The following is a 51,264-nucleotide window of genomic DNA, read 5'->3' as shown; positions in this document are numbered from 1 at the left end:
GGCCGCCCCCCCCCCCGCGGGGCCCCGCCCCCGGGGGGGGCGGCCCACGCTCGGGCTCCGGGTCAGTCCATGAGCAGGACCAGCTTGCCGGTGGTCCGTCCGGTTTCGCCGAGGGCGTGCGCCCGCGCGGCGTCGGCCAGCGGGAAGGTCTCGGCGACGGTGGCGCGCAGCCTGCCGGACTCCACCAGTTCCGCGATCGCCCGCATACCGCCGTGCGAGGAGTCGACGAGCATCCTGAGCGCCCGGACGCCGAGCCGCTCGGCCTCCTCGTAGAACTCGTTCGAACCCACCGGCAGGATCGAGACCACGAGCCCGCCCGGACGCAGCACCCGCAGCGAGCGCACGGAGGTGTCCCCGCCGATCGTGTCCAGGACGACGTCGACGTCCTTCACGGCCTCGGCGAAGTCCGTCGCCCGGTAGTCGATCGCCTCGTCCACGCCGATCCCGCGCAGGAAGTCGTGCTTGCCCGCGCTCGCCGTGCCGATCACGTACGCGCCCCGCGCCTTGGCGATCTGCGTGGCCACGTGCCCCACCCCGCCGGCCGCCGCGTGGATCAGCACCCGCTGCCCCGGCCGCAGGTCCGCCGTCTCGACCAGGGCCTGCCAGGCCGTCAGGGAGACCAGCGGCAGGGCGCCCGCCTGGACGTGGTCGACGGCGGCCGGCTTGTGCGCGAAGACGCGGGCGGGAGCGGTGACGTACTCGGCGTGCGATCCGTGCCCGTAGGGATAGGACAGCATGCCGAAGACCTCGTCGCCGGGCCGGAAGCGGGCCACGCCGACGCCGACCGCCTCGACCACGCCGGACACGTCCCAGCCCAGCACGAAGGGCGGCTCGCCGAGGAAGCCGCCGGTCGCGCGGTGCTTCCAGTCGGTCGGGTTGACGCCGGCGGCGCGCACCCGGACCAGCACCTCGTTCGCGCGCGGCTCGGGCCGGGGCAGCCGCACCTTCTTCAGGACCTCGGGACCGCCGAGGACGTCCTGGCTGATGGCTCGCATGGTGTTCTCAGTGCTCACAGTGCTCACAGTGCTCATGGTGGACCAGCCTGCCGGGGTCCGCCCGTCAGGAAAATGGCACGATGGTCAATGTCCGATAGGATCGTGCCATGCGGCGTGTGGAACGGGTCGTGGTTCTGGCCCTCGACGGTGTGTACCCCTTCGAACTCGGCATCCCCAGCCGCATCTTCGGCGCCGCCGACGGCCGGTACGAGGTGCTGACCTGTTCCGTGGACGGCGGTCCGGTGCGCACCGCCTCCGACTTCACCGTCACCGTCGAGCACGGCCCGGAGGCCCTGGCCACGGCGGACACGGTGGTGATCGCCTCCGTGGTGTCCTCGTGCATCCCGGCCGAACTGCCCGCCGAGGTGGCCGCCGCACTCGCGCGGATCCGCCCCGACGCCCGCATCGTCTCGATCTGCACGGCCGCCTTCCTGCTCGCCGCGGCAGGGCTCCTCGACGGCCGGAAGGCCACCACGCACTGGCGGCTCGCCGATCTGTTCCGGCGCCGGTACCCGCACATCGACCTCGACCCGGACGTCCTCTTCGTCCAAGACGGCCGCATCCTCACCTCTGCCGGAGCCGCCTCCGGCGTCGACGTGTGCCTGCACGTGGTGCGCAGCGACCACGGCAGCGAACTGGCCAACTCGGTGGCCCGCAACTGCGTGGTGCCGCCGTTCCGGGACGGCGGCCAGGCCCAGTACATCGAGCAGCCGGTCCCCGCCGGCGACGCCACCGGCACGGCCGCCACCCGGGCGTGGGCGCTGGAGAACCTCGACCGGCCGCTCACCCTGACCGAGCTGGCCGGCCACGCCCGGATGAGCCTGCGTACCTTCGCCCGCCGCTTCCACGACGAGGTCGGCCTCAGCCCAGGCCGCTGGCTCATCCAGCAGCGCGTCGCCCGCGCCCGCCATCTGCTGGAGTCCAGCGACCTGTCCGTCGACCAGATCGCCGGCCGCGTCGGCTTCGCCACCGGCGCCTCCCTGCGCCAGCACCTGCACGCCGCGATCGGGGTCTCCCCGCAGGCCTACCGGCGGACCTTCCAGGCGGCCCCGCGATAGCCGCGCTGCCCCGCGTCCCGCTCCGCCGTGGACGTTCCGGCCCGCCGCGAACGTTCCGTCCGGCCGCCGCGTCGTAGGAGCATGCAGCGGCGAAAGGACACTGGAGTGGGGATGCGAGCGGGGCTCGTGACGGTGGCGGTGCTGGTCGCGTCGGCGGCCGTGGCGTGCGGTGATGACCGGCCGGATCTCGTCGTCGACGGCACCCCGCCGGCGACGCCGTACGGCGGACCGCTGCACCTGCCCGCCGAGCGGCCCGACGGGGAGGGCGCGCGCGGCCTGCCCGGCCGGGCGGGCGCCGCAGGCCGGGCGCTGGAGTGCGACGGGGAGATCTACTCGGGCGGCGCCGCGGACCCGTGGGGACGGGGCGACGGAGGAACGACGCCGGAGGAGGGCCTGCGGGCCTACTTCGACATGGACCAGCCCGGCGTCCCCCGCCACGGCTACCGCGTGGAGCGCCGGGAGAAGGGCCGCGTGCTGTACTCGTTCGACGTGGACGGCAGGACCAAGGTCGCCGTCGTGGTCGCCGAGGACCGGCCCGGCAGGCCCGGCTGGGGACCCGAGACCAGTGCCTCCTGCGATCCGGCCGAACTGCCGGCGAGCTTCACCGACACCCAGGAGTACGAGGTCTGGACCGACGGCGACGGCGAGCGGGTGCCGGTCGCACGGCTCAGCAGCTCCGCCGGCGCCGCCCACTGCGACTGGCAGAAGGCCCACTTCCTGTCGCTGGGACAGGGCGAGGACGGCAGGACGTACGCCCGGGACCCGGACCGGGTGCTGCCGCGGGGGATGCTCACCTCCCCGTACGACGGTGACGTACCGTTGCCCGCCGGCGCCCACGACACCGGATACCGCCTGCGCGAGCGGCAGTTGTGGCTGACGGACGATCCGTCCCGGGTGTACGTGCGCACCTCCCGGGGCGTCGAGGCCTGGCCCCTCGTCAAGCCGGACACGGGCTGCAAATGAGCCGTCAGCGACTGGCGTGCAGCGCGACGAGCAGCTGCCACACCTGGTCGGCGATCTCTCCGGCGTCGGCCGCCAGCAGCCCGTGCAGCCAGTCGGCCAGCACCCCGGCGAAGGTGGCGGCCACCGCGGAGGCGACCAGCGGGGCGTCCGCGGCGCCCGCCAGTTCCCGTTCGCGCAGACTGTAGGCCCGCAGGTCCCGGTGCAGCACGTGGCCGAGCGGGCCGCCGCCGCCCGGGCTGAGCAGCGTCCGGTACAGGCCGGCGAGCGGGGCGAGCGAGGCGAAGAACTCGCCCAGCGCGGGCGGCGCGTGCACCGGGTCGGGCCTGCCCCGCCAGGAGTGCAGCGCCTCCACCGCCTCCCGTACGACGTCCGCGCAGGCGTCCACGGCCAGTGCCTCCAGGTCGGCGTAATGGAGGTAGAACGTGGCCCGTCCGACGCCCGCCCGGCGCACCAGCGCGGCCACGCCCACGTCGGCCAGCGGCCGCTCGGCGCATTCCGCCAGCAGGGCCGCCCGCAGCCGCGCCCGGGTACGCGCCGCGCGTGGGTCCTGAGGCGTGGGGCGGGTCATCCCGCGACGAGCACGGCGGCCAGGGCCAGGGCTCCGGGCAGGGCCTGGGCGACCAGGATGCGGCGGTTGGCCGTGGCGGCGCCGAAGACGCCGGCGACCACGACGCAGCACAGGAAGAAGACCTGGGCGCGGAATCCGGTCGGATCCGCGGCGATCAGCCCCCAGACCAGCCCGGCGGCGAGGAAACCGTTGTAAAGCCCCTGGTTGGCGGCGAGCGGAGCGGTCGCCCGTGCCATTTCGGGGCCGAACCCGTGCAGCGCCCGGCCGGGCTTGCGCTGCCACAGGAACATCTCCATCACCAGGATGTATGCGTGCAGCGCGGCCACCAGACCGACCAGCACATGCGCGAGCGTCTCCACACCGGACTCCTTTTTCTGGACAGGTGTCCATCCTAGCTGGGCAGGTGTCCAGGAAAGTGCGAGGGGGTGGATCGGCGCCGTGCACGCCCGCCGGGCGCGCTGACCGGCGCATATGCCTCCGCCAACCGCCATGCGCGACCGCCCCGGCGGCAGCGGTCAGGACCCGTCAACGACGGTCGGAGGCGGGCGCGCTGATGGTTACTCTCCGGCAAGGCCGCAGGTCCGCATAGGTATTTGTCGACCGCCGGAACCTGTCCGAGAGTGACGGAACCCTCACTTCCGTCGGACCGCCAGTTTGATCCTTTCGGGTTCTTACCCGATAAGCTCCCCTGCGTCACTACGAGTTGATGCGGCCTCCTGTCGCCCTTCTCGTGGTGCGTACTCATGAGTGCGGTCCCCCACGCCCTTGCATGCCCCCCCGTTCGATCGTGTTGCTTCGAAGGATGCAGATGGAACTCGCCACTCCGCCGCCGGCGGCGCGGGCCCCTGTCGCCTGGTACAGCTGGTGGCTCATGCCGCTGGCTTTAGGCGGCGGGACGGTTGCCGCCACATTCATGAGCTCCGAGCAGATCGGCGCGGCCGTCGCCGGAGCGGCGGCGACCACCGCCAGTGCCGTGTGCGTACGGCTGCTGCTGCGCACCCGGAGCCAGCTGGGCCGTGCGGAGGGCTCCTTCCGCGCCGCGCAGGCCGAGCACTCGCAGCAGTGGCAGCAGCACGTGGCCGGCCTGGAGCGGAAGTTCGCCGCCGAGCGCGCCGCCCAGGAGGCGCAGGCCGCCGACCGCGCCGGCGCCTACCAGGCGCAACTCGACGAGCAGGCCCAGGAGTACCAGGCACGCCTCGCCGAACAGGCCCAGTCCTACGAGGCGCAGCTCGCCGAGCAGGCCGAGGCGTGGAAGGAGCGGCTGGCCGATCAGCGGGCCGCGGTCTCCCGGCTCGCCGTCGAGCAGCTGCCCGAGGCACTCCGGCGGCTGCGCGCCGGCGACGCCGTCGAGGACCTGCTGCCGGCCCGCGACCAGCACGCCAAGATCGGCGCCGATCTCCAGGCCGACCTGCGCAAGGTGCTGCGCACCGCCCTCATCGGCGTGGAGGAGGAGTTCAACCGCTCCACCGCCGCCGAGCAGGCCGTCATCAGCATCGGCAACCGTATCCACGTGCTGACCAGCAAGCTGCGCGGCCGGCTGCACGAGATGCAGGGCGAGCACGGCCGGCTGCCCTCGGTGGCCCGTGGTCTGATGGAGCTCGACCAGGAGATCGGCCCCGCCGACTGTCTCGCCGCCAGCATCGGCGTGCTGGGCGGATCCGACCGGCCGGGCAGGCAGTGGCAGGAGCCGCAGCGGCTGCTGAGCGTGGTGCGCGGCGGCATCGGCCGGATCAAGGACTTCCACCGGGTCGAGGTGCGTCATCTGCCCGAACTCGGCGTCGACGGCGGCCTGGTCGACCACCTCACCCTGATCTTCGCCCACCTCCTGGACAACGCGGCCCGCTACTCGCCGCCCACCGAGCCGGTCGTCGTGTCCGGCAAGGAGGTGCCGAACGGTGTCGGCATCGAGATCCAGGACTCGGGCAAGGGCCTGAGCGAGGAGAAGCGGCGCGAGGCCGAACAGGCCCTCGCCGGCACCGGGGAGGGGCCGGGACTCGGCGGCATCTCCGAGGACGCCACCATCGGTCTGCGTGTCGTCGGCGCCCTCGCCCGCCGCTACGGCGTCCGCGTCACCTTCGCGGACTCGCCCTGGCTCGGCACGTCGGTAGTGGTCGTGGTCCCGCACAAGTACTTCAGCCCGCTGTCGGCGGCCGTCACGGCCACCCCCGCTCCGGCCGTCCAGCCCGCGCAGTCCGCCACGGCCGCGCCGTCCCCGGAGGCGGCCGGCGTCACGGCCGCGGCGGCGACCGCCGAGGCCGTGGAGACCACGCCCGGCGGACTGCCCCGTCGCCGCAGCAGGCGGAACGACGCACAGGCGCAGTCGGTCCAGCGCGCCGAACGGACCGACGACGTCGACGTCGCCGCCGTTCCGCCGGACGCGTCCTTCGCCGGCCTCGCCGCCTTCGCCACCGCAGGACGCGAGTCCGCCGAGGCCGGCGAAGGGCCGACCGCCGGACGCGAGTCCACCGAGCACCGCACTGAAGAGAGCGACTAGTCCACATGACGCAACAGGGAACCGACGTGAGCTGGGCGCTCCGTGATCTCGTGGAGTCCATCCCGGAGATCCGCTTCGCCCTCGTGGCCTCCAGCGACGGCAAGGCCATCACCTCTTTTGGCGCCGACGACCCCGACGACGTCGACCGCTTCGCCGCCGTCGTGGCCGGCCTGCAGGCACTGGCCCAGCCGGTCGCCGAGCAGTTCCCCAAGTACGCGGGGCAACTGCGGCTGGCCATGATCGAGGTCGACGGCGGGCACCTCTTCGTCGTACGCGCCGGTGTGGAGACGTATCTGGGCGTCCTCGCGAGGGAGGGCCTCGACCAGGGCCTCCTCGGACACCAGATGAGGGATCTGGCCCGCCGGATGGGTGAGCTCCTCGGCACCACTCCGCGCCTGGAGGAGCACTCTGGATGAGTGCTCCCCGCCGGCCCACGGACCCGTCCGGTCTCGAGCGCTACTACGTCCTCACCCGAGGACGTAGCGGACCGGGCGGTTCGGCGTCGAGCCTCGACGTGGCGACCCTCATCGTCTCCCGCACCGCCCCCGTACCGGGCATGCAGCACGAGCACGAGGAGATACTCCGGCGCTGCCGCGATCCGCTGTCGGTCGCCGAACTCGGCGCCCACCTCGGTTTGCCCTTCAACATTCTCGCGGTGCTGCTGGCCGATCTGCTCGAGGCAGGCCGCGTCGAAGCCCGCGACCCCATCCCGGCGCACGCCGTCGGCCGCGGGCCCGACCTCGCGCTCCTTGAGGAGGTACTCAGTGGACTTCAAAGGCTTTGACCACCCCGGCCGACCGGACGCCGGGGGCACCCGTTCGGTGAAGGTGATGATCGCCGGCGGCTTCGGCACCGGGAAGACCACGATGGTCCGCTCGGTCAGCGACATCAAGCCGCTGACCACCGAGGAGACCCTCACCCAGGCGAGCGCCGACGTCGACCACCTCATCGGTGTCGCCGACAAGACGCAGACCACCGTCAGCCTGGACTTCGGCAAGATCAGCCTCAACGACAGCCTGATGCTGTACCTGTTCGGCACCCCCGGGCAGGAGCGTTTCTGGTTCCTGTGGAACGGCCTGTTCAAGGGTGCGCTCGGCGCGGTCGTCCTGGTCGACACCCGGCGCCTGGCCTCCAGCTTCCGGGCGATCGAGGAGATGGAGCGCCAGAACGTCCCCTTCGTGGTGGCCCTGAACGTCTTCCCGGACTCCAAGGACTACCCGGTCGACGAGATACGGGACGCCCTGGACATACCCCCGCACACCCCGGTGGTGTCCTGCGACGCCCGTGACCGTGCCTCCAGCCGTGACGTGCTCGTCGCGCTGATCCGTCACCTGAAGGACCGCTCCGCCGTAGCACTGGAGCCCCGATGAACGACCAGACCTTAAACGGTCCCGACACCCCCCGCGGCTGCCCCTTCGCCCACGGCGGGGCCGACCTCATCCGGCTGTACGGCCCGGAAGCGGCCACCGACCCGCAGGCCATCTACGAGCGGCTGCGCAAGGAGCACGGTTCCGTCGCGCCGGTGCTGCTGGAGGGCGACGTGCCGGCCTGGCTGGTGCTCGGCTACCGGGACAACCGGCGGGTGCTGGACAACCCCCGCCAGTTCAGCCGGGACGCCCGCATCTGGCGGGACTGGCGGGAGGGCCGTATCCCGGAGACCTCGCCGCTGGTGCCGATGGTGGGCTGGCGGCCCGACTGCGTCTCCCAGGACGGGGAGCCGCACCGCAGGCTGCGCGGGGCGGTCACCGACGGGCTCCTGGCCGCCTCGAGCCGCGGTGTCCGGCGGCACGCCACGTACTTCGCGAACAAGCAGATCGACGCGTTCGCCGACGCGGGACGCGCCGACCTGGTGGCGGACTACGCCGACCACCTGCCGATGCTCGTACTCACCCGGATCCTGGGCCTTCCCGCGGCGGACGGCCGGCGCCTGGTCGAGTCCTGCGCCCAGGTCTTCAAGGGCGGCGAGGACGCCCTCGTACACAACGACCGCATCATGCAGATCCTGGGCGAACTCGCCCAGCGCAAGCGGTCGGAACCGGGTTCGGACTTCACCACCGCCCTGCTGGAGCACCCGGCGGGCCTGGACGAGGACGAGGTCGTCAGCCATCTGCGCCTGGTGCTGATCGCCGCGCACACCACGACCAGCAACCTGCTGGCCCGGGTGCTGGAGCTGGTCCTGACCGACACCGCGCGGCTGTCCGCGCTGATCGGCGGTCAGCTGACCGTGTCGGCCGTGGTGGAGGAGGTCATGTGGGACACCCCGCCGCTGGCCGTCCTGCCGGGGCGGTTCGCCGCCAGCGACCTGGAGCTCGGCGGGCACCACATCGAGGAGGGCGACCTGCTCCTGCTCGGCCTCGCCCCCGGCAACGTCGACCCGGAGATCCGGCCCGCCGACGGCGTCGCGCTCCAGGGCAACCAGTCGCACCTGGCCTTCAGTTCCGGTCCGCACGAGTGCCCCGGGCAGAGCATCGGCCAGTCCATCATCGAGATCGCGGTGGACGTCCTGCTGCACCGGCTGACGGGGCTGCGACTGGCCGTACCGCCGGAGGAGCTCAGCTCGACCGCCTCCACGTGGGAGTCCCGACTGGACAGCCTGCCGGTCGAGTTCGCCGTCTAGGCCACATCATGGGACCGCTGCCCGGCCGGTGACCGGCCGGGCAGCGTCGTTTCGGGGCGCGGCAGACGCCGGCTCACATGCTCAGCAGTCAAACGGCAGCGAGGCGTCAGCCGTCGAGCCAGTCGCCCGCGACGCCCGAGGGACGGTATCCCGTGGCGTTCCAGAGGAAGTGCGGGTGGGCGCAGCCGAACATGTAAGCGAGCAGTGTGGTGTCTTCCCTCCCGGTCTGCGGGTCGTGCAGGGCGTGGAACCTTTCGGCTCCGACTGCGCCGGCGTCCTCCTGGACATGACGAGCGCGGGCCGGGGACGGTGCGGCCATGGATGCCTCCACGGCGGCGATGTAGGTGCGGCGCAGGATCTCCCAGGTGCTGTCGATGTTGCCGTACCAGGGACCGTGCACTGCTTCGAAGGCGTGCAGTTCGGTGTCGAAGAGGGGCCATGCCCGGGGGTGTTGGGCTCGGCAGCGCGCGGACAGCTCGGCGGTCCGGGGGCTCAGTGCGGGTGCGGCGGGCCGCGGCGCGATGGTGAGGGTGGTGCCGTGGGTGAGGATGCCGGCGCACGAGTTGGGCTGCAGGTCGCAGAGCGGGCACCCGTCGGCCGGGGGGAGGCCCTGGGTGATGCCGTCGAACCACAGGGCGTGGCGGCCCGTGAGCCCCATCCAGACGATGGTGGTGGTCATCAGCCAGGTGTTCCACATCGGGGGATGCGCCTCGGGCATGCAGCCGTACTTGACCAGGGCTATGGCGCAGGCGGCGTAGAGGGCCTTGGTGTGGGTCGGCATGTCGGCGAGCCAGAAGTTGCTTATCTCGCCGGTGAGGGCGTCGGCTCGTACGTCCGCCATGTCGTCGATGACGCGGCACAGCAGCAGGGAGGCGAGGTGTTCTTCCTGCCAGAGTTCCGTGTCGGGCGAGACGTGCCAGAACAGGCAGTCCAGCATCTGCAGGAGTGAGTAGGTGCTCTGGCCGAGCGGGTTGCTCTGCGGAAGCGTGACGTTGCCCGTGTCGTGCTGCTGGAGCCAGTACTCGTCGACGGATCGCTTGTGGGCTGCGAAGAGCCCGCAGACCAGGGCCCGTGCGCTGTTGGTGCTGAAACTCTCGGCCAGGCGGCCTTCGACGAGCTGGGTGAGGCGCGTGGTGTCGATGGTGTCGATCACGCGCTTGTATTCGTGGAAGACGAGGATGTCGTCCTCGAAGCGGTGGCGGTGGCCGAGGTCTCGTTCGAGGTCGTTCATCTGCCGGGTCCAGGACCATCCACCGGTCAGGACGCTGTCGAGTTCCCGGCGGTACGGCCAGGTCTTGACGGTGAGGGGACGGCCGGCGCTCTGCCGCCAGCCGTAGTCGTCCAGCGTGCGGGCGGGGGGCGTGGGCAGCCGACTGCACAGCGGGCAGGCGCAGACGGCTGTCTGCTCCTGCTCGCGCGGCGGGGTGAGTGCCCGGCTCCTCCAGGCCCCCTCCAGCATCGTGGAGGTCACTCGGCAGAGCTCGACATCGGTGCTGACTTCGGGGAAGGCCGCTTCGATCATGCGCAGGCCCGCGTCGAGGTGTCTCAGCCTGGCCTGACCCTCCTCGTCGGGCGGCAGGAACGCGCCCGGCGCCAGACGGAGGGCTCCCTCCACATGCAGCGTGGTGCCGTACCGGGGGGCTCCGAATGCGTCCAGCCGCTGCTGAGCGGCGTTCTGGAGCCTCTGGAACTGCTCCGTGCTCCCATTGACGTGGTTCACCAAGAGTCGGGCCAGGGCGTTCCCCGCCTCCGCGGGCTGGAGCTGGGCGCTTGACTGCGCCGGGAGCAAGCTGTCGGCGGACGCCTTCGGAACAGCACCAACGACTCGAGGTTTCACACCGGTTTCCCTTCGAACTGTGTTTCTGGCAGCGGAATCGACCGACCGTGGTCGGTTGGCCGGTCGTGTCCGAGAAGTGCCCCCGGCCGTGCGCGCGGAGGGTCACGTGACCGCCCGTACGCTCGAACTGGGGTTCGGGATAAGAAAGTTGAACCGACAAGCGGTACCAGGCTGCCCAACCCGTAAATGATCAACACGTTACCTGGCGGTGATGTTCGTTACTGCCCGAGCCTCGTGAGTTGCGTAGACTCCCGCCCTTTCCGCAGGTGGGAAGAGCGGGTGCGCGAGGCCGGCGAACGGGAGGGGCGCGAACTGCCCTGCGACGGAGGGCGGTTGACCGCCGACTGAATCAACCGCGCCGGGATATCCGCAAGGTACCGGCGGCGGGACAGCGAAGGCCCGCGCCCCGAACCCTTTCGGAGGAGACATGGCACTGGTGAAAGCGGGCGTCGTGGTGCTCGACTGCGCCGAACCCGAGCGGCTCGCCGTGTTCTACCAGGAGCTTCTGGCGGGCGAGCAGACGGACGCGACCGCCAACCGGGTGGAGATCAGGAGCGCCGACGGCTTCCGGATCGCGTTCCGCCGCGACGTCAACGCGACACCGCCGAGCTGGCCGCGCCCGGAGAACTCCCTCCAGGCCCATCTCGACTTCGTGGTGGAGGATCTGGACACGGTCGAGCGCAAGGTCGTCGAGCTCGGCGGCCGCCCGCTGGAGACGCGGGACGCGTCCGGCCCGTTCGAGGAGCGCGGCTACGCCGATCCGGCCGGCCACACCTTCACCCTGCGGCGCGTCCCGTCGACCGCGCCGAAGCAGGGCTGAGGCCTGTCGCGGAGGCGTCGTCGTCGCGGCAGGCGCCACTTGCGCGACGGGCCCCGAGCCGCGGGCACGTACGGCCCGCGGCGCGGGGGGAGGCTCCGCTCAGTCCCGGCCGCTCAGTCCCGGCCGCCCTTGTCGGTGGCCGGCCAGACGCCGGTCGAGCGTTCGACGGCCTTGGCGCCCGCGCGGTCGGCGGCGCTGCGCACCACGGCGAAGAGGGCGCCCTGGACCGCGGCGGCGAGCAGCACCTCTCCCCAGCCCCGGTCGCGGTCCAGTGCGTCGGGCGCGTCCTCCTCGTGCCGGACCGCCATCCACACCTTGCGGAAGGCGACCCCCGCGAGGGCGCCGCTCGCCCAGCCCAGGGCGAAGCCGAGCGGCTTGTAGGCGAGGGGCAGTTTGAGCTTCTTCTTCTTGGCCACGTGTCTCTCCTAGTCGTGGGCCAGGGCCTTGCCGGTGGTTCAGGGCCTTGCCGTGGGCCAGGTCCTCGTCGTGGGCCAGGTCCTTGCCGTGGTTCAGGGCCGTCCCCGTGCCGGAACCTCCTCGTCGGCCGGCACGGGGCCCGGTGGGGTACCGTCGCCGAACGGCCGGCCGCCGAGTTCCTCCCGGTGATGCGGGGCGAGCCAGCCGGACAGGTCCGGCCCCAGGGGCACGATCCCGGTCGGGTTGATGCCGGTGTGCACCTGGTGGTAAGCCCGCTTGATGTGGTCGAAGTCGACGGTGTCGCCGAAACCGGGGGTCTGGTAGAGGTCGCGGGTGTACGCCCACAGCACCGGGTTCTCCGACAGCTTCCAGCGGTTGCACTTGAAGTGACCGTGGTAGACGGCGTCGAAACGGACCAGGGTGGTGAACAGCCGGATGTCCGCCTCGGTGATCGTGTCGCCGACCAGGTAGCGCTGCCGGGCCAGCCGGTCCGCCAGCGCCTCCAGGCGTCTGAAGACGCCGGCGCACGCCGCCTCGTATTCTTCCTGGCCGGTTGCGAAGCCCGCTCGGTACACGCCGTCGTTGACGTCCTCGTAGACGTCCGCCATGACCGCGTCGATCTCGTCGCGTCGGTCCCGCGGGTACAGGTCGGGCGCTCCCTCGCGGTGCAGGGCCGTCCACTCGGTGGCGAGGTCGAGGGTGATCTGCTGGTAGTCGTTGGTCACCAGCGTCCCGTCGGTCACGTCAACGATCGCGGGCACGCTCACACCGCCCGGGTATCCGGTCTCCCGCCGGTCGTAGGCCTCGCTCAGGAAGCGGATGCCGAGGACCGGGTCGCGCCCGTCCGGGTCCAGGGTGAAGCGCCAGCTCCGGTCGTCCTGGATCGGGTCCACGACGGCGAGCGAGAGCGCCTTCTCCAGGCCGAGCAGGCGCCGCGAGACCAGCGCCCGGCTCGCCCACGGGCAGGCCCGGCTCACCACCAGCCGGTAGCGTCCCGCCTGCACCGGCCAGCCGTCCCGGCCGTCGGCCGTGATCCGGTCGGCGAAGTGGCTCCGGGACCGTTTGAACGGCTTGCTGCCGTAGGCGCTGTTGCCGTCGCCTGCCATGAATGCCTCCTCGTGACGCCCGTGCTCCTGACGGTCGTCTTTCCCGTAGTTCCCCGTAGTTCCCTGAGTTTCCCCGAACTTCTCCGAAGTTCGCCGCGGTTTCCCGAATCGTGCCTCCCGGCCGGTATGCGCGGCGCGGAGCGGGGCAGTCGGCGAAGGTGAGCGCGACATCATCGGACAAGAAGGCAGACCGTCGGACACGCGTCACCGTACTGGTGGCGCTGGTGGCGAACCTGGTGATCGCCGTAGCCAAAGCCGTGGGGGGACTGCTGGCCGGATCACCGGCCCTGCTGTCGGAGGCGGCGCACTCGGTGGCCGACAGCCTGAACGAGGTCTTCCTGCTGGCCGCGCTGCGGCGCAGCCGCCGCCCGGCCGACGAGCGCCACCCCTTCGGCTACGGCAAGGAGCGGTTCTTCTGGTCGCTCCTCGCGGCCGTCGGGATCTTCGTGATGGGCGGCTGCTTCTCCGTCTTCCAGGGCTTCGAGGCGCTGCACAACGGCGCCGAGGAGAAGCTGAGCGGATATGTGGCCGGACTGATCGTGCTGGGGGTCGCCTTCGTGGCCGAGGGCGTCTCCCTGCTGCGGGCCCTGCACCAGGTGCGGCGGCAGGGCGGCGAGAGCGGTCTGCGCGACCCGGCGCTGCGCACCGTGGTCGCCGAGGACGGCACGGCGGTGCTCGGCGTGACGCTGGCCGCCGTGGGCATGGCGCTGCACATGGTGACCGGGCAGGTCGTGTGGGAGGCGTCCGCCTCGTTCGCCATCGGTGCGCTGCTCGTCCTCGTCGCCTACCACCTGGGCCGGGAGGCACGCGACCAGCTGATCGGGGAGGCCGCCGACCCCGAGACGGCGGACCGTATGCGGGCCCTGCTGGAGGCGGAGCCCGAAATCGACAGCGTGGAGGCGCTGTTCACGATGAAGACGGGACTCGACACGGCCTTGGTGGCGGCCCGCGTCGACCTGATGCCCGGTCTGGACAGCGAGCGGGTGGAGGAGGTCGCCGTGCGGATCAAGCGCTCCCTCGCGCGGGCCGTGGCGGAGGCCGACCAGATCTTCCTCGACATCACCGACCGGACGGCGCAGGAGGCACGCGAAAGCCCCGCCGCGACGGGGGAACGCGGCGGGCCCTGACAGCCACGTGCCCGGTGGTGCGGGATATATACGGTCCCCGCGGAAGATTCTTCCGCGGGGACCGCGCACGTCACCCGTCGGCCGGTTCCAGCACGAACACCGGGATCTCACGTTCGGTCTTCCGCTGGTAGTCGGCGTACGGCGGGAAGGCCGCCACGGCCCGCTCCCACCACTCGGCCTTCTCCGCGCCGTGGACCTCACGGGCGACCATGTCGCGCTTCACCGGCCCGTCCTGGAGCTCCACGTGCGGGTCCTGCGTGACGTTGTGGTACCAGACCGGATGCGTGGGCGCGCCGCCCATCGAGGCGACCGCGGCGTAGCGCCCCCGGTGCTCCACGCGCATCAGCGGCGTCTTGCGGATCTTGCCGCTCCTGGCGCCGCGGGTGGTGAGCACGATCACGGGCAGTCCGGTGTCGAGCAGAGTCGTTCCCTCGGTGCCGCCGGAGCTCTCGTACAGCTCCACCTGCTCGCGCACCCACTGTGTCGGGCTGGGTTCGTACTCGCCCTCAAGAGGCATGGCATCCGTCCCATCGTCCGGTCGTACGGCTGACTCGCACCGGTCTCGACACCGGTGCATGCGGTGTTTATCCTGGGTTACTGCTATTTGTCCCGATTAATCCATTCGTCGCCTTTCGTTCTTGTTGATTCTCCCCGACGCACCGCCGACGGGCGCGCGGACGCGACGGGGCGACCGGCGATACCCGGCCAGAATGCGAGCGCCGGTGATCTGGCCGAACTTCTCGTGGCCCCTTGGATGCCCGGGGCATCTAATGAGGGCCCTGCACGACGCGCCCATCGTCTGCGAGGTCTTCCATGACGGAAACGGAACCCGTCGTCTTTCCCCAGGACCGGACCTGTCCCTACCACCCGCCCGCCGCCTACGAGCCCCTGCGCGCCGCACGCCCGCTGGCCCGGGTCACACTCTACGACGGCCGGCCGGCCTGGCTGGTGACAGGGCACGCGCTCGCCCGCGAACTCCTGTCCGACCAGCGCCTGTCGGCGGAACGCACCCACCCCGACTTCCCGTCCCCCACCGAGCGTTTCGCGGCCGCCAGGAAGCGGAGGATCGCGCTGCTCGGCGTCGACGACCCGGAACACCGCACCCAGCGGCGCAGGATGATCCCGGACTTCACGCTCCGGCGGGCCGCCGCATTGCGCCCGCGCATCCAGCGGATCGTCGACGAACGGATCGACGCCCTGGTCGCCCAGGGGCCGCCCGCCGAACTGGTGAACGCCTTCGCGATCCCGGTTCCGTCCATGACGATCTGCGCGCTGCTCGGAGTGCCCTACGCCGACCACGAGTTCTTCGAGGGTCAGTCACGGCGGCTGCTGCGCGGCCCGACGTCCGCCGACATAGCGGACGCGCGTGACCAACTGGACGCGTACTTCGAGGAGTTGATCGACCACAAGCTGCAACAGGCGCGGCCCGGCGACGGCGTGCTCGACGAACTCGTCCACCAGCGGTTGCGCGAGGGGGAGATGGACCGCGAGGACGTCGTCTCACTGGCCACCGTCCTGCTGGTCGCCGGCCATGAGACGACCGCAAACATGATCTCCCTCGGCACGTTCACGCTGCTGCGGCACCCGCGGCGGCTGGCCGAGCTGCGCGCGGACCCCGGGCTGCTGCCCGCCGCGGTGGAGGAGCTGCTGCGCCTGCTGTCGATCGCCGACACGCTGGCGCGCCTGGCGACGCGGGACATCGAGGTGGCCGGGACGACCATCCGGGCGGGTGACGCGGTGCTCTTCTCGACCACGATCGTCAACCGCGACGAGGACGTCTACGGCGATCCCGACGTCCTCGACTTCCACCGCCCGGCCCGCCACCACATCGCGTTCGGCTTCGGCATCCACCAGTGCCTCGGCCAGAACCTGGCCCGCGCGGAGATGGAGATCGCCTTCGGCGCCCTGCTGGCCCGGCTGCCCGGCCTGAGCCTGGCCGCCCCGCCGGAGGAGATCCCCTTCAAGCCCGGCGACACCATCCAGGGGATGCTGGAGCTCCCCGTGACCTGGTGAGGGGCTGAGGCCATGCGCATCGACATCGACAGGGACCTCTGCATCGGCGCGGGCCAGTGCGCCCTGGCCGCCCCGGAGGTGTTCACCCAGGACGACGACGGGCTCAGCGCCCTCCGGCCGGGGCGCGAGGACGGCGGCGGCGACCCGATGGTGCGGGAGGCGGCGCGGGCCTGCCCGGTGGGCGCCGTCACCGTGTCCGGAGACTGAGTTCAGCGGGCCCGCAGCAGCAGGCGTGCCGTCTCGCGCGCCTCCCGCGCGGGCCGCGCGCTGCCCGTGATGCCGGCGGTCACCATGGCGCCCTCGGCCAGCAGGAACAGCTGGCCGGCGAGCGTGCCGGGCAGCCCGGCGTCCGCCACCAGCCCGGCCAGGTAGGCGCGGAACGCCCGCTTGTGCGCGCGGACCTGGGCGGCCACCCGGGGTGAGGTGGCGCCCAGTTCGCCGTAGGAGTTGATCCACGCGCAGCCGCGGAAGCCGTCCTCGCCGAACCACTCGTGGAGCCAGTCGAAGACCGCCAGGATCCGTTCCTCGGGGTCCTCGTGGCGCTCGACGTACGCGGCCAGCCGGCCGCGCCAGCGCTCGTCGCGCCGCTCCAGATACGCCTCGACCAGTTGCTCCTTCGCCGGGAAGAGCTGGTAGAGCCGCTTCAGCGACAGGCCGCAGGCGCCGCGTATCTCGTCCATGCCGACGCACTGCACGCCCCGCCCGTAGAAGAGTCTCTCCGCGGCGTCCAGCGCCTGCTCCCGGGCGGCTGCGCTGTCCATGACGGCCATGTCCGTACGACCTCTCCTTGACGTGAGAACGAGCGTTCTCCTACGGTAGCAGCCAGGCGTGAGAACGAGCGTTCTCCGCTCCGTCGCCCGCCGAGGAGGAGAGCCCCATGGCCGACCGGCCGCCCCTGCCCCCGTTCACCCGCGAGACCGCCGCTCAGAAGGTCCAGGCCGCCGAGGACGCCTGGAACACCCGTGACCCGCACCGGGTCGCGCTCGCCTACTCGGAGGACTCGGTGTGGCGCAACCGCGGCACCTTCCTCACCGGCCGTGCCCGGATCATCGAGTTCCTGACCCGCAAGTGGGAGCGCGAACGGGACTACGCGCTGCGCAAGGACCTCTGGGCGTTCGACGGCAACCGCATCGCCGTCCGCTTCCAGTACGAGTCCCGGGACGCCGACGGCCGCTGGTGGCGCTCCTACGGCAACGAACTGTGGGAGTTCGACCAGCACGGCCTGATGACCCGGCGCGAGGCGAGCATCGACGACGTGCCCATCGCGGAGGAGCAGCGCCGCATCCGCGGCCCGCGGTCCGAGGCCGAGCGCGGGACGTCCTTCCCGCTTCAGTAGGGTTCCGGGGTGATCGAACAGGACGCGAAGCCGGACGAGAAGCCCTTCCTCTACGTCGTCGTCTGCGCCGCCGGGATCGCCGCCGGCGTCGGCGGGCTGATCGCCGCCGCGCAGCGACGGGGCTGGGAGGTCGGGGTGATCGCGACGCCGGTCGCGATGAACGGCTTCTTCGACACGGCGGACGTCGAGACCCTCACGGGCCGCCCCATCCGCTCCGCCTGGCGCACCCCCGGCGATCCGCGCCCCTTCCCGTCGCCGGACGCGGTCGTGGTCGCACCCGCCACCTTCAACACCGTCAACAAGTGGGCGGCGGGCCTCGCCGACACCCTCGCCGTCGCCACCCTCTGCGAGACCTACGGGCTGGGCGTCCCCGTCGCCGTACTGCCCTGCGTGTCCGACGCGTTGGCCGCCCACCCCGCCTATCAGGACAGCCTGATCCGGCTGCGCGCCATGGGCGTCCGGTTCGGCGAACCGTACTCCGGCGAGCCGGACCGGGACGGCGTGCGGCCGGAGTTCGGCTGGGAGCAGGCCCTGGACCTGGTCGAGCGGGGGTGACGGCGGCGCCCGGGACCCGTTCTCACCGCACCTCGCGGACGTAGCCGGCGCTGCCCGGCGTGGACACCTCCACGTCCCGGCGCACGATGCTCAGCCGGCCGCCGAAGCCCGCGAGGGCCTTGCGCAGCCCGCTGTCGGTGTACTCGACGACCACCACCCGGTCGTCGAAGGCGCGCGCGTAGGCGCCGCACTCGTCCTGGGCGCCGCACTCCTCCGCCACCGCGAAGTCCAGCCCGGCCTGCTTGCGCACCCCGGCCAGCTCCACCGTGTTCTTCTGCGCGATCGCCAGGCCCCTGGCGTGCGCGTGCCGTGACAGCAGGGCGATGAAGGCGGTGGCGTCGTTCGCCGTCAGCAGGTGGCGGGAGCGGGTGTAGCTGTCGTAGTTGTCCGGCTCCACCGCGTCGAAACCCTTGTCGGCGCAGCCGTCGACGAACCGGTTGATCCGCGCGGCCACCCGCCGGCGCTTGGCCGCCGTGCGGATGTCCAGCAGCGCCTCGTCCCAGTCCCGGTCGACGACCACCCTGCCGCGGCCGTCCCGCAGCAGCAGATCGGCTGGCCAGGCCCCGCGCTCCCCGGGCTGGGCCTGGAAGGCGTTGACGTAACAGATGTTGTACAGGCCGGGCGCGGGGGACGCCGTACGGTCCCGGGTGACGATCCGCACGCCGGACGGCGGGGGATAGGCGCCGCCGATCTGGTAGTCGAAGCCGGCGTGGCGCGGCGGGAGGCGGACCGCCGCGTCCTCGGCCTCCCCGCCGGAGCCGCACCCCGTCAGCCCGGCGAGAAGAAGGAAACAAGCGCCGACGGCCGTCCCGGCCCCTCCGGCGCGCAAGACACCCACGGTGGGCATGTCCGCTCCCACGATCGCGGGTACGACCCCGCCTCGGACCCGCGCGGGGCGGCAATCCTGGCGACTCGGGCCGGACTTGGAGCTCGTCCGCTACCGGCTGGGCGTACCTCTGCGTGCCGCACCACGGCACGCGGACGATCAAAGCGCGGATGCCGGCGGCGGGTCAAGAAGGACCGGGCGTGGGGGCGGAGCGGACCCAGGACGCGTGGCGCCGGTCGAACTCGGAGCGGACCATGCCGAGTTGACGGGACTTTCCCAGCCGTACACCCCGTATCCGATCACCGGACACTGACACGGACCTGCTTGTCGACACTTTGTTGAATGCCGGCGGGGGCGCCCGGAGCGCAAAAGCATGCGCTCTCTTGTTACATATTGCTGAGCTGTGCAAAGGTGTGTTCTGTCGGCGCACGGACGGCAGCCGTTCCCCTGTGCGCGCGAGGCCGCTCCCGCGTTCGCCTTCCGCTTCAAGAGAGCTTTTGCAGGCGTGCGTTCGAGAAGCCGAATCCCGTATGTGCGGAGCAGTCGCGGTGTCGGCGGCTCCCGTGCCGTGTGGTATGCACTCGATGCCGCACGCCCTCGAGAGGAATGCAGCCGTGAAAGACGTCGGTCTGTCGAATTCCCCCGCAGTCGTGCGCGAGTTCGAAGCGACGGACGAACAACTGAGCACCGAACTCAAGAAGTGGACGGGTACGACACCCGCGCTTCAACCCGTGGGTGAACTCCTCGACCGGCACTGGGAAGCGGCGTTCGCCTATGCCCGGTTGTGCACCGACGGCGCCCGCAACGCGGGAATGCTCACGTCCGCCGCGTTCACCAGACTTTTCGGCGAATCCCTGCGGCAGAACGGACCGACCTCCGCCTGGCGGCCCGCGCTTCTGCTCACCGTGGGCCGGATCGCCGCCGAGTGGGACGGCGACGGCCGACGCGAGATGCTCCATCCGGACCTGCGCTCCGCGGAGGGCGAGGACGAACGCCTGGCGGCCCGCCTGCTGCCGCCGCCCCACCGGCGGCTGCTGTCCGAGGCGTTCCAGCGGCTGCCCCAGCCGGCGCGCTGCCTGGTGTGGCACACGGAGGTCGAGTCGGAGCCCATCGACGTGCCCGCCCGGCTGCTCGGCCTGGACGTCGAGCGGGCCGACGTCGAACTGGCCCGGGCGCGCGAGCGGCTGCGCGAGGAGTGCCTCCAGGTCCACCGCGAACTCGCGCCGGAGCAGGAGTGCCGGAGCTATCTGCGGATGCTCGACGTGACCTACCGGCGCGGCGGGGTCCACATCGACCCCGACCTCGCCGGCCACCTGAGCCGCTGCACGCACTGCCGTGACACCGCCGACCAGCTGAGCCGGTTCGAGGAGGGGCTCGGCCTGGCGCTGGCCGAGGCGGTGCTCGGCTGGGGCGCACGGGGCTATGTCGAGTTCTGGGCCGAACGCGACGAGCGCGACGCCGCCGCCGAGGAGTCCCGGCCCCCGGTGTTCCCGGGCGAGTCCTTCACCTCGGCGGAGCCCGCAGTGCCCGCACCGCCGGCGCCGCCGCCGGCACCGTCCGCGCCGCCCGCGCGGCCCGGTCCGTCGACCGGCCCCCGCGCCGGCAGGCGGGCCGCCGCCCGCCGGGCGACGCGCCGGGCCGCCCGGCGCGCGGCCGCCCGCCGCCGCAACCTCGCCGCCGCCGTCGTGACGGTCAGCGGGCTGGTCGTCCTCCCGCTGGTCCTGTGGTCCGTCCTCGGCTCCTGGGACGGCACCGCCCCGTCCGGCGGCGTCCGGCCCTCCCAGAGCCCCGGCACCGGGGGCAAGAGCGCGACCGGAGCCCCGTCCTGGGCGGGCGCGGGCTCGTCCGCCGACGGCACCGTGCGCGGCCGCCTGCACAACATCGGCTCGGGGCTGTGCGTCGCCGTCGTCGGCGCGAAGACCGTCGCGGGCGCCGAGACGGAACTGGCCAAGTGCTCCTCGGCGCCCGGCCAGCAGTGGTCGTACGCGACCGACGGACTGCTGCGCAGCGGCGCCGACCCCGGCCTGTGCCTCGACTCCCGCCTCGGCTACTCGGTGCAGCTGACGCCGTGCACGGGCGAATCCGCGGAGAGCGGCAGGAACATCCGCTACGACTTCACGCTGCGCGGGACGCTGGTGCCGCGCTGGGACCAGGACCTGGCACTGACCCCCGCCGCCACCGACGGGTCGGGCGCCCTGGTCGTCAAGAGCCGGGACGACAGCGACGTGCAGCGCTGGGCGTTCGACACCTCCAAGACCGACCTGCAGATGGAGGCCGTCAACTGGGACGCCGACGGCAGCCCCGGGCCGGTGCGCACGCCCACCCCCCGCACGTCCACGGCGCCCGCCCCCACGCCTACGCCGTCCACCACGCCGTCCGCCTCGCCGACGACCGCGCAGCCGTCGTCCGCGGCGTCGCCGTCCGCCCCCGTCCGGGACGGGCGGGGCGGCTGGGGCTCCGGCGGGGGATACGGAGGCGGCGGAGGCCGTCACTGACCGGCCCGGTCAGGTTCCGGCGACCCGCAGCGACAGCCACAGCGCCGCCACCGCCGGGACGAGCGCGGCCGGCACGGTGAGCAGGCCGAGCCGGGTGAACTCGCCCAGCTCCGCCTCATGGCCGTGCCGGCGCGCGACGCGCCGCCACAGCAGTGTCGCGAGCGATCCCGCGTACGTCAGGTTCGGCCCGATGTTCACCCCGAGCAGCACCGCGAGGACCGCACCCGGCCCGGCCGTGGCGGTCAGCGGCAGCAGGACCAGTACCGCCGGCAGGTTGTTGATCAGGTTCGCCAGTACGGCGGCCAGCGCCGCGATGCCCAGCAGCGCGGGCAGCCCCGAACCGTGAGGCAGCAGACCGCCGAGCGCCGCGGCGAGCCCGTTGTCGACCACCGCTCGCACCACGATCCCGAGCGCGAGGACGAACGCCAGGAACGCCGGGGCCGCCGCCCGCACCACCGACAGCGGCGTGGCCCGCCGCCGCACGACCGCGCGGCCGGCCAGCACCAGCGCTCCCGCCAGCGCGACCCACGCCGGCTCGACGCCGGCCGCCGAGGCCACGACGAACCCGGCCAGCGTGCAGCCCACGGTGACCAGCGCGAACAGCGGCAGCCGGGGCGTTTCACCGGGCTCGGGCGAGCGGGCGGGCGCGATCAGGTCGACGGCGAAGAAGCGACGCAGGACCAGGTACTCCGCGCCGATCGCCACCAGCCACGGCAGCGCCATCAGCGCCGCGAAGCGGGTGAAGCTCAGCCCGCTGGCCGCGAAGGCCAGCAGGTTGGTCAGGTTCGACACCGGCAGCAGCAGCGAGGCGGTGTTCGACAGGTGCGCGCACGCGTAGAGGTGCGGTTTGGCGCGCACGCCGGCCCGGGCCGCGGTGGCGAACACCACCGGCGTCAGCAGCACCACCGTGGCGTCCAGGCTGAGCACGGCCGTGATCGCCGACGCCAGCGCGAACACCGCCACCAGCAGCCGCCGGGGCGACCCGGCGGCGTGGCGCGCCGTCCACGCCCCGCACGCCCGGAACAGTCCCTCCACGTCGCAGAAGTGGGCCAGCACCAGCACCGCCGCGAGGAAGCCGACGACGGGCCCCAGCCGCTCGGCCTCGGCCCGGGCGTGCCCCAGCGAGATCGCTCCCGTGACGACGGCCAGCCCGGCGGCCGGGACGGCCGCCGCGGCCTCGGGCAGCCCCTTGGGACGCAGTACGGCGAAGGCCAGCACGGCGACGAGCAGGGTGACGGACAGGATCTCGGCGAGCGGGGTGTTCAGGGCGGGTCCTTCGGGCGGGCGGTGCGGGTGCATCCATCAAAACAGGCCACGGTGAGCGGATTCCCCCGGACCCCCCGGACCTCCACGGACTCCGGCCCCCCGGGTTCCCACGGACCCCCCGGGTTCCCACGGACCCCCCGGGTTCCCACGGACCCCCCGGGTTCCCACGGACCCCCCGGCCCCCCGGGTCCCCACGGACCCCGTGGGTCCCCGGACCCCGCGGACCACGGGACCCCCGGACCCCTGGACCCCCGGTGACTCGGGACCCGGGGGTCCCCCGGGTCGGTCCCCCGGCCCCCGCCCGGCTCCGTCGGATCCAGTCGGGCCCGCCGCTCAGACGCCGCTGCCGGGGCGGAGCACCGTCAGGTACACCGTGGAGGAGTTGCCGGACACCGGGACCTGGCCGCCCGTCCACGTCACGGTGAGGGAGTCCAGCTCGTCCGGCGGGGTGACCACCAGGGACGCGGGAGTGGCCGGGTCGGCGCCGCTGACGTCGGGGTTGGAGAAGGACAGCCCCGCCCACGCGCTTCCGCCCGGGGCGAGCGTCACGGTCGTCGGCGTGCCCGGCGAGCGCTTCGGGTCCGGGCCGAGCTGATGCCCCGACGCGTCGACGAACGCGGCGCCCGGATAGCCGCGCACGGTGCAGGTGCGGGAGGAGGCGTTGGTCAGGACGACCGGGAAGTGCTCCTGCCCGGCGCCGGGGTCGTTGGGGCCGACGGTCGCCCGCAGCTCGGAGGTGTGACAGCGGCCCCCGGATGCGGGGGCGGTCCGGGACGCCGTGGCACCGGCCGTGGCGGTGGCGGCGGCGTCCGGGGAGGTCGTCGCCGAGCCGGCCGCGGAGCCGGCGGTGCGGCCGCCGGTGACCGGCGTGGCCGTGCCGGGCGCCGTCCGCGTACTGCTCGCCGTGCCGTCGCCGCCGGCGCCGCAGGCTGTCAGCAGTCCCAGCACGGCGACCGCGCTCGTGAGCAGGGCTGCCCGGTGGGTGGAGCGGGACGTATCAGTCATGTTCCTCAGCACTCCAGGAGATTCCTCGCACACGCCCGGCATGTGCGTTCGGGGCGCTTTGCGCGCCGTCACGAGTGTGGATGCAGGCCCCACCGGAAGAGTTCGCGGTCCGGTCCCGATTCCGTCTCACTTTCCGGCGTTTCCGGAGCCGAGCCGGAGTCGAGCCGGAGCCGAGCCGGAGCCGAGGACGCGGCCGATCGCCGGGGCCTGCGCGAGGGACGGGTACCCCGCCCGGGGCGGGCCGGACGCGCCGGCCGGCCCGGCCGTCGTCTCACTCCTCCTCGAGCAGCCCGATCTCCGCCCAGATCGTCTTGCCGTCCGCCGTGTGCCGGCTGCCCCAGCGCTGGGTGAGCTGGGCGACCAGGAGCAGCCCGCGGCCGCCCTCGTCCCAGGTCTTGGCGCGGCGCAGGTGCGGGGCCGTGTGGCTGGTGTCGGAGACCTCGCAGATCAGCGTGGTCGCGTCATGGATCAGCCGGAGCCGGATGGGGCGGGCGCCGTACCTGATGGCGTTGGTGACGAGCTCGCTGACCACGAGCTCGGCGGTGAACGCCGCATTCTGAAGCCCCCAGGTGTCGAGCTGCTCGACGACCTGTTTGCGGACGGGGGCGACCAGCGAGGGGTCGGCGGGGATGTCCCACGTCGAGACCTGGGAGGGGGGCAGCCCCCGGGTGCGGGCCAGCAGCAGCGCCACGTCGTCGGCGGCGCCGCCCGCGGGCAGCAGAGCGTGCAGGATCCGGTCGCAGGTCTCGTCCAGCGAGTCGGTGTACGTCGCCAGGGCCGCGCGCAGCAGCCGGTGGCCGGCGTCCGCGTCCCGGTCGCGGGACTCGATCAGCCCGTCCGTGTAGAACGACAGCACGCTGCCCTCGCTCAGGTCGAGGTCGGCGGACTCGAACGGCAGGCCGCCCAGGCCCAGCGGCGGCCCGGCCGGCAGGTGGATCTCCCGGGGCTCGCCCCCGGGCGGCACCACCAACGGCGACGGGTGCCCGGCGCGGGCCATCGTGCAGTGCCGGGAGACCGGGTCGTACACCGCGTACAGGCAGGTCGCGCCGACCTCGCCGGGACGGCCCTCGCCGCCGGTGTCCGCGGACAGCCGTACGACGAGGTCGTCGAGGTGGGTCAGCAGTTCCTCGGGTGCCAGGTCGATGTCGGCGAGGGTGCGCACCGCGGTGCGCAGCCGGCCCATGGTGGCCGAGGCCTGGACGCCGTGGCCGATGACATCGCCGACGACCATGGCGACCCGCATCCCGGACAGCGGTATCACGTCGAACCAGTCGCCGCCCACGCCGGCCCGCGCGGCCGGCAGATAGCGGGAGGCGGCGTCCACCGCGGGCGTCCGCGGCAGCGAGCGGGGCAGCAGGCTGCGTTGCAGGGCGAGGGCGGTCTCGCGCTCGCGGGAGAAGCGGCGGGCGTTGTCGATGCAGACGGCGGCCCGGGCCGTGATCTCCTCCGCGAGCAGGACGTCGTCGGCGGTGAAGGGTTCCGGGTTCCGGTGCCGGGTGAGCACCGCCACGCCGAGGGTGAGACCGCGGGCCCGGATCGGCACGGACATCACGGAGTGCATGCCGAGTTCCCGCACGCGCTCGCGCCGTGGCAGGTTCCAGGCCAGCCAGTGGTCCAGTTCGCCGGTGCCGAGGGCGCCCACGATGGTGCGGCCCGCGGTGAGCGAGTCGGCCTGCGGGGAGGAGGCCGGGTAGAGCTCGACGTGGCCGACCTGGGTCACCACCTCGGGGATGCCCTCGAGCACCGACTGGTGCGCGGCGCGCCGCAGCCTGACCGGCGCGGTGATGCGGGCCGGGGGCTCGCCGCCGTAGTCCTGCGGGTCGATCAGGTCGACGGTGGCGAAGTCGGTGAGCGCGGGCACGCACATGTCCGCGAGCTCCTGTGCCGTACGGGCGACGTCGAGGGTGGTGCCGATGCGCACACTGGCCTCGTTGACCAGTTGCAGCCGCTGCCGGGAACGGTAGTTCTCGGTGAAGTCGTGGGCGGCCAGGCAGACGCCCCGCACCCGTCCGTCCGCGTCCTTGATCGGCGCCAGCCGGGCCAGCCACGCGTGCGCGCTCTCCTCGCCGCCGGCGCGCATGTACGTCTGCACGTCCTGCGGCCGCCCGGTGGTGAGCACCTCGACCATGTGGCCCTCGAGCTCCTCGCTCTGCGTCTTGCCGCCGATCTCGGCCAGGCGCAGTCCCCGGATGCGTTCCTCGGGCAGCTTGATCACGCGGGCCATGGCGTCGTTGAAGCTGTGCAGGCGCAGCCGGCCGTCGTAGACGGCGACGGCGCAGGGCACCTGGGTGAGGACCGCTCCGGACAGCGGGTCGTCGGGGGAGAGGGGCTGGCCGCCCTCCAGCGGGGTGTACACGAGCCAGCGGTCCGGGCCGCCGCGCCGGTGCGCGAGCAGCCACACACGGACCGTGCGCCCGTCGCGGTGACGCAGGGTGACGGTGCCGTACCAGCGCGATCCGACGGGCGGGAGCATGGTGTCCGTGGTGTCGCGGACCACCAGGCGCCCGGCGGGACGTCCCACCACCTCGGCGGCGGACCAGCCGAGCAGCCGCTGCGCGCCGGCGTTCCACTCGATCAGGGCGCCGGAGCCGTCGATGGCGGCCCGGGCCGTCGCCGCGTCGTCGAACGGGTAGACCGGGCTCATCGTCGCCACTCCATAGCGCACTCTCAGTGAACAGGCGCGTCACTTGTGTTCCAGCCTAGTGCGTCCGGGCCTCGCGTGAACGGCGCCCCCCGGGGTGAGCCGCCCGGCACGGTCAAGGGGGATTTTCGGCCGTTGTGGCGTATGAGGCGGGAGAGCGGTGCCGGACTCTTGACTGCCGCGCGCGGCAGACCGTCAGAATCTGTTTGGTCACGATCAGTTGTGAGTGCTTCTGATTCCTGATGAGGGGGAGCGGCCATGACAGTCACGCGCAGATCGGTTCTGATCGCCTCCACGGCCGCGCCCGCGGCCGGGGCCTTACCGGTTGCCGGAGCGGCGCGGGCCGCCGAAGCCGCAGCGGGCCGGCCCGGCCGGCACATCGTCGCCCTGCGTGACGGCTGGCGCTTCGCGCTGGTCGACCCGGGCGGGATCACCGACCCCACCGGCGCGTACGCGGGGGCGGCCGACCCCGGCTACGACGACTCGGCGTGGCGCGAGGTCGCGGTGCCGCACGACTGGAGCATCGAGCAGACGCCCACCACCGACCACGGCACCAGCAGCGGCACCGGCTTCCTCCCCGGCGGCCTCGGCTGGTACCGCCTCGCCTTCACGCTGCCGCCCGCCTGGGCCGGGAAGCGGATCTCGGTGGAGTTCGACGGCGTCTACATGGACTCCTCCGTGTACTGCAACGGCACGGAGGCCGGCCGCCACCCCTACGGCTACACCGGCTTCGCCCTCGACCTCACCGACCTGTTGCACACCGACGGCCGCACCGAGAACGTGATCGCGGTCGAGGTGCGCAACCGGCTCCCCAGCAGCCGCTGGTACTCCGGCAGCGGCATCTACCGCGAAGCCCGCCTCGTCGTCACCGAGCCCGTCCACGTCGAGCGCTGGGGCACGTACGTCACCACCCCTGACGTCAGCGCCGAGCGCGCACACGTGCGGGTACGGACCTCGGTGGCGAACGTGTCGCGCACCGCGCGCGAGGTCGAGATCAGGTCCGCGGTCGAGGACCCCGGCGGCCGCACCGTCGCCCGCGCCACGACCACCGTCGAGGTCACCGACAAGACCACCGAGACGCACGAACTCACCGTCCCGAAACCGAAGTTGTGGGACTTCTCGGCCCCGCACCGCTACACCCTCCGAACCGAGCTGCGGGTGGCCGGTGAGACCGTCGACACCTTCCGGACCGTCTTCGGCATCCGCACCTTCCGCTTCGACCCCGAGGAGGGCTTCTCGCTCAACGGCGCCTACGCCAAGATCAAGGGCGTCGACCTGCACCACGACCTGGGCGCGCTCGGCGCGGCGGTCGGTGTCGACGCCGTGCGCCGGCAGATGGACATCATGAAGTCGATGGGCGTCAACGCCCTGCGCACCTCGCACAACCCGCCCTCGCCGCAGATGATCGAGGTCTGCGAGGAACTGGGCATCGTGATGATGGTGGAGGCCTTCGACTGCTGGCGGACCGGCAAGACGACGTACGACTACGGCCGGTTCTTCGACGAGTGGTGCGAGAAGGACATCACCGAGATGGTGCTCGCGGCGCGCAACTCGCCCGCCGTGGTGCTGTGGTCCATCGGCAACGAGATCCCCGACTCCACCTCCGTCGCCGGCCTCGCCATGGCCGACCGCCTCATCGCCGCCGTCAAGGCGGCCGACGACACCCGGCCCCTCGTCATCGGCTCCGACAAGTACCGCTCACTGCCGGCGAAGGGGTCCTCGGCCGACCTGATGCTCGCCAAGCTCGACGGGCTCGGTCTGAACTACAACACCGCCAAGTCGGTGGACGCCCTGCACGCGCGCTACCCGCACCTGTTCCTCTTCGAGTCCGAGTCGTCCTCGCAGACCTCCACCCGCGGCACGTACCAGGAGCCGGAGCACCTGAACACCGGCGAGAACCACACCCCGGGCAGGCGGGCGACCTCCTCCTACGACAACAACCTCGCCTCGTGGACCATGAGCGGCGAGTACGGTCACAAGAAGGACCGCGACCGCAAGTGGTTCGCCGGGCAGTTCCTGTGGTCGGGCATCGACTACCTCGGGGAGCCGACCCCGTACGACGTCTTCCCGGTCAAGGCGTCCTTCTTCGGCGCGGTCGACACGGCCGGTTTCCCCAAGGACATGTACCACCTCTTCCGCAGCCAGTGGACCAGCGAGCCGATGGTCCACCTGGTGCCCATGACCTGGAACCATCGGGAGGGCGACACGGTCGAGGTCTGGGCGTACTCCAACGTCGCCACCGTCGAACTCTTCCTCGACGGCGAGTCCCTGGGCGTGCGCACCTTCGACACCAAACGGACCACCGACGGGCGCGCCTACCTGGAGACCACCGAGGCGACCGGAGACGACAAGACCGTCACCGAAGGTCCCTGGCCGGGCAGTTACACCAGCCCCACCGGCAGCGCGGGCAAGCTGCACCTCACCTGGAAAGTGCCCTACCGTCCGGGCGAGTTGAAAGCGGTGGCGCGCAGGGACGGCAGGGCGGTCGCCACCGACGTGCTGCGCACGGCCGGCCGGCCGTGCGCCGTGCGCCTGACCGCGGACCGTGAGTCGACAGCGGCCGACGGACGTTCACTGGTGTTCGTGACGGCCGAGATCGTCGACGCGCGCGGGGTGGTGGTGCCCGACGCCGAGCACCTGATCTCCTTCGACGTCGCGGGCGGCTCCCTCGCCGGGCTCGACAACGGCCGTCAGGAGAGCGCCGAGCGCTACCGGGCGAGCACCTGGACCGCCTTCCACGGCAAGGCGCTCGCGATCGTGCGCTCCGGCACCAGGCCCGGCGCCCTGCGGGTGACCGCGCGCGCCGAGGGGCTTCAGGCGGGCACCGCGACCGTGCGCACCACCGCGGCGAGGACCGTCTCGACCACCCCGCCCGCCGTCCTCCGGCCCGACCGTCCGGCGCCCGCCGACTACCCGTACGCGGACGCCAGTTACTCCGGCCGCCCGGACACCCCGCCCGCCGCGATGCTGGACGGCGACGCGGCCACCGGTTGGTCCAACGGCTTCGTCAAGGCGGCCACGGCCCTGCTGCCCGCCTTCCGCGGGGCCCGGCCGCGGGACTGGGTGTCCGTCGACTTCGGGCGGGTGCGCGGCCTGGACCGGGTGGAGGTCTCGTTCACCGTGGACGCCACGCACAGCCTGCCCGCGTCGGTCGAGGCCGCGGTGTGGGACGGCCGGCGGTACGTGCCGGTCACCGGGACGGCCGTGGACTGGGCCACCGCCTCGGACACGCCGACCCTGATCACCTTCGACCCGGTGCGCGGCTCGCGGCTGCGGCTCACCCTGACCAGCAGCCGTCCCGGCGAGCCGGCCGGCGCGGTCCGGATCAGCCGGCTGGAGGTGCCGGCCGGCTGAGTGCGCGTCGCGGTCCGCACGCAACAACCCGTCGGGTACGCACCGTTGACGAGGCGTCACGTCACCCACAAGCATGGCCTGACCCGCCGATGGGAGCGCTCCCATTCGCCCGCGGGCGTCACCCGCACCCCCCGAGGAGCCCAGACGTGGCAAGACGCAGAACCGCCCTGCTCACCCTCACGGCCCTGCTGGGAACGGCCCTGGCCGGGCTGCCGGCCGGCCCGGCCGCCGCCGACGAGGTCGAGCAGATCAGGAACGGCACCTTCGACTCCACCGCCGACCCGTGGTGGACCACCCCCAACGTCACCGCCGGCCTGTCAGGCGGCAAGCTGTGCGCCGACGTGCCGGGCGGCACCGCGAACCGGTGGGACGCCGCGGTCGGACAGAACGACATCACCCTGGTCAAGGGGGAGACGTACCGCTTCAGCTTCACCGCGGACGGATCGCCGGAGGGGCACGTCGTCCGCGCGCTCGTCGGCCTGGCGGCGGCGCCGTACGACACCTGGTTCGAGGTGAGCCCGCAGCTGAGCGTCTCCGGCGACAGCTACTCCTACACGTTCACCTCGCCCGTCGACACCACCCAGGGCCAGGTCGCCTTCCAGGCCGGCGGCAGCGCGGAAGGCTGGCGCCTGTGCATGGACGACGTCTCGCTGCTCGGCGGCGTCCCGCCCGAGGTCTACCAGCCGGACACCGGACCGCGCGTCCGCGTCAACCAGGTCGCCTACCTGCCCGCCGGACCGAAGAACGCGACCCTGGTCACCGACGCCACGTCGAAACTGCCCTGGCAGCTCAAGGACGGCTCCGGCGCCACCGTCGCGCACGGCTGGACCGTGCCGCGCGGCGTCGACGCCTCCTCCGGACAGAACGTCCACTCGATCGACTTCGGCGCCTGGCGCAAGACCGGCCAGGACTACACGCTGGTCGCCGACGGGCAGACCAGCCGCCCGTTCGACATCGGCACCGGCGCCTACGAGCAACTGCGCCTGGACTCGGTGAAGTACTACTACACGCAGCGCAGCGGCATCGCGATCCGCGACGACCTGCGGCCGGGCTACGGCCGGGCCGCGGGCCACGCCGGCGTGGCACCCAACCAGGGCGACACCGACGTGCCGTGCCAGCCGGGCGTGTGCGACTACCGCCTCGACGTCTCCGGCGGCTGGTACGACGCCGGCGACCACGGCAAGTACGTCGTCAACGGCGGCATCGCCACCTGGGAGCTGCTGAGCACCTACGAACGCGAACTGCTCGCCCGCACCGGCGAGCCGGAGCGGCTGCGCGACGGCACCCTCGCCGTCCCGGAGAGCGGCAACAAGGTGCCGGACATCCTCGACGAGGCCCGCTGGGAGCTGGAGTTCCTGCTGAAGATGCAGGTGCCCGACGGTCAGCGGCTGGCCGGCATGGCCCACCACAAGATCCATGACGAGCAGTGGACGGGCCTGCCGCTGCTGCCGGGCGAGGACCCGCAGAAGCGCGAGCTGCACCCGCCGTCCACGCAGGCGACCCTGAACCTGGCGGCCACGGCGGCGCAGGCGGCCCGCCTGTACCGGCCCTACGACAAGGCGTTCGCGGCGCGGGCCCTCACGGCCGCCCGCAAGGCGTGGGCGGCGGCCCTCGCCCACCCGGACCTGTACGCCTCCGACAGCGACGGCACCGGCGGCGGCACCTACGCCGACTCCGACGCCACCGACGAGTTCTACTGGGCGGCCGCCGAGCTGTACCTCACCACGGGCGAGAAGCAGTTCGCCGACCACGTGCTGAACTCCCCGGTGCACACGGCCGACATCTTCGGCAGCCTCGGCTTCGACTGGGCCAGGACCGCCGCGGCGGGCCGCCTGGACCTGGCCACCGTGCCCAGCGCCCTGCCCGGCCGGGACAAGGTCCGCCGCTCGGTGGTCCAGGGCGCCGACCGCTACCTGGCCACGCTGAAGGCCCAGCCGTACGGCATGCCGTACGCGCCGGACGGCAACCGCTACGACTGGGGCTCCAGCCACCAGGTGCTCAACAACGCGGTCGTCCTCGCCACCGCCTACGACATCACCGGAGCCGCCAAGTACCGCGACGGCGCCGTGCAGAGCATGGACTACATCCTCGGCCGCAACGCGCTGAACATCTCCTACGTCACCGGCTACGGCGAGGTCAGCTCCCACAACCAGCACAGCCGCTGGTACGCCCACGAGCTCGACCCCGGCCTGCCGAACCCGCCGAAGGGGACGCTCGCCGGAGGCGCGAACTCGAGCATCCAGGACCCGTACGCGCAGAGCAAGCTCACCGGCTGCGTCGGCCAGTTCTGCTACATCGACGACATCCAGTCCTGGTCGACGAACGAGACCGCGATCAACTGGAACGCCGCCCTCGCCCGCATGGCGTCCTTCGTGGCCGACCAGGGCTGAGGCCGCCCGGGGTGTGGACGACGGGGCATCGCCCGGCCGCCGCCCGCACCCCGGCCGGTACCGTCCGGTATCCACTGTGAGCAGCGAATATTTACGATTCAGTACCCCAGCGGTACCGTGAAGGCATGCCAGCTCTGAATGTGGAGTTCAGTGATCGTGAACTCGAGGACCTGCGGCAGATCGCCAAGGAACGCGGCACGTCCATGAAGGCCCTCGTACGGGAGGCCGCCGCGGCCGACATAGCCCGGCACCGCGCGCTGCAGGAGGGTGCGGAGGCCTTCCGCAGGTTCTTCGCCTCCCACGCCGACGAGTTCGCCGCCGCCTTCCCGGACGACGAACCACCCGCCGGCGGCGAGGGACGGGCCGCCTGACCGATGGCATCCGTCATCCACATCGACGTCCCCTGGCTGCTGCAGCGCCACGAAGAGGTCCTGCCGGACCAGCCCACGATCAACGACTTCTCCGCCCTGGTGGCCGCCGTGGCCCGCCACCGTGTCGACCCGCCCCGCCTCGGCGTGGACTCCGACCCGGCCTGGCGGGCCGCCGCGCTGCTTCACACCCTCGCCCTGCTCCGCCCGCTGCCCTCGGCGAACGCCCGCTTCGCCAGCGCGACCGCCGTGGCGTACATGTTCGTCAGCGGCGTCGGCATCGACCCGCCCTACGGCGCGCTGGTCGACCTCACCCGCGACCTGATCGACGGCAAGACCGACGTCTACGGCGCGGCGGACCGGCTGCGCTCCTGGCAGATCTGAGCCCTCCCGGCCGCGCGCCGCGCGCGCCGGGCCCCCCGGGGCCGCCGGCCGAGGGCGGGAGGAACAAGGCCGGCGGCCCGACGAGCGCAGGAGAGCCGCCGTCCCGCGCAGGGCCTCCGAGAAGGGCCGGTGCCAGTCCACTACGCGGGGGTGAGCTCCGGGAGCGTGCGCGGTGCTCCGGCGCGTGCGCGTGATTCACACGGGGCGCACAGAATCCGGAAAGGCGGTGCCGGTGAGGGGAGTTGCCGCCGTATCCGAGCACGTTTCCATGATGTGGATGTTGCCCAAGTGCCTTGTTGGCCGTGAGTGACTGTGCCAGGGTGAAACTTCCGTGCGGGGGGCATGACCGGGTGGTCGCCTTCGCCTCATGGGTGACCGGGCCGGCTTGACGTACCGGAATTCACGCCTCTCGCGCCCGCCGCCGGAAGGTATGCGCCGAACAGGGGGCCAATTCCGGCGGCGACCACTGTCATTCGTCCCATGCGCGTGGGAAGGAATCCGCTCAGTGCTCACCCCCCACCCCCCTCGTCCCCCTTACCCGCCGCCCGGCGCGCTTCCCGGCGCGTCCGACGAGCACCTCGCCGCCCGGCTCAGAGACCGGGTCGACGGCGAAACGGCCCGCAGCGTCGCGCTGCTCATGGCGCGGCACTGGAGTCCGGCCCGCGAGTACGCCGCCGTCTGCCTCGCCGCCACCTCCTCCGGCCTCGCGTCCATGGTGACGGCGGCCGCCTTCCACCAGGTCCTCGACCGGCTGGCGCTGGGCGAGTCCGCCGTCGCGCTGCGTCCCCGGCTGCTGCTGGCGGTGCGGGAGACCGCCCGCACCTGGGCCGCCGGGGACGAAGTGTCCGACATGCTGCCGGAGTTGCGGAAACCCTCCGGCGGACGCGGCATGCGTACCGCGAAGTCCCTGACGCCCGAAAACCGCAAGCTGGCCGAACGGGCGTTCCACGCCCTTCCCGGACTTTCCCGCTGCCTGCTCTGGCACACCGAGGTCGAGGCGGAGCCGATATCCGTACCGGCCGGTCTGTCGGGCACGGATACCGCCGACGCGTCGGCCGCACTCGAACACGCGCGTGAAAAATTCCGTGAGGGATGTGTGCAGGCACATCGGGAACTCGCGCCGACCAAGGATTGCCGCTTCTACAACCGCCTCCTCGACGTTCCCATACGCCGGGGCGGCGCACTGCTGCCGGATGTCCGGCAGCATCTCGCGGAGTGCCGCTACTGCCGTTTCGCCGCCGAACAACTGAGTCATTTCGAGGGCGGCGGGCTGGGGGTGCTCCTCGCGGAGGCGGTGCTCGGCTGGGGCGCCCGCGGCTATCTCGAGTCGCGCCCGGGACACGCGGGCCAGGCGCCGCCCGAGCGGGTGGCGGGACGGCGCGGCGGACGCCACCGGGGCGTGCCCCGCCTTCCCCTGCCCGGCCGGCGCCCGCCCGGAGCGCCGCGCCCGGCCAGGCCGCTGCTGACCGGCGTGGGCGTCGCCTCGGCCGGTCTGCTGGTGGCGATGTTCACGGCGGGCCTGTGGTCGTCCGACCGGACGGCCGACCCGGCCGCCTCCACCGGCGCGCCCGGCGGTACGACCCCGGGCGTGGGCGGGCAGTCGGCGCCCGGTACCACCCGACTGCCGGTCACGGCAGGCAGGTTCACGCTGCGCAACGCCGCCGCCGGCCTGTGCCTCGCCGTCGAGGGCGAGCCGCGGACCGGCGCCGGGACCGAGCTGGCGGCGTGCTCCTCCGGGCTCGCCCAGCAGTGGTCGTACGAGGACGACGGGTCGCTGCGCAGCGCCGCCGCTCCCGGTCTGTGCCTCGACTCGCGGCTGGACGCCGGCGTGGTCGTCCTCGGAGCATGCGCCGGCCGGCGGGGCGAACGCGCCGACGACGTGCGCTATGACCTCACCGTGCGGGGCGAGTTGCTGCCCCGCTGGGACGAACGGCTCGCGCTGGCCCCGGTCACCGGGGAGCCGGGCGCCGACATCGTCGTGAAGGCGCGCGACCGCTCCACGGCGCAGCGCTGGCTGACCGACCCGAGGGCGTCGGCCGGTCCGGGGTCGCTGTCGATCACCGGGACGGACGGCCCGTCGCCCCGGCCCGCCGGCCTGCCGGGGCGCACGGCGTAGACGTCGTCGCGTTTGGAGTGCTGGGTGATCTGCACCGCGGCGGCCACGGCCCGTCGGGTACGGCACGCCGTCATCACACCGGCGGCCGCCGCGGTGGCGGCCGGCGACACCGCAGCCGCTCGGGCCGCTGGTCTGCCCACGCTCAACCGCAGAGGTGAGTGCACGAGGTCGGTGTCCAGCGGTCCCCGCGCATTACACACAGTTCGGTTGCGCAAGCGCTTCGCTCCTCGCTCCGCCCGCCGGCCAGCGCACGGCAAGCGGTGGGACAGGGCGGTGGGGCACCGTGGTCTGCGTCCAGCCGGGCCGTACACCCCATCGCGATCCGGCACGAACGTCCGATCGAGGTCCGACATGCCGAACTCGCTGTCCGCCCGCACCTGGGTGATCGCAGCCACTGGCCTGGCTCCGCTGACGTGGGGCTCCACCTACGCGGTGACCACCGAATTCCTTCCACCGGACCGCCCCCTGTTCACGGGCCTGGTCCGGGCGCTGCCCGCGGGGCTGGTCCTGCTGGGCATCGCCCGGACACTGCCGCGCGGTCAATGGTGGTGGAGGAGCGCCGTCCTGGGCCTGCTCAACATCGGGGCCTTCTTCCCGCTGCTGTTCTTCGCCGCCTACCGCCTGCCGGGCGGAGTCGCTGCCGTGCTCAACGCGGGTGCCCCCCTGTTCGCCGCGGTGTTCGCCCTGGTGCTGCTGGCGGAGCGTGTCTCGGCCCGGACCCTGCTGGCCGGTTTCGCCGGCGTCCTCGGTGTGGCGCTGGTGGTGCTGCGCGGCGACGCCCATCTGGACCTGCTGGGCGTGCTGGCCGGTGCTGCCGGTACCGCTTCCATGTCGGCCGGAACCGTGATGACGAAGAGGTGGGGCCGGCCGCCGTGCACCAGTGTGCTGACCATGTCCGGCTGGCAGCTCACCGCGGGCGGTGTGTTCCTGCTGCCGGTGGCGTTGCTGGTCGAGGGCGCCCCTCCCGCTCTGGACGGCAGGGCGATCACCGGGTACCTCTATCTCGCGCTGGTGAACACGGCCCTGGCCTACTGGCTCTGGCTGCGCGGCATCGGACGGCTGCCGGCGACCTCCGTCTCGTTCCTGGGGCTGCTGAGCCCGCTGTCCGCGACGCTCATCGGCTGGGTCGCGCTGGGTCAGGCACTGACGCCGCTTCAGATCGCCGGAATGGTCGTAGCGTTTGGCAGTACGATCGTCGGACAGGCGGTGGCCGGGCGCCGCTCTCCCGTACGGTCGGTACCCGTCGCCGCTCGCGGCGGCACCGGTGTCACCAACGAACCCGTGAACGGCCGATAGCGCCCGGCGTCCCACGGTCGTCCGGGCCGCCGACGCCCTTCGCCGTGACGACCACCACCCACCGCTTCTCCGGTCCGGCTTGACGCTCCGACCACTACGCACGATCGCCCGCCGGGGCGACCGGAGGACAGCGAGAGCCGCACAGCGCGCCATCGCGTTCCTGGTGCCGCCTCACTGACAGAACCCGACACGTCACGCGCAGATCCGCACGTTCGCGTGGGAGGACCCGCGTGTACGGGCCGCCTCGTTCAGCCACAGGACAGGTCTGGACGCGCTGCGTGACCTCGCGGCCGCGGGCGCCTGCCCGCCGCTCCCATCGCCGTCGCGCCCGGATTCACCCTCGAAGAGGTCGAACCCGGCCGGGTGGTGTTCACCCTGCTCCCGGCGGAGGAGCACTACAACTCCTCCGATCGGCTGTTCGCGCGCGCGACCAGCAGCTGCCTCATTGGTCCGGCCACGAAGAACACGTCCAGCAGGTCCTGATCCGGTTCCCTGCGCATCCGCTCCGTTCGCGACTGATCCGCCTCTGTCCACGGCCTTTTCGCACCGGGCAGTGAGTGGACAGCCAGCCGAAAGCCCGCCTGTCCACGGTGGTGTGTGTCCCCGAGACGGCTGGAGAACGGTTCAACGGCGCTGCTCGTTGCCGGCTGGTCGTTCCGTCGATTGCCCTCAAGGAAGTCGTATGAAGAAGATCGTGATTCTGGGTGGTGGGTTCGCCGGCGTGTGGAGCGCCGCGGCCGCCATTCGGCTGCGCGACGAGCAGAACGTGCCGCAGCACGACCTGTCGGTCACCCTGATCAGCCCGAGCCCGGATCTCGTCATCCGGCCGCGCCTGTACGAACAGGCTCTGCACGACGTCAAGGTGCCGTTGCGGCAGGTGCTGGGACCGCTGGGCGTGGACATCGTCACCGCGGCCGCGACCGGCATCGACGTCCGGGCGTCGACGGTGACGCTCGACGGCAGTCATGAGCCCGTCCGCTACGACCGGCTCGTCCTGGCCGTCGGCAGCCACGTCGTCCGCCCGGCGTTCCCGGGAGCCGAGACGGTCCATGACGTGGACTCGCTCGAGGCGGCCGAGGCGTTCCAGAGGCACCTGGACTCTCTGGCCGACTCACCCCCGGCGCGCGCCCGCTTCACGGCGGTCGTCGTCGGAGCCGGTTTCACCGGTCTGGAGGTGGCCACCGAACTGGTCGGGCGGCTGCGCGAGGTGGCCTCCGCGGTCTCCGCGGCGGACGACGTCCGCGTGGTCGTGGTCGACAAGGCCGACGTCGTCGGGCCGGAACTGGGAGACGGCCCGAGGCCGGTCATCGAGGAGGCTCTCGACCGGCTGGCGGTCGAGCGCCGCACGGGTGTCACCATCGACTCGGTCGACGGTGACCACGTGCGGCTCTCGGACGGCAGCCTCCTGGAGGCCCGCACGGTCGTGTGGACTGCCGGGATACGTGCCCATCCGCTGACCGGAGAGGTGGCCGCTCCGCTCGACCGGCTCGGCCGCCTGCGGGTCGACGAGTATCTGGCGGTGCCGGACGCACCGGGCGTGTACGCGGCCGGCGACACGGCGGCCCCCGAGGCGGCCCCGGGCCACCCGGTCACCCAGAGCTGCCAGCACGCGATTCCGCAGGGCAAGTACGCCGGGCACAACGCGGTGGCGAGTCTGCTCGGTGTGCCCCAGTCGACGTTCCGTGCCGCGCCCTATGTCACGTGCCTCGACCTGGGTGCGCAGGGCGCCGTCTTCACCACGGGCTTCGAGCGGACGGTCCTGCACACCGGCGAAGCGGCCAAGGACATCAAGGTCAAGATCAACACCGAGTGGATCTATCCGCCGGTCAATGACGTGCGGGCCCTGCTGGACCAGGCGGACCCGCGAAGCGCGCGGGCGTCCTGACCCAGGGCGCACCACCGCCACACCCCACAACAACTCACCCCTACCGAAGGAAACTCCTGTGACCACGAACGTCAAGCTCGCCGTGATCTACTACTCCTCCACCGGTTTCAGCGCCGAGATCGCCAAGGAGATCGCCGCGGCGGGAGAGAAGGCCGGGGCGGAGGTCAGGCTGCTGAAGGTGGCGGAGCTGGCGCCCGAGGCCGCCATCGCCTCCAACGAGGCGTGGGCCGCCCACGCAGCGGCGAGCGCCGACATCCCGGTTGCTCAGCCCTCCGACGTCGAGTGGGCGGACGCCGTCATCTTCGGCACCCCGACCCGATTCGGCAACGTCTCCTCCCAGCTGAAGCAGTTCATCGACACCCTGGGCGGCCTTTGGGCGGCCGGAAAGCTCGCGGACAAGGTGTACAGCGGTTTCGTCACCACCGCCACGGCTCACGGCGGCCAGGAGTCGACCCTGCTCGCGCTCTACAACTCGATCCACCATTTCGGCGGCATCCTCGTCGTGCCCGGCTACACGGACCCGGTCAAGTTCGTCGACGGCAACCCCTACGGCACCTCCCACGTGGATGGTCAGGGAGCCAACGCGGTCGACGAGACGACGCGCAACGCCGCCTACCACCAGACCGAGCGCGCGATCCGGATAGCGTCGGCGCTCAAGTCCGGCCTGTAAGCCGCCCCGCGTCGACGCGGCGCCCGGGCCGGGCGCCGCCTTCGCCGGCTGGGTTCGCACGCCTCGCGCACAGCCGTCACCTGGACAGCGGACACTGTTCCCGGGTGACGGCTGCGTCCGTGGAGGCAGGCGAGAGGAATCCTCGCCGCTCCGGTGAACGACGCGGTGATCTCCGTGTCACCCGCCCAGATACGGCCACTGCTCACGGTGTCGAGTCCGGCCAGGCTGCGCATGAGCGTCGACTTCCCGGAACCCGACGGGCCCATCACGGCGGTGAAACGGCCATGCTCGACGCCGACGTCGACCGCGTCCAGGACGACAACCCGGGTCTGCCCGGAACCGTAGTCATCGGTCACCTGACGGGCCTGGGCGGCCGTGCCCCCGTCGCTGTCCCGGACGGGAGCCGATACCGCCGTGGTCACCGCGTGTCTCCTGCCATGCGCGGGGTTTCTGCTGTGGGCGGGGTTTCTGCTGTGCCACAGAGACCGGATACGCCCGAGTGGGCCCGCTGCGAGTGGTCCTTCGCCACGCCGGGCGCAGATCCGAGCCTGACCGGCAAGGACGTCGTCCAGCGGCGCCGCAACCTCATCGACAGGATCGTCGTGTTCGCCGGCGGACCGTCGTTCCCCGGCTGGGGGCCGGGGACGGGCAGTGGCCGGAGGCGCCCCCCGCCTGACGATCCGGCCGAGTGACACTGTCCGGGCGGGATGGCACCATAAGGCCTAGTTGAAGCAGCTTTCTCGCTCCGGCACGATTCGAGGAGAGAGATCAGGTGGAGATACGCCTCCTCGGCCCCCTGGCGCTGTTGGTCGACGGACAGCCCTGCGACCTGCCCGCGCGGGCGGAGTCCTCCGTCCTCGCCCGGCTCGCCGTGAGCGCCGGAAGGCTCGTCACGGCTGAGACCCTCATCGACGCACTGTGGGCCGAACGGCTGCCGGCCGACCCCGGCAACGCGCTGCAGATACGGGTGTCCAAGCTACGGCGCGCCCTGGCCGCGGTGGGCGCCCCGCCGGACCTGATCGTCACCCGGCCCCCCGGCTACCTGGCGCAGATGGACGCCGACGATGTCGACATCCACCGGTTCGCCCGTGTCGTCGCCGACGCGCGTCATCTCGCGATCCAGTCTCCCGCTGAGGCCGTCAGACGTTACGAGGAGGCTCTGGCCCTGTGGCGCGGACCCGCGCTGGCCAACTTCATCGACGAGCCCTGGGCGAAGTCCGAGGCAGCGCGGCTGGAAGAGCTGCGGCTCACCGCGCAAGAGGAACGCGTGGACCTGCTCCTGACCCTGGGGCGCCACACCGACCTGGTCGGCGAGCTGGAGTCCTCGACGGCGCGGCATCCGCTGCGGGAACGCATGCAGGGCCAGCTCATGCGCGCTCTGTACGGAGCGGGCCGGCAGGCCGAGGCTCTCGAGGTGTACCGGCGCACGCGAGCGGCGCTCAACGCCGAGCTGGGCCTCGAACCGTCCGCGGACCTGAGGGCGTTGGAACAGGCTGTTCTCCGGCAGGACCCGACCTTGCACACGGCCCGGCAGTCCGGACCCGCCGAGGTCGGCAACCTCCCCGCTCGTCTCACGTCCTTCGTCGGCAGGACCGACGAACTCGAAGGCGTCGGCAAGCTGCTCAGCGAGTACCGTCTGGTGACACTCACCGGACTGGGAGGAGTCGGCAAGACCACACTGGCCCGCGAGGCGGCTCACGCGTGTTCTGTGAGTCCCGACGGGGCGTGGATGGTGAAGCTGGCCGATGTCACGGACGCCGCTCACGTCGCGACGGCCGCTGCGGACGCTCTCGGTGTTCCCCACGGGCGTGACGACGCCGAGGACAGTCTCATCGGAATGCTGCGGACGCGCTCGGCGCTGCTGGTGCTGGACAACTGTGAGCACCTGGTGGACGCCTGTGCCGCGTTCGTCGACAGACTCCTGGCTGCCTGCCAGGGCGTACGCGTTCTGGCCACCAGCAGGGAGCCGCTGGGACTGCCCGGGGAGGCGCAGTATCCCGTGCAGCCCATGCAGGTGCCTCCGCAGGGCACCGAACTGGCGCGCGCCCAGGAGTACGACTCCGTTCGCCTCTTCGTCGAGCGTGCCCGCGCCATCGATCCGAGCTTCGCGCTCGCCGGGTGTGACGTGGCGGCGGTCATCAGGATCTGCCGTGCTCTGGACGGCATCCCCCTCGCACTGGAACTCGCCGCCGCGTGGACCAGAAGCCTTCCCGCAGGTGAGATAGAGGCCCGCCTGGATGACCGGTTCGGCTTCCTGGTCAACGGCGCGCGAACGGCGGAGGCACGCCAGCGCACCCTGCGCGCGGCTGTCGACTGGAGCCATCAACTGCTCACCCCACCGGAGCAGACGCTGCTGCGAAGGCTGTCCGTCTTCCGCGGCGGCTTCGAGCTGCGCGCCGCCGAGGAGATCTGTCAGGGCGGCCTGGTGCGACGCGAGGACGTGCTCGGCCTGCTGCGCCGCCTGGTCGACCACTCGCTGGTGGTGCCGGGCAGCGGTTTGTGTCCCCGCTTCCGTCTTCTCGAGACGCTGCGCCAGTACGCCGCGGACCGCCTGCGCCGGGCGGACGAGGAGGAGCAGACGCTCAAAGCCCACACCCTCTACTACCTGTCCGCGGTCGAGCGGGCGAGCCGTGAGACCCGCGGTGCGGGCCAGCGCGCGTGGCTGACCTGGTTCTCCGAGGAGGGGGACAACCTGCGGCTCGCGACGGACCGGGCGCGCGCCGCGGCGGCGGCCGACCCGGACCGGGCTCTCCGTCTGGTGGCCGGGATCGGCTGGCTCTGGTACTTCGCCAGCCGTCGGGACGGTAGCGAGGAGATCGCCTCGGTGCTGAGGGAAGCGCACTCGGGCAGCGCCGGGGCGCGCGGTCTGGCGCTTCAGACGCAGGCCCTGGTCGGCCGGCCCACCGCGTGCGTGGTGCATCCCGACCCGGTGTGCGGGCGGGCGGCCGAGGAGTCCCTCTCCCTGCTCTCCCGAGTGGGTGCCGACCACGACGCCGCTTACTCCCGGCTCTTCGTGGCCGTGGAGGGCATCCGCGGTGCCGGAACCGAGCGGAGTCTGGCCCTGGTCGCGCAGGCCGCGGCCGCGCTCGAAGAACACGACGACGTATGGGGCACCGCGCTGGCGGCGTTCGTCGAGATGGAGCTGCGCTTCGCGGGCCACGCCTTCGACACCGCGGTCGAGTGCGGTGAGCGTGCGCTGAGCGGCTTCCGCCGTGCCGGCGACCACTGGGGCAGCTCCGCCGTCCAGTACCACCTCGGTATGGCACTGCACCGCACCGGGCGGCTCCACCCCGCGCTGGCCGCCTATCAGGGTGCCTGTGCCGACGGCAGAAAGATCGGGCTGGCGAACACCATCCAGTACGCGCTGGCCGGCATGGGACACATCGAGCTGTCCCTGGGCCAGGTGCGCGCCGCGCGGTTGCACTTCGAGGAGTCCCACCAGACGGCACGGGCCCTCGGTGCGAAGGGCAACCCCCTGGCGGCACTCGGGCAGGCATGCCTGGCCCGGCAGGAACGCGACCTCCCCACCGCCACCCGCCACGCGCGGATGGCACTGACGTTCCTCGACGGGCAGGACAAGCCCGACTGGCTCGCCGCCGCGCTGACGTGTCTCGGCCACATCGCCGAACTGTCCGGCGATCTCGAAGCGGCTGAGGCCCATCACCGGTCGGCGCGGACCGCGGCCGCGAAGGCGTCCGGATCCGCCGCACTGGCCGCCGCGACCGAGGGGCTCGCGAGCGTCCGGGCCGCCCTCGGGGACGGAACGGCCGCAGCACGTCTCCTCGGTGAGGCGGCGCACCATCGTTCCGTCCATCACACGCCGCCCTCGCCGTCGGAGTCCGCGGACATCGAGCGGACCGTCCGCCGCGCCCAGTCCCTGGTCGGCGGCGATGCGTACCGCCGGATCTACGCCGAGGCGTCGCGGGGCGTCGCCGTCGCCGCGGTGGAGGCCGCGGCCGGCTGACGCCCGGCCCGGGGCCGGCCGGCCCTGACACCGGGAACAGCCTGCCCGGAGAACGAGCCCCGTGGTGGCCGCGCGGTGTCCGCGGCCGCCAGCCGAGATCCCGGCTGACGGCCCGTGCGGTGGCCCAGTCCCCTGACCCAGCTCGCCGGCAGGTCCTTGGTGAACTGCACACCGGGCATCGCAAGCGCCACCGAGGCGGTGATCCGTTCCTCGCCGTGCGGTGCTCCCTGGCGGAACCGCGCTCGCGGACCAGTTCCGGCTCACCGTGCAGCTGCGCCGCGTGCACTCGATGCGAGGAGTACGGGGCCGTGACGCCGCCGGGTGGCAGGGAGGCCAGCAGTATCTTGCCGCCCGGGGGAGACCTCTTCCCTGCTGCTCACCGGCGTGAGCATCGGGTGCTCAAGATCTGGCCCGCACGCGCGTCGCGCCGTCCACGTCGAGGTGATGACGCGCAGGCCTCATGAGCCGCCGTCCACAGGGACAGCCCCTCGAAAGGCATGGGACAGCGGCTGTGTGCACTCTGCCGTGCAGGTGCCAGAAGCTCAGGCATTCAGCTGGGCCCCGGCACCGCCGGCCAGCGGAAGCTGCTTTGATCCCTAGGAGTACCGGCCATGGTTCTGCCCATCGTCCTCTCGGTGCTTGCCGCATCCAGTAACGCGCTGGGGACCGTTCTGCAGCGGCGGGCGGCACTGACGGTGCCACCGTCGACTTCCCTGAGGGTCGGCCTGATCATGGATCTGCTGCGCAGGCCGGCATGGCTTGTGGGCATCAGTGCTGTCACCGCATCCGCGATCCTCCAGGCAATGGCGCTGGTCACCGGGTCCCTCGCCGTGGTGCAGCCGGTCTTCGTTCTCGAGCTGCCGCTCGCCCTCCTGATCGGCGGAGCCGTCTTTCGTGTACACCGCTCCCGCAAGGCGTGGTGGGCGGTGGCCTGCATCGCCGGGGGGCTGGCCACCTTCCTCTTCTCGCTTGCTCCTTCCGGTGGACGCCACGAGGTTCCCGGACTGTGGTGGCTGCCCGCGCTCCTGGTGGTCGGCGGAACCGCCACGGCGCTGGTGATCGCCGGTGTGCGAAGGCCTCTGGGCGTGGGGCGGGCTGCCCTTCTGGCTGCGGGCGCAGCCCTGGGCAACACTCTCGCCGCAGCGCTCATGAAGTCGTCGATGGCCGTCCTGGACGACCGGGGAATCGACGCCTTCCTGTGGTCGTGGCAGACCTATGGGTTCGCGGTGATCGGCGGCGCTTCCCTGTGGTTGCTGGGTGCCGCGATGCAAGCCGGTCCGATCATCGCCTCACAGCCCGCGCTGACCCTGACAGACGCGGTGAGCGGGGTCGTCCTGGGGATCACGCTCTACGGCGAGGAGCCCCGTACCGGGATATGGACCGTGCCCGCCCTCACTGGATTCGCCCTGCTCGCCTACGGGATCGTGGCGCTGTCCCGTACGCGGTGCCTGGCGAACTGCCTCCCGCTGGGGGAGGAGGATCACGCCCCGGTGAGTTCCGCCGACCGGGAGCCGGCTGTCATCGCACAGCGCCAGTCAGCAACTCGCCCACCGCACTACCGGACGGAACACCCGCCCCTCTGAGGCACGGTCGACCGCTTTCCGCTCTTCCCGGCCCGTGGATCTGCGTGCCGTGGGCCTCTTCTCATCCGTTCCGCACCGCCAAGGGCACCGCTCCTGGCAACCGTCCCGGGAGACGACACCGTGCCCTCTACTGCCCCCAGCGCCTTTTCTCACGACTCCGCGCCCAGCCAACCGGTCCGGACCGGCGTGATCTGGGCCGCGGAGAGCATCACCACGCTGCTGATGCTCTTGTCGATGACGGTGCTCTTCCGCCACTTGCAGCATCCCGAGGCTTGGCTGGCTCAGCACGTGACCTCGTCTTCGCCCCGGCTCATGACCGGCGCAGTGGTCTGCGGCCTGGTCGTGGCTGTCTTGATCAGCTCGCCTCTCGGCCGGATCAGCGGCGCTCACATGAATCCCGCGGTCACCGTGATGCTGTGGCTGGCGGGCAAGGTCCCCGGAGGCAAGGTGCCGGTCTACGTGTCGGCGCAGCTGGCCGGTTCCTTGCTGGGCACAGCCCTGGGGCGTGCTCTGCTGGGCAGTCCCCTTGCCGACACGCACGTGCGCTACGCCCTGCTGAGCCCGCCCGTCCCCCGGTCATCCGTCCTGATCGGCATCGGTGAGGCGATGGCCACGGCCATGCTCCTGGCCGTCGTACTCCGCGTGGCCCGCAGTCCTGAACTGGAGGATGTCGCCTCCGTCACCGTCGGAGCGACGCTCACTGTGCTGATCATTCTCACAGCGCCACTGACCGGAAGCAGTCTCAATCCTGCACGCCAATTCGGTCCGTGGTTCATGGCCGGCTCACCCGGCCCGCTCTGGCCCTACCTGGTCGGGCCACTGGCGGCAGCCGTCCTCGTCGGGACATCCGCGCGGCTCCTCCCCAGCCGGTAGGCGGACAGGTGGCCGGCCGGCGGAGCTGTGAGCCGACCTCGGTTTCGTGGGGTCCTTGAGGCCGGGCTTGTGGTCCTGGATCGAAGGAGAGCCGGGAGCGGTGCCGGCGTGCAGGGCCTGTCCGGCGGATCGCGTCGGAGAAATCCGGCGGCACCTTCAAGCCCGGGTGGAGCGGGTCTGGTGCGTCCAGGTGCAAGGCGGAGGAGGGAGTCGACGCGCGGTCGGGGACCGACGACAGCCGCAGACAGGCGTGCCACACCCCGCCTGTCCGGCAGATCCGCCGGACAGGCCCTGCGACGCTCGCGGTCACACGGGGTCCTCGACGAGGTCGGCCGGGCCGACGGTGGCGGGGGAGGCGTGTCCGGACAGGGCGAGGGTGAGGTCGAACTCGGCGAGCAGGCAGCGCACGACGTGCTCCACCCCCGCCTGCCCGTCGAGGCCGAGCCCGTAGACGTACGGCCGTCCGAGGAGCACCGCCCGCGCGCCCAGGGCGAGCGCCTTGAACACGTCGTCGCCGGTGCGGACGCCGCTGTCGAACAGCACGGTCAGCCGGTCGCCGACCGCCTCGGCGACCCGGGGCAGCGCGTCCGCGGCCGCGACCGAACCGGCCACCTGGCGCCCGCCGTGGTTGGAGACGACCACGCCGTCCATCCCGGCGTCCGCGGCGAGCCGGGCGTCGTCGGGGTGCAGGACGCCCTTGAGTACGATCGGGCCGTCCCAGTTCGCCCGGAGGAACGCCAGGTCCGGCCACGTCTTCGCGGGGTCGGCGAACATGCCGACGAAGTGCAGGACGGCCGCGTTCGGGTCCTCGTGCACCGGCTTGGCCAGGCCCGCCCGGAAGGCCGGGTCGGAGAAGTAGTTGGCGGTGCCCACCCCGTGCAGGAACGGCAGGTACGCCTGGTCGAGGTCGCGCGGCCGCCACGCCAGCAGCGGGGTGTCCAGCGTGACGACCAGCGCCGTGTACCCGGCCGCCTTCGCCCGGTTCAGGAAGCTGCGGGCCACCTCGACGTCCTTCGGCCAGTACAGCTGGAACCAGCGCTCGGCGTCCCCCATGGCCTCGGCCACCTGTTCCATGGGCGTGCTGGACGCCGAGGACAGCACGAAGGGCACGCCCTGGGCGGCGGCGGCCCGGGCGGCGGCGGACTCGGCGTCCGGATGCATGATCGACAGCACGCCGACCGGCGCCAGCGCCAGCGGGGCGGGCAGCGCGCGGCCGAGCACCTCGACGGACAGATCGCGCTCGTGCACGTCCCGCAGCATGCGCGGCACGATCCGCCGCCGCTGGAGGGCGGCCCGGTTGGCCCGCGCCGTGCTGCCGTCGCCCGCGCTGCCCGCCACGTATCCCACGGGTCCCGGCCCGAGCCGCCGCTCGGTCAGTTCCTCCAGCCGGGTCAGGTCGGTGGGCAGCCGCGGGACGGCCCCCGACATCCCGTTGAGATAGATCTCGTACTGGAAGTCCGCCCAGTGCTTGGCCATGCCGAGGTCCCGCCTCTCGTCGCTGAGAACGCGCTGCACCCCGACGATACTGGCGAGTAGCCGCAGGCGGGAACGTGCTCCGCACGCCGCCGCCCGCTCGGCGGCCGAGGCCGTGCCGAGCCGCGGGCGCCGGGCCGCGGCCGGTGGCGGTGATCTCCTCGCCGGCGACGGTGAAGTGCCCCGCCGTCCCCGGTGCGCGGGCGACGGCGACCCGCGTGACCAGGGCAAGCGCTTGTCGTGAGGGCCCGGTCGGAGCGTTTCAGGCCGATTGGCCAGGCGAGGGAATCAAGCCAAATGGCCGCTTCGATCGATCAGGAAGCGCTCAGTTGTGGGCTTTCGGCGATCCTTTTCCGTAACTTCGCGCCACTGATTCAATACGCAAGGTTACTGAAACCCGTGGGGTCGAGGTGAGTTTCCGCCGCGGACTCGGCAGACTCGCGCTCGCCGGTCCGGCACCACACCGACTCGGGCCGGCGCCACCCTCGTCCCAGCGGAAGGATGCACACGATGCGGAACACCGCGCGCCGGGCAGCGACCCTCGCCCTCACGGCCACCGCCGTCTGCGGGCCCCTCACCGGAGTCGCACTCGCCGCCCCGGCGGCCGCCCCCGCCTCGCTCTACGCCCCCTCGGCCCTGGTGCTCACCGTGGGCCACGGCACCGACGCCGCCCTCGCGACGCCGCAGCGGGCGGTCACCCTCAGCTGCGCTCCTACGCCCTCCGGCACCCATCCGGCCCCCGCCCAGGCCTGCGCCGAACTGCGCGGTGCGGCGGGAGACCCCGACGCCCTCGGGGCCGGCGACGACGTGCTGCTGTGCACCCGGCAGTACGACCCGGTCGTCGTCACCGTCGACGGCGTCTGGCAGGGCAGGCGCGTCTCCTACGAGCGCACCTTCGCCAACGAGTGCGTGAAGAACGCCTACGGGGCGAGCGTCTTCGCGTTCTGAGACCGGGATCGCGTGCGGTCCGCGCACACCGAGGAGGCCCGTAGCTGGGGAGTGCGGGCACCTGTCGCGGGGACGCCGTGATCTCGCACCAGGGGCCGGCCGGGCGGAGTGGGGCCGCCGGCCGGCCCCTGGCATCCCGCGGACGTCTCTCGTGCGCCGGGAGCCGGTTCCGGCTCAGGCGCGCTTGCGATGGCTGGTGTCGCACCAGGGGAAGCGGCGGCTGCGCCGGCAGGTGCACAGGGCGACGCGGAAGCGGTCGGAGCAGACGACGGTGCCGTCCTCCAGCTCCACCTCGACCGGGCCCTCGACCAGCAGCGGTCCCGGGCGCTGGACCTTGATCCGGCGCGGGGCGTCAGGCGGGTTGTTGATCCGGCGCGGGGCGTCAGGCGGGTTGTTCGGCACGGACGACCACCAGTTCCTCTCCGTCGTCGTCGGCGGACAGCAGTCCCTGCCGGCGCAGCCAGGACTCCCGGCCGCGCAGCACCGGGCCGAAGGCGATCCGGCAGCGTCGTGTCACGCTCGCCTTCAGCCCCGCCGTACGCAGGTGACCGAGCGTCAGCTCGGGTCCGCTGAGGGCCGAGTGCACCAGGAGCAGCACGCCGCCGGGCCGCAGCAGGGCCGGCGCCTCCCGGCAGATGCGGTCCAGGACGAGTCGGCCGTCCCGGCCCGCGTCCCAGGCCCGGGCCGCCCCGGACGGCGGCTCGTGGTGGTCCGGCGACGGCACGTAGGGCGGGTTGGAGAGGATCACGTCGAAGGACCGGTCCCGCACCGGCGCGAAGAGGTTGCCGCGCCGGACCCGCACCGGCACCCCGGCCAGCAGCGCGTTCGCCCGCGCCGTGCACACCGCCCGCCAGGACACGTCCACCGCGGTGACCCGGTTGCCCAGCCGCGCCGCCGCGAGCGCGAGGGCCCCGCTCCCGGTGCCCACGTCCAGCACCTCCGCGCCCGGCGGAAGCGGCTCGTCGGCCAGGGCCCCGGCCAGCAGGGCGGTGTCTTCGTCCGGCGGGTAGACGCCGGGCAGGATCAGAGGATTCACCGAACCCGTGTTCCCTGACATTCAGGAAATATGGGAGGTTCCGGAAACCTCCGGGGTAAGCAGGGACGACCTTCCGGCCCGCCAGTCCCGCAGCAGCCGGTCGGCGAGCAGGCCCTCGACATGGCCGGTGGCGTCGATCCCGAAGACGACGTCGGGCGCCAGATACGGCTCCGCCTCCAGCAGACCGCCGATGACCTCGTGGCGGACGACCTGCTCGTGCACGGCGTCGGCCTCGACGTGCTCGTCGTAGAAGTGCTCGGCGGCGGCTCCGGCGCCGGTGCGGCGCATCGCCTCCGCCAGGCGGCGGGATCCGGGGGAGGAGGTGACCTCCACCGCGGCGAAGTGGCCCACGAGCGCGCCCCGCAGTGACCGGTGCAGTCCGAAGAGGGACATCAGGTTGACGGTGACCAGCGTCTGCGCGCAGGCCGCGTCCAGATAGCGGCCGTACGTGGTGTCCAGGCCGAGGTCCGCCATCAGGTCCGCGAACAGACGCGCGTGCAGGCGGTCGGCCCGGCCGCCGCCGTACTCGTCGAACTCCACCGCGGCCATGGCCGACTTGGCCCGGCCCGTCAGCCGCGGCAGCACCCAGGCGTGCGGGTCCGCCTCCTTCAGGTGGTAGAGGGAGCGCTGCGCGGCGTACTCGCGCAGGTGCCACAACTCGCCCTCGTCACGCAGGTAGTGCGACAGCCCCGTGCCGTCGACGGGTTCCACCAGCAGTTCCGCGAGCGCGTCGTCGACGCCGGCGTGGACCGGGACGTCCGCCCGCAGGGACGCGAGGAACCGCCGCTCCAGCGCCGCGCGGACGCGCAGCAGGCCGGGGTCCCACTCGAGGTCCGGGGAGACGCCCGCGAAGCCGCGGTAGTGCAGTTCGTAGCAGAGGTAGAGGGCGAGGTGCAGGTCGTCGCCGTACGCCTCGGCGTCGGCGGCGTCCTCGGGGCGCGGCAGCGGCCCGGCGCCCCGCAGGTACTCCCCGACGGCTGTCGAGAGCGGCCCGCGGGGGGACGGCAGCGGGGGCCCTTGGTGGTCGTGCGTCATGCGCGGCGGGTACCCGCCCGCGCCCCGGTCACCCGCCTGCGGTCGGGTCATCCGCTCGCGGCGGGGCACCGCCGACGTGGCGTCCGGCGCGTCCGCGGGCGCCGTGAACAGCAGGCGCGTCCGCGAGCGTCCTGCGCAAGGGGTACGACGGTGCGCGCGGCCCCGCGCGGTCGCAGCTGACGGGCCGGGTGCCCAAGGCCGCCCGGCCCGCTCGGGTGGCGCGCGCTCCGACCGGACGGTGCTGGGAACCCGCCCGGCTGAGCCTCGTCCGGCCTCCGGGCCCGGCTCTGGCTCCGGCTCCGGGTCTGGCTCCGGGGCCGACTCCGGGGCTGGCTTCGGCTCTGGCTCCGGCGTCGGCTCCGGCTCTGTGGTCGGCTTCGACCCGGGGTTGGCCTAGTTGTGCTGACCGGACAGGTTGGTGACGCGGCTGGCTGGTGGCCTGTCTCGGGACAGTACACCTAAGCCCCGATTCCCAGTTCGAGTTCGGTTCCGGCCTCGGCTCCGGTTACGGGCCCGGATCCGGGATCAGCCGCGGGGCCGTCCGGCCGGTCCGGTGGGTGAGGCGGGTTCGGTGGGTCGGGCCGGTCGGGCCCAGCCGTCCGGCGGGTCCGGTGGGTCGGGCTCAGCCGTCGGGTCAGGTCGGGCCGGTCCGGTGGTCGGGTCGGTCGGGCTCAGCTGTCCGGTGGGTGAGGCGGGGCCGGTGGGTCGGGCTCAGCCGTCGGGTCAGGTCGGGCCGGTCCTGTGGGGCGAGCCGGACCGCCGGGCCGGTCGGGCCCGGCTGTCCGGTCTGACCCCACGGACCCGCCGGACCCGCCGGCAGGCGTGTCGTGTCAGTCGTCCTCGGATTCTTCCTGGGCGTGCGTGTTGGGGGTGATCGCGTCGCCGGCCTCGCCACTGTGGCGCCGGTCGGCGGCCTGGCCGCGGGGGGTGCGGGTCTCGGCGTCCTCGATCTCGCGCAGGACTTCCCCGAGTGCCGTCTCCGGGTGCTTCTCGGCGTCGGACATGGGTGGTCCCTCCTTCTCCTTCGGTCAGTTCCTGGCGGTCGCGATACGCAGCGGAACGGGCTCCGGGGGAGTCGGCGACTCGTTGAGGCGGGTGATCTCCGCCCACCACGACGCCCCGTCCTCGATGTGCCGCAGCAGCACACCCTCGCGTATCGCCCACGGGCAGACGGTGACCGTCCTGATCCCGGTCAGCTTCATCGCCGTGTGCCCGACCACCGCGCCGGCCAGGCTCTGCGTCGCGCGCGGCGCGGAGATGCCGGGGAGCCGGGCGCGTTCGGCGGCGGGCAGGGCGGCCAGCCTGCCGACCGCTTCCCGCAGCGCCGCACGGTCCATGCGCCGCTCCTCGAACGGGCCGTGCCGCCCGGGCGCGGCCCCGCACAACCGCCCCAGCTGCTGGAACGTACGCGAGGTGACCACCGCGGTGCGCGGGCCCTCCCAGCGGATCCGCGCCGCCACGTCCCGCAGCTGGTGCCGGACCCTGCGCCGCAGCGCCCGCAGCATCTCGGGCGACGGCGGGTCCTGGTCCTGGAAGAACTCATGGGTCAGCCGGGCCGCGCCGAGCGGCAGCGAGGCCACGAAGTCGGGCAGCCGGCCGCGTCCGAAGGCCACCTCCAGCGAACCGCCGCCGATGTCCAGCAGCGCGAGCGGCCCCGACCGCCAGCCCATCCAGCGCCGGGCGCCCAGGAACGTCAGCTCGGCCTCGACCTCCCCCGGCAGGGTGCACAGTGCGACGCCGGTCCGGCCGC

45 protein-coding genes and 1 pseudogene (1 of these 46 only partly in view) are annotated in these 51,264 nt (G+C 72.6%); 27 read left to right on the top strand and 19 right to left on the bottom strand.

Going from position 1 to position 51,264, the window contains the following annotated elements; translation table 11 throughout:
- Nucleotides 1-62: 62 nt before the first annotated feature.
- A complete protein-coding gene (locus AB0G63_RS17500; protein ID WP_360750746.1) occupies nucleotides 63-1,031 on the bottom strand; it encodes an NADP-dependent oxidoreductase in 969 nt (322 codons plus the stop codon).
- 71 nt (nucleotides 1,032-1,102) lie between these two features.
- On the opposite strand from AB0G63_RS17500, the gene AB0G63_RS17495 reads away from it, so the two are divergent.
- Entirely contained in the window at nucleotides 1,103-2,053 is a 951-nt protein-coding gene (locus AB0G63_RS17495) for a helix-turn-helix domain-containing protein (protein WP_360750744.1), read from the top strand.
- Between the two features lie 111 nt (nucleotides 2,054-2,164).
- Nucleotides 2,165-3,016 (top strand): hypothetical protein, encoded by an 852-nt coding sequence (locus AB0G63_RS17490; protein WP_360750742.1) that lies wholly within the window; start codon nucleotides 2,165-2,167, stop codon nucleotides 3,014-3,016.
- A gap of 4 nt (nucleotides 3,017-3,020) precedes the next feature.
- Here the strand turns inward: AB0G63_RS17490 and AB0G63_RS17485 are convergent, their stop codons facing one another.
- Together AB0G63_RS17485 and AB0G63_RS17480 are read right to left on the bottom strand one after the other, a co-directional pair.
- Entirely contained in the window at nucleotides 3,021-3,584 is a 564-nt protein-coding gene (locus AB0G63_RS17485) for a TetR/AcrR family transcriptional regulator (protein WP_351891180.1), read from the bottom strand.
- On the bottom strand, nucleotides 3,581-3,943 hold the full coding sequence (locus tag AB0G63_RS17480; protein ID WP_360750740.1) for a DUF1304 domain-containing protein: 363 nt from the start codon (nucleotides 3,941-3,943) through the stop codon (nucleotides 3,581-3,583). The genes AB0G63_RS17485 and AB0G63_RS17480 overlap by 4 nt, the downstream gene beginning before the upstream one ends.
- A gap of 449 nt (nucleotides 3,944-4,392) precedes the next feature.
- Here AB0G63_RS17480 and AB0G63_RS17475 point away from each other — a divergent pair, with 449 nt between their 5' ends.
- From AB0G63_RS17475 to AB0G63_RS17455, 5 genes are read left to right on the top strand one after another with little or no spacing between them, the layout of a single operon-like run.
- Nucleotides 4,393-6,078, top strand: a complete 1,686-nt coding sequence (locus tag AB0G63_RS17475) for an ATP-binding protein (RefSeq protein ID WP_360750738.1) — start codon at nucleotides 4,393-4,395, stop codon at nucleotides 6,076-6,078.
- A gap of 5 nt (nucleotides 6,079-6,083) precedes the next feature.
- Nucleotides 6,084-6,494 carry a roadblock/LC7 domain-containing protein gene (locus AB0G63_RS17470; protein ID WP_360750736.1) on the top strand — a complete coding sequence of 137 codons (411 nt, stop codon included), beginning with the start codon at nucleotides 6,084-6,086 and terminating at the stop codon, nucleotides 6,492-6,494.
- On the top strand, nucleotides 6,491-6,862 hold the full coding sequence (locus AB0G63_RS17465) for a DUF742 domain-containing protein (protein ID WP_324788161.1): 372 nt from the start codon (nucleotides 6,491-6,493) through the stop codon (nucleotides 6,860-6,862). Before AB0G63_RS17470 ends, AB0G63_RS17465 begins: the two co-directional genes overlap by 4 nt.
- On the top strand, nucleotides 6,843-7,448 hold the full coding sequence (locus tag AB0G63_RS17460) for an ATP/GTP-binding protein (protein WP_324788162.1): 606 nt from the start codon (nucleotides 6,843-6,845) through the stop codon (nucleotides 7,446-7,448). The genes AB0G63_RS17465 and AB0G63_RS17460 overlap by 20 nt, the downstream gene beginning before the upstream one ends.
- A complete protein-coding gene (locus tag AB0G63_RS17455; RefSeq protein ID WP_360750733.1) occupies nucleotides 7,445-8,695 on the top strand; it encodes a cytochrome P450 in 1,251 nt (416 codons plus the stop codon). The genes AB0G63_RS17460 and AB0G63_RS17455 overlap by 4 nt, the downstream gene beginning before the upstream one ends.
- Nucleotides 8,696-8,801: 106 nt before the next feature.
- Here the strand turns inward: AB0G63_RS17455 and AB0G63_RS17450 are convergent, their stop codons facing one another.
- On the bottom strand, nucleotides 8,802-10,310 hold the full coding sequence (locus AB0G63_RS17450; RefSeq protein WP_360750731.1) for a hypothetical protein: 1,509 nt from the start codon (nucleotides 10,308-10,310) through the stop codon (nucleotides 8,802-8,804).
- Between the two features lie 649 nt (nucleotides 10,311-10,959).
- Here AB0G63_RS17450 and AB0G63_RS17445 point away from each other — a divergent pair.
- Nucleotides 10,960-11,352, top strand: coding sequence for a VOC family protein (locus AB0G63_RS17445; RefSeq protein WP_360750729.1), 393 nt, complete (start codon nucleotides 10,960-10,962; stop codon nucleotides 11,350-11,352).
- Between the two features lie 113 nt (nucleotides 11,353-11,465).
- Here the strand turns inward: AB0G63_RS17445 and AB0G63_RS17440 are convergent, their stop codons facing one another.
- Complete coding sequence (locus tag AB0G63_RS17440; protein WP_324788166.1) at nucleotides 11,466-11,768, bottom strand: DUF4235 domain-containing protein; 303 nt, start codon at nucleotides 11,766-11,768, stop codon at nucleotides 11,466-11,468.
- Between the two features lie 93 nt (nucleotides 11,769-11,861).
- The gene (locus tag AB0G63_RS17435; RefSeq protein WP_360750727.1) at nucleotides 11,862-12,875 is read right to left on the bottom strand and encodes a glutathione S-transferase C-terminal domain-containing protein; all 1,014 of its coding nucleotides are present in this window, start codon (nucleotides 12,873-12,875) and stop codon (nucleotides 11,862-11,864) included.
- 158 nt (nucleotides 12,876-13,033) lie between these two features.
- Here AB0G63_RS17435 and AB0G63_RS17430 point away from each other — a divergent pair, with 158 nt between their 5' ends.
- Nucleotides 13,034-14,002, top strand: coding sequence for a cation diffusion facilitator family transporter (locus AB0G63_RS17430; RefSeq protein ID WP_360750725.1), 969 nt, complete (start codon nucleotides 13,034-13,036; stop codon nucleotides 14,000-14,002).
- A gap of 70 nt (nucleotides 14,003-14,072) precedes the next feature.
- Here AB0G63_RS17430 and AB0G63_RS17425 read toward each other — a convergent pair whose 3' ends face one another.
- Nucleotides 14,073-14,519, bottom strand: coding sequence for a nitroreductase family deazaflavin-dependent oxidoreductase (locus AB0G63_RS17425; protein ID WP_360750723.1), 447 nt, complete (start codon nucleotides 14,517-14,519; stop codon nucleotides 14,073-14,075).
- Nucleotides 14,520-14,815: 296 nt separating this feature from the next.
- On the opposite strand from AB0G63_RS17425, the gene AB0G63_RS17420 reads away from it, so the two are divergent.
- Together AB0G63_RS17420 and AB0G63_RS17415 are read left to right on the top strand one after the other, a co-directional pair.
- Entirely contained in the window at nucleotides 14,816-16,015 is a 1,200-nt protein-coding gene (locus AB0G63_RS17420; RefSeq protein ID WP_360750721.1) for a cytochrome P450, read from the top strand.
- Between the two features lie 12 nt (nucleotides 16,016-16,027).
- Nucleotides 16,028-16,222: a ferredoxin gene (locus AB0G63_RS17415; protein WP_360750719.1), complete on the top strand. Its 195-nt coding sequence runs from the start codon at nucleotides 16,028-16,030 to the stop codon at nucleotides 16,220-16,222.
- A 2-nt stretch (nucleotides 16,223-16,224) separates the two neighbouring features.
- Here the strand turns inward: AB0G63_RS17415 and AB0G63_RS17410 are convergent, their stop codons facing one another.
- The gene (locus AB0G63_RS17410) at nucleotides 16,225-16,776 is read right to left on the bottom strand and encodes a TetR/AcrR family transcriptional regulator (protein WP_360750758.1); all 552 of its coding nucleotides are present in this window, start codon (nucleotides 16,774-16,776) and stop codon (nucleotides 16,225-16,227) included.
- 116 nt (nucleotides 16,777-16,892) lie between these two features.
- Here AB0G63_RS17410 and AB0G63_RS17405 point away from each other — a divergent pair, with 116 nt between their 5' ends.
- Both AB0G63_RS17405 and AB0G63_RS17400 read left to right on the top strand, forming a co-directional pair.
- Nucleotides 16,893-17,351: a nuclear transport factor 2 family protein gene (locus AB0G63_RS17405; RefSeq protein ID WP_360750717.1), complete on the top strand. Its 459-nt coding sequence runs from the start codon at nucleotides 16,893-16,895 to the stop codon at nucleotides 17,349-17,351.
- Nucleotides 17,352-17,360: 9 nt separating this feature from the next.
- A complete protein-coding gene (locus AB0G63_RS17400) occupies nucleotides 17,361-17,906 on the top strand; it encodes a flavoprotein (protein WP_360750715.1) in 546 nt (181 codons plus the stop codon).
- 22 nt (nucleotides 17,907-17,928) lie between these two features.
- Here AB0G63_RS17400 and AB0G63_RS17395 read toward each other — a convergent pair whose 3' ends face one another.
- Entirely contained in the window at nucleotides 17,929-18,753 is an 825-nt protein-coding gene (locus AB0G63_RS17395) for an endo alpha-1,4 polygalactosaminidase (protein ID WP_360750713.1), read from the bottom strand.
- A 593-nt stretch (nucleotides 18,754-19,346) separates the two neighbouring features.
- Here AB0G63_RS17395 and AB0G63_RS17390 point away from each other — a divergent pair.
- Complete coding sequence (locus tag AB0G63_RS17390) at nucleotides 19,347-21,227, top strand: ricin-type beta-trefoil lectin domain protein (RefSeq protein ID WP_360750711.1); 1,881 nt, start codon at nucleotides 19,347-19,349, stop codon at nucleotides 21,225-21,227.
- Nucleotides 21,228-21,236: 9 nt separating this feature from the next.
- Here AB0G63_RS17390 and AB0G63_RS17385 read toward each other — a convergent pair whose 3' ends face one another.
- The 3 genes from AB0G63_RS17385 to AB0G63_RS17375 all read right to left on the bottom strand — a co-directional run bounded on the left by AB0G63_RS17385 (nucleotide 21,237) and on the right by AB0G63_RS17375 (nucleotide 26,142).
- On the bottom strand, nucleotides 21,237-22,526 hold the full coding sequence (locus AB0G63_RS17385; RefSeq protein WP_360750709.1) for an SLC13 family permease: 1,290 nt from the start codon (nucleotides 22,524-22,526) through the stop codon (nucleotides 21,237-21,239).
- A gap of 300 nt (nucleotides 22,527-22,826) precedes the next feature.
- Nucleotides 22,827-23,498, bottom strand: a complete 672-nt coding sequence (locus AB0G63_RS17380; protein ID WP_360750707.1) for a DUF4232 domain-containing protein — start codon at nucleotides 23,496-23,498, stop codon at nucleotides 22,827-22,829.
- A 271-nt stretch (nucleotides 23,499-23,769) separates the two neighbouring features.
- Nucleotides 23,770-26,142 (bottom strand): SpoIIE family protein phosphatase, encoded by a 2,373-nt coding sequence (locus AB0G63_RS17375; RefSeq protein ID WP_360750705.1) that lies wholly within the window; start codon nucleotides 26,140-26,142, stop codon nucleotides 23,770-23,772.
- Between the two features lie 255 nt (nucleotides 26,143-26,397).
- On the opposite strand from AB0G63_RS17375, the gene AB0G63_RS17370 reads away from it, so the two are divergent.
- From AB0G63_RS17370 to wrbA, 8 genes are all read left to right on the top strand, one after another.
- Nucleotides 26,398-29,493, top strand: coding sequence for a glycoside hydrolase family 2 TIM barrel-domain containing protein (locus AB0G63_RS17370; RefSeq protein WP_360750703.1), 3,096 nt, complete (start codon nucleotides 26,398-26,400; stop codon nucleotides 29,491-29,493).
- A gap of 146 nt (nucleotides 29,494-29,639) precedes the next feature.
- Nucleotides 29,640-31,883, top strand: a complete 2,244-nt coding sequence (locus AB0G63_RS17365; RefSeq protein WP_360750701.1) for a glycoside hydrolase family 9 protein — start codon at nucleotides 29,640-29,642, stop codon at nucleotides 31,881-31,883.
- Nucleotides 31,884-32,008: 125 nt separating this feature from the next.
- Nucleotides 32,009-32,254, top strand: coding sequence for a hypothetical protein (locus AB0G63_RS17360; protein WP_324788179.1), 246 nt, complete (start codon nucleotides 32,009-32,011; stop codon nucleotides 32,252-32,254).
- 3 nt (nucleotides 32,255-32,257) lie between these two features.
- The gene (locus tag AB0G63_RS17355; protein ID WP_324788180.1) at nucleotides 32,258-32,635 is read left to right on the top strand and encodes a toxin Doc; all 378 of its coding nucleotides are present in this window, start codon (nucleotides 32,258-32,260) and stop codon (nucleotides 32,633-32,635) included.
- A gap of 505 nt (nucleotides 32,636-33,140) precedes the next feature.
- Nucleotides 33,141-34,751, top strand: coding sequence for an RICIN domain-containing protein (locus tag AB0G63_RS17350; RefSeq protein WP_360750699.1), 1,611 nt, complete (start codon nucleotides 33,141-33,143; stop codon nucleotides 34,749-34,751).
- A 351-nt stretch (nucleotides 34,752-35,102) separates the two neighbouring features.
- Complete coding sequence (locus AB0G63_RS17345) at nucleotides 35,103-36,047, top strand: EamA family transporter (RefSeq protein ID WP_360750697.1); 945 nt, start codon at nucleotides 35,103-35,105, stop codon at nucleotides 36,045-36,047.
- A gap of 682 nt (nucleotides 36,048-36,729) precedes the next feature.
- Complete coding sequence (locus AB0G63_RS17340; protein ID WP_360750695.1) at nucleotides 36,730-37,932, top strand: FAD-dependent oxidoreductase; 1,203 nt, start codon at nucleotides 36,730-36,732, stop codon at nucleotides 37,930-37,932.
- Between the two features lie 58 nt (nucleotides 37,933-37,990).
- A complete protein-coding gene (wrbA, locus tag AB0G63_RS17335) occupies nucleotides 37,991-38,602 on the top strand; it encodes an NAD(P)H:quinone oxidoreductase (protein WP_360750693.1) in 612 nt (203 codons plus the stop codon).
- A 164-nt stretch (nucleotides 38,603-38,766) separates the two neighbouring features.
- On the opposite strand, the pseudogene AB0G63_RS17330 reads toward wrbA, so the two are convergent.
- Nucleotides 38,767-39,024 (bottom strand): annotated as a pseudogene (locus AB0G63_RS17330) (ATP-binding cassette domain-containing protein); the annotation flags it as partial.
- Here AB0G63_RS17330 and AB0G63_RS17325 point away from each other — a divergent pair.
- The 4 genes from AB0G63_RS17325 to AB0G63_RS17310 all read left to right on the top strand — a co-directional run bounded on the left by AB0G63_RS17325 (nucleotide 38,932) and on the right by AB0G63_RS17310 (nucleotide 45,022).
- On the top strand, nucleotides 38,932-39,294 hold the full coding sequence (locus AB0G63_RS17325; protein ID WP_360750756.1) for a hypothetical protein: 363 nt from the start codon (nucleotides 38,932-38,934) through the stop codon (nucleotides 39,292-39,294). The pseudogene AB0G63_RS17330 and the gene AB0G63_RS17325 overlap by 93 nt on opposite strands.
- Before the next feature lie 80 nt (nucleotides 39,295-39,374).
- On the top strand, nucleotides 39,375-42,566 hold the full coding sequence (locus AB0G63_RS17320; protein ID WP_360750691.1) for a BTAD domain-containing putative transcriptional regulator: 3,192 nt from the start codon (nucleotides 39,375-39,377) through the stop codon (nucleotides 42,564-42,566).
- 611 nt (nucleotides 42,567-43,177) lie between these two features.
- Nucleotides 43,178-44,149, top strand: coding sequence for a DMT family transporter (locus AB0G63_RS17315; protein WP_360750689.1), 972 nt, complete (start codon nucleotides 43,178-43,180; stop codon nucleotides 44,147-44,149).
- 186 nt (nucleotides 44,150-44,335) lie between these two features.
- Nucleotides 44,336-45,022, top strand: coding sequence for an aquaporin (locus tag AB0G63_RS17310; RefSeq protein WP_360750687.1), 687 nt, complete (start codon nucleotides 44,336-44,338; stop codon nucleotides 45,020-45,022).
- Nucleotides 45,023-45,328: 306 nt separating this feature from the next.
- On the opposite strand, the gene AB0G63_RS17305 is transcribed toward AB0G63_RS17310, so the two are convergent.
- The gene (locus AB0G63_RS17305) at nucleotides 45,329-46,498 is read right to left on the bottom strand and encodes a lactate 2-monooxygenase (RefSeq protein WP_360750754.1); all 1,170 of its coding nucleotides are present in this window, start codon (nucleotides 46,496-46,498) and stop codon (nucleotides 45,329-45,331) included.
- 507 nt (nucleotides 46,499-47,005) lie between these two features.
- Between AB0G63_RS17305 and AB0G63_RS17300 the strand changes: the two genes are divergently transcribed.
- On the top strand, nucleotides 47,006-47,443 hold the full coding sequence (locus AB0G63_RS17300; RefSeq protein WP_360750685.1) for a protease inhibitor: 438 nt from the start codon (nucleotides 47,006-47,008) through the stop codon (nucleotides 47,441-47,443).
- Nucleotides 47,444-47,617: 174 nt separating this feature from the next.
- Here the strand turns inward: AB0G63_RS17300 and AB0G63_RS17295 are convergent, their stop codons facing one another.
- The 5 genes from AB0G63_RS17295 to AB0G63_RS17275 all read right to left on the bottom strand — a co-directional run.
- Complete coding sequence (locus AB0G63_RS17295; RefSeq protein ID WP_360750683.1) at nucleotides 47,618-47,845, bottom strand: CDGSH iron-sulfur domain-containing protein; 228 nt, start codon at nucleotides 47,843-47,845, stop codon at nucleotides 47,618-47,620.
- Nucleotides 47,826-48,500 carry a HemK2/MTQ2 family protein methyltransferase gene (locus tag AB0G63_RS17290; protein WP_360750681.1) on the bottom strand — a complete coding sequence of 225 codons (675 nt, stop codon included), beginning with the start codon at nucleotides 48,498-48,500 and terminating at the stop codon, nucleotides 47,826-47,828. Before AB0G63_RS17290 ends, AB0G63_RS17295 begins: the two co-directional genes overlap by 20 nt.
- Nucleotides 48,501-49,514: an iron-containing redox enzyme family protein gene (locus AB0G63_RS17285; RefSeq protein ID WP_360750679.1), complete on the bottom strand. Its 1,014-nt coding sequence runs from the start codon at nucleotides 49,512-49,514 to the stop codon at nucleotides 48,501-48,503.
- 830 nt (nucleotides 49,515-50,344) lie between these two features.
- Nucleotides 50,345-50,518: a hypothetical protein gene (locus AB0G63_RS17280; RefSeq protein WP_360750677.1), complete on the bottom strand. Its 174-nt coding sequence runs from the start codon at nucleotides 50,516-50,518 to the stop codon at nucleotides 50,345-50,347.
- 24 nt (nucleotides 50,519-50,542) lie between these two features.
- Nucleotides 50,543-51,264: the 3' portion of a Ppx/GppA family phosphatase gene (locus AB0G63_RS17275; RefSeq protein ID WP_360750675.1), read on the bottom strand. The gene runs 286 nt beyond the window's last position; 722 of the gene's 1,008 nt are visible here — the last part of the coding sequence; its start codon lies off the right edge, out of view — the gene reads right to left on this strand; its stop codon occupies nucleotides 50,543-50,545.

Source organism: Streptomyces sp. NPDC020996 (assembly GCF_040641355.1).
Classification (GTDB): domain Bacteria; phylum Actinomycetota; class Actinomycetes; order Streptomycetales; family Streptomycetaceae; genus Streptomyces.
Note: the sequence above shows the minus strand (reverse complement) of the source record. Positions and strands in the feature narration are given on the sequence as shown.

What these genes read in the sequence shown, in the direction of transcription:
- AB0G63_RS17500 (WP_360750746.1), bottom strand. Translation starts at nt 1,031, where the DNA reads ATGAGCACTGTGAGCACTGTGAGCACTGAGAACACCATGCGAGCCATC.
- AB0G63_RS17495 (WP_360750744.1), top strand. Translation starts at nt 1,103, where the DNA reads ATGCGGCGTGTGGAACGGGTCGTGGTTCTGGCCCTCGACGGTGTGTAC.
- AB0G63_RS17490 (WP_360750742.1), top strand. Translation starts at nt 2,165, where the DNA reads ATGCGAGCGGGGCTCGTGACGGTGGCGGTGCTGGTCGCGTCGGCGGCC.
- AB0G63_RS17485 (WP_351891180.1), bottom strand. Translation starts at nt 3,584, where the DNA reads ATGACCCGCCCCACGCCTCAGGACCCACGCGCGGCGCGTACCCGGGCG.
- AB0G63_RS17475 (WP_360750738.1), top strand. Translation starts at nt 4,393, where the DNA reads ATGGAACTCGCCACTCCGCCGCCGGCGGCGCGGGCCCCTGTCGCCTGG.
- AB0G63_RS17470 (WP_360750736.1), top strand. Translation starts at nt 6,084, where the DNA reads ATGACGCAACAGGGAACCGACGTGAGCTGGGCGCTCCGTGATCTCGTG.
- AB0G63_RS17465 (WP_324788161.1), top strand. Translation starts at nt 6,491, where the DNA reads ATGAGTGCTCCCCGCCGGCCCACGGACCCGTCCGGTCTCGAGCGCTAC.
- AB0G63_RS17455 (WP_360750733.1), top strand. Translation starts at nt 7,445, where the DNA reads ATGAACGACCAGACCTTAAACGGTCCCGACACCCCCCGCGGCTGCCCC.
- AB0G63_RS17445 (WP_360750729.1), top strand. Translation starts at nt 10,960, where the DNA reads ATGGCACTGGTGAAAGCGGGCGTCGTGGTGCTCGACTGCGCCGAACCC.
- AB0G63_RS17435 (WP_360750727.1), bottom strand. Translation starts at nt 12,875, where the DNA reads ATGGCAGGCGACGGCAACAGCGCCTACGGCAGCAAGCCGTTCAAACGG.
- AB0G63_RS17425 (WP_360750723.1), bottom strand. Translation starts at nt 14,519, where the DNA reads ATGCCTCTTGAGGGCGAGTACGAACCCAGCCCGACACAGTGGGTGCGC.
- AB0G63_RS17420 (WP_360750721.1), top strand. Translation starts at nt 14,816, where the DNA reads ATGACGGAAACGGAACCCGTCGTCTTTCCCCAGGACCGGACCTGTCCC.
- AB0G63_RS17415 (WP_360750719.1), top strand. Translation starts at nt 16,028, where the DNA reads ATGCGCATCGACATCGACAGGGACCTCTGCATCGGCGCGGGCCAGTGC.
- AB0G63_RS17410 (WP_360750758.1), bottom strand. Translation starts at nt 16,776, where the DNA reads ATGGACAGCGCAGCCGCCCGGGAGCAGGCGCTGGACGCCGCGGAGAGA.
- AB0G63_RS17405 (WP_360750717.1), top strand. Translation starts at nt 16,893, where the DNA reads ATGGCCGACCGGCCGCCCCTGCCCCCGTTCACCCGCGAGACCGCCGCT.
- AB0G63_RS17395 (WP_360750713.1), bottom strand. Translation starts at nt 18,753, where the DNA reads ATGCCCACCGTGGGTGTCTTGCGCGCCGGAGGGGCCGGGACGGCCGTC.
- AB0G63_RS17385 (WP_360750709.1), bottom strand. Translation starts at nt 22,526, where the DNA reads ATGCACCCGCACCGCCCGCCCGAAGGACCCGCCCTGAACACCCCGCTC.
- AB0G63_RS17380 (WP_360750707.1), bottom strand. Translation starts at nt 23,498, where the DNA reads ATGACTGATACGTCCCGCTCCACCCACCGGGCAGCCCTGCTCACGAGC.
- AB0G63_RS17375 (WP_360750705.1), bottom strand. Translation starts at nt 26,142, where the DNA reads ATGAGCCCGGTCTACCCGTTCGACGACGCGGCGACGGCCCGGGCCGCC.
- AB0G63_RS17370 (WP_360750703.1), top strand. Translation starts at nt 26,398, where the DNA reads ATGACAGTCACGCGCAGATCGGTTCTGATCGCCTCCACGGCCGCGCCC.
- AB0G63_RS17360 (WP_324788179.1), top strand. Translation starts at nt 32,009, where the DNA reads ATGCCAGCTCTGAATGTGGAGTTCAGTGATCGTGAACTCGAGGACCTG.
- AB0G63_RS17355 (WP_324788180.1), top strand. Translation starts at nt 32,258, where the DNA reads ATGGCATCCGTCATCCACATCGACGTCCCCTGGCTGCTGCAGCGCCAC.
- AB0G63_RS17345 (WP_360750697.1), top strand. Translation starts at nt 35,103, where the DNA reads ATGCCGAACTCGCTGTCCGCCCGCACCTGGGTGATCGCAGCCACTGGC.
- AB0G63_RS17340 (WP_360750695.1), top strand. Translation starts at nt 36,730, where the DNA reads ATGAAGAAGATCGTGATTCTGGGTGGTGGGTTCGCCGGCGTGTGGAGC.
- AB0G63_RS17315 (WP_360750689.1), top strand. Translation starts at nt 43,178, where the DNA reads ATGGTTCTGCCCATCGTCCTCTCGGTGCTTGCCGCATCCAGTAACGCG.
- AB0G63_RS17305 (WP_360750754.1), bottom strand. Translation starts at nt 46,498, where the DNA reads ATGGCCAAGCACTGGGCGGACTTCCAGTACGAGATCTATCTCAACGGG.
- AB0G63_RS17300 (WP_360750685.1), top strand. Translation starts at nt 47,006, where the DNA reads ATGCGGAACACCGCGCGCCGGGCAGCGACCCTCGCCCTCACGGCCACC.
- AB0G63_RS17290 (WP_360750681.1), bottom strand. Translation starts at nt 48,500, where the DNA reads ATGTCAGGGAACACGGGTTCGGTGAATCCTCTGATCCTGCCCGGCGTC.
- AB0G63_RS17285 (WP_360750679.1), bottom strand. Translation starts at nt 49,514, where the DNA reads ATGACGCACGACCACCAAGGGCCCCCGCTGCCGTCCCCCCGCGGGCCG.
- AB0G63_RS17280 (WP_360750677.1), bottom strand. Translation starts at nt 50,518, where the DNA reads ATGTCCGACGCCGAGAAGCACCCGGAGACGGCACTCGGGGAAGTCCTG.